Origin of the sequence: Pseudohongiella sp. SYSU M77423, from assembly GCF_029911965.1 — a bacterium.
GTDB lineage: Bacteria > Pseudomonadota > Gammaproteobacteria > Pseudomonadales > Pseudohongiellaceae > Pseudohongiella.
Window position 1 is genome coordinate 1 of the sequence record NZ_JARYTH010000008.1, and the last position, 57,671, is coordinate 57,671.

Consider the following 57,671-nt stretch of genomic DNA (forward strand, 5'->3'; position numbering starts at 1 on the left):
TATCAGGTTGTTCAAAGGTCCGCTTTATGCGGGCCTTTTTTGTTTGTGGTGTCTGGTTAGTGAGAACTCCCCAGTTCAACCGAGCCCAGGCAGTCTAATGGCTGGCCGAGTGCCGCTCCACCTGCATGATGTAAGCACGCACATCATCGGCCAGCTGCAGTCGCATGACCTCTCGTTCGAACTCCACCTCCGAGGATAATCCGGCACCCAGAATCAGACGCCACTCACTGATGAAGTTGGCATAGATCAGCACCTGGCCAAGGGGGCAAAACGATGACTGACGGTCGGCAAGTGTCAGGCCGCGGATCGCCGAGATCACAACAGCAGGCATCCGCCAGTGTGTGGCTACCAGCACGCTGAGCTGCATGGATTTCTGCGACAACAGTTGTTTGACGATCGACGATCCCAGCTTTTCATCCGGGTTGAATCGGCGTACAGCGTCTATCATTAGCTTGAAGATCACAATCTTGCCAATGTCATGGACCAGGCCGATCAGAAAAGCTGTTTCACCGTCCAGGCCACGCATCCCGGCCAGATCGCGACAGATGCTGGCGGTATCGTCACTGTGAATCCAGATCTTCTCGCCAAATGCCTTGAAGTAAGCATGACGGATAGTCGATATACCTCTAATGCAGGCCAGCAGCACATGTTGCTTGACGCCCTGACTGCCCAGAAGTGAGAAGGCCCGTTTGATATCGGTAATTTCTTCACCAGCCGGGTTGTATTGCGCACTGTTGGCCACTGAAATCAGTTGCGCCGCAATCGTTGGATCCTTTTCCACAACTTCACAGTATGACTTCAGATCAAAATCATCTGTTGAAAGGCGTCGTCACGAGAGAGAGCGGGGCTTGTCTTTTCCGTTGTGGGTGTCGCTGGCCGGCTGTTCTTTTTTTCAGCTGAGTCTGGTAACAAGGTTCGGCGCTCAGGCTGGCCGAAAAGTCGGTACAGTAGTTCTCGTATCACAGGACTTCCATTTAATTTTTGCCTGTCGGATTGGAATCAATCAATATTCTACCCGATCCGCTCTCGCCAACCACGTATCAAAAGGTAGCGATGCTGTCGCTACTTCCACTTGCGTTAAAAAACCTTTTTCCAGCGCTACAGGTCGCGCCTGGCCATACAGCTGTTCCGCAATGTGCGTGTCGGCGAAGCCCGCTCGTGCTGCTTCGTCGTGCGCGGCAGCGAAATACACCCTGGGAATACGAGCCCACATTGTGGCCGCCAGACACATCGGACAGGGCTCGCAGCTGCTGTACAGAATACAGTCCTGTATGTGAGGGTGTCCCAGAACTTTGCCTGCTTTACGTATCGCAGCCACTTCCGCGTGGGCGGACGGATCATGATTCAGAGTTACCTGGTTCCACGCCTCGGCAACAATTCTCCCCCCACGCACAATCACCGCGCCAAATGGCCCGCCGCCTTCGTGCACGGATTTAACAGCCAGTGAAATTGCTTTTTGCAAATATTGTGTATGTGCATCGTCTGTCATCATGGTCCGGCCTTCTGGGCGAGTTTGGGATTGCGTGTTCTGCGAGTTGTCTTCCAGCTGCAGGATTCTCAATTTCCTACAATTTCAGCACAGCAGCTGCATGAAGTCGAATTCATCCCGGTTGGTCCGACTTCCTTACAACAATCGGAGCAAAACAGCGTTGAAGTCTTCGCGCGACTGGGTGTGCTCCAGCTGTCCAGCTCAGTCGTACAGTATTACTGAAAAGGTGAAATGCAGGGTGTACAACCAGCATTGATAAATCGGACTCAAGCTGAACAGTGAAGGAGCAGAACCATGAGTGATTCTATTGCCAGCCGGATCGAGAATGCATTGTGGGGCGCGTTTATTGGCGACGCACTGGCGATGCCGGTGCACTGGTTTTATTCAACAGATCACATCCGTGAACAGTTCCCCAGCGGTATCGACCAGTATTATCCGGCGCCGCACCCTCATCCGGATTCCTTCATGGTGGGTAGCAGCTATCAGCCGGACATTGAGAAAGCAAAGGCCTGCGGTCGCAACTTCGACATTCTTCATGAGCACGCCAGGTTTTATCGCACCAGCTACAGTGATTTCAAATTCAAACTGGACGATCGGGAGGGCGAGCATGGCAATGAAACAACATCACTGGAAGACCGGATTCACTACCATCACGGCCTGCAGTCAGGTGAGTCTACACTTGGCGCCGGACTGCTGCGGTTGCTGATACGGTCAGTGGTCTCCGGCGGCGGATACAGCCAGGATGGCTTCATGCAGGATTTTATCGGCTACATGACAACACCGTGCGACAATTCAGATCCGTACACCGAAATATATTTGCGCCGCTGGTTCGAGAATTACAGCCTGGGTATCGCGCCAGAGAATTGTGCTGAGCAGCAACGTCAGGTCTGGTCTATCGATAGCGTCGGCGGTTTGATAAGGCCATTGGCGCTATCTCTGCTGAATCCGGACAATCAGTTCATCGCCCTGGGCATGGCAATCACTCACCAGCAACTGACGCACCGCTCGGAAGTGGTGAGCAGTGGTCTTGGTGTACTGGTGCCGGCATTGCTGCGACTGGTTAATGGCAGCGATCCTCAGGACGTGTTTAAAGATCTGCTGGCGCAGCTGCCGTCGCCAGCGATTTCTGGTGATGAGCTGTTCAAGGCATACCGGGAACATGACGGCCCGGGAAATATCCCGGCTGATGAAGCCTGGCGCCTGCACATGAGCTTTCTGAAGGAGGGTGCAGAGACCAGAAGTACGGATTACTTTGCGACGGCCTGCTATGTTGAACAGGCACTGCCACTTATGGCGAAACTTGGGAAAGAGCACGACTGCGGACTGATCAGCACTTTGCGAGCCAATGCCGAAATGGGTGGCGACAGTGTACATCGTGGACTGGTGCTGGGGCTGTTGCTTGCAGCGGGCAGCAGCGAGGTGCCCGAGGAGTGGATAACCGGGCTGAAGGATCACGAGGCGCTCAGGGAGGAGATACGGCAGTTCGCTGCTCTGGCGGCGAGCGGTACCGGACATCTGACAAAATAGAAGAACGCTTAAAGCGGCCTGGTAGCGCCCCTGGGGGCTGGTCGCAGCAGGCCTGTTGTACATCGTGTCAAAACGTGACGCGAGGGCCCCACGGCTTGCTTGCAGCCGGTGTATGACTTATTCTTGGCACAACCCATACTTGGCTAAATCTCCTCTTGATGTGCTGTCAGCTGCCTGAAGGTGGCGGCAGATGGGTGGGTTCTGGCCAGGAGTTTCAAGAAATACAACCTGAATTCAGGGAGTTAAGAATGATAAAAACGAAACGCGTGTTGTCGGCGCTCGCTTTGAGTGTCGGTTCCCTCATGTGCGCATCCAGCGCATGGTCACAGCATGGCACTGACGTGTCACAGGGTGACTGGCCGGATTACAACGGAAACATGGCCGCCCAGCGTTATTCGCCGCTGGACCAGATTAATGCTGACAACGTCGCCGATCTGGAGATTGCCTGGCGTCTGCCCACCGGCGATTTCGGTGATAACCCTGAATACAACGCCACATTTACGCCGCTGGAAGTCGATGGTGTTCTGTACACGACTATTGGTTCGCAGCGTGACGTCGTGGCCATTGACGCCACCTCTGGCGAAGTGCTGTGGCAGTGGGAATCAATTGACAGCCAGGAGCGCTACGACAATGCGCCACGTAAGGGCTCCGGCCGTGGACTGGCCATCTGGCGCGATGGTGACGAGAGCCGCCTTCTTGTCATTACGCCCGGCTTCTACCTGGTATCTCTGGATGCCGAAACTGGTACCCTCGATCCTGAATTTGGCAATAACGGCATCATCGACATGCAGGAAGGCCTGCGTCTTGGGCCGGGTCGCGAAGACATCGACATCGGTTCATCCATGCCCCCATTTGTCATGAACAATGTGGTCGTTGTGGGTCCGGCCATGGCTGTGTCCATGCGTCCACCATCAATGGCCAACGTCAAAGGTGACGTGCGCGCTTACGATGTGCGCACAGGTGAGCATCTGTGGACATTCCACACGATTCCACGTCCGGGCGAATTCGGCTATGACACATGGCTGGAAGGCAGTGCCGATTACACCGGTAACACCGGCGTCTGGGCACCGATGTCTGGTGATCCAGAGCTGGGCCACGTTTATTTGCCGGTAGAAGCGCCTACTGGTGACCGTTACGGCGGTGACCGTCCTGGCGATAACCTGTTTGGTACCAGCCTGGTGGCTGTGGATATCGAAACCGGTGAACGTCAGTGGCACTACCAGATTATCCGTCACGACATCTGGGACTGGGATAACCCGGCTGCCCCGATCCTGGCCGATCTGCCCAATGGCCGCAAAATCGTCATGCAGGTTACCAAACAGGCATATGTTTACACCTTCGACCGTGAGACTGGCGAGCCAATCTGGCCAATCGAAGATCTGCCTGTTCCTGCGGGAGACGTACCCGGTGAGTGGTACGCAGCAACCCAGCCGTTCCCGACCAAACCAGCCGGCTTTGACCGTCAGGGCATCACCGAAGATGACCTGATCGACTTCACGCCAGAACTGCGCGCCGCCGCGCTGGAAGCCATCCAGCCCTTCCGCCTGGGAACCAACCTGTATTCACCGCCGTCAGTGCGTGGTGCTGAAGATGGTACGCAGGGCACCCTGAGCCTGCCATCAGCAACGGGTGGTGCAAACTGGGAAGGTGCGGCGCTGGATCCGGAAACGGGCATGCTGTATGTACCATCACGTACTGTTGTAGCGGTACTGTCGGTCGCAAAAAATGAAAATTCTGACATCGACTACAGTATGGCGCTGGGTGTGCGTGTGCCACGCGCGATGGGTCTTCCGATTGTCAAGCCACCATACGGCCGTATTACGGCAATCGATATGGTAGAAGGCGAGCACGAGTGGATGGTCGCGAATGCTGACACACCATCAATTATTGCTGATAACCCCGCCCTGGAAGGCGTGGATCTGCCGCGAACCGGCGTGGAAACGCGCTCCGGTCTGCTGTTGACCAAAACCCTGCTGTTCGCCGGTGAAGGCACTGGCGGTGGCCCTTACCTGCGTGCCCATGACAAACAGACCGGCGAGATTGTTGCCGAGATCGAAATGCCTGGCACTCAGACTGGTCAGCCCTTTACTTACGAGCACAATGGCAAGCAGTACATTGCCATGGTCGTAAGCGGTCAGGGACAACCGTCCGAACTGGTGGCTTACGCGCTGCCCTAATTTGCAAGCTTTGGAGTTGTATTGATTATGCGAACTAAGTTTTTCCGGGCGGCGCTGGCGCCGCTCATGCTGACAGCTGGTATGGCTGCGCAGGCTCAAACCTGGGTGATTGATCAGGACGCGTCCAGCGTTATTTTCAAGTACTCGTATTCTGACACGCCTTATCAGGGCGAGTTCAAGAACGTCGATGCGGTGTTTGAAATCGACCCGCTGAACCCGGCTGACTGCAAGTTTGAAGTGACCATACCGATCATTGATATGGCCATCGATGACGAAGAGACCTACAGCTACATGATGGACATCGAACTGTTTGATGTGGACCGCTTCCCGACGGCACGCTTTGAGGCTACCTCATGCCGTCTCGAGTCCATGAATTCATTCGTGGCCGACGGCATGCTGACAATTCGCGATCAGACACACCCGCTGACCTTCCCGTTCGATCTGACGGTTGATGGCAATCGTTTCAATCTGACCAGCGAAGTGGTTGTACAGCGACTGGCTTTTGGTGTTGGTCAGGGCTATTTTGCCAACACCTCAGCGGTTCCGAACGATGTGACTGTTGAAGTTGATGTCTACGCAGAAATGCAGTGACCAATCGGCATTATTAGAACAAGGTAAACGTAATGATCAATAAACCATTTGTTAAATGTCGAACCCTCGCGCTGGCGGTTGTCAGCGTGGCTGCGCTGGCTGGCTGCGATCGTCTGATCACTCCAGACTTCAACACCGAAGTGGCAGAACTGCGTGGTGGCGCCTACACACTGGACAAGACTCACGCGTCTTTGTTGTGGAAGATCAACCACCTGGGCTTTTCCAGCTATATCGGTCGTTTCAATGACTTTGATGCAACCCTGGACTTCGATCCGGAGAACGTAGAAAACTCCAGCCTGGAAGTGATCATCAATACTGAATCGATTGATGTGAACAACCCTGAGTTTGCTGAAGATCTGCGTGGCGAAGACTGGTTCAATGTGGCCGCTTTCCCGCAGGCGATCTACCGAACCACTCGATTTGTTGAAGCTGTCGATGAAGACACTTTCGTATTCGAGGGTGACCTGACACTGCTGGGTAATACTGCACCTGTCACAATGACCGTTGATTTCAATGGTGGTGGTCGTAACTTCCTCACTCGTCGTTACACGCTTGGTTTTGAGGCAAGTGCTGAATTCCAGCGTTCGGATTTCGGCCTGGACAACATGGTGACCTTCGGCGTCGGTGACGACATCGAGCTCGAAGTTCACGTGGAGTTCCAGGAAGCGCAAGACGAGTAATCCCAGGCTACAGCTGACTGCATTGCCCTTTTACGGGGTCAGCGTCGGTGTAGAAACAAAAAGCCCCGCTTTAAGAAGTGGGGCTTTTTTGTTGGCGCGCCGATCAACCGCGGGTACTTCTGGGTTCAGAGTCCTGCTCAGCGCAGCAGCAGCAACGGTACCTTTGATTGCACCAGCATTTTGGCTGTGAGACTGCCAAACAGTAATTCGCGTAGACGGTTGTGTCCGAATGCACCCATGACCGTCAGCTCAATCTGATGATCGTGCTGGTATTCGAGTAATGCGGGTACAACATCACCCGTTAGCGTTTCTGTCGTTGCCTGCAAGCCAGCAGCCTGCAATTCAGAGCTGGCCTGTGCGAGCAGTGCCTGAGCTTCTTCAGCGTTATTGTTGACGTGCACCACATGGCATTCCATCTCCTGATACAGCGGACTGGAGATAATCATGTTCAGCGCCTTACGGGACGCTTCGCTGCCATCGTAGGCGAGCATCATGCGCTGTGGCGCACTTTCAAATGGACGGTTGACCACCAGGATGGGGCGGTGCAGGGCACGGATGATGGTTTCCAGCTGTGCACCAATGCCTTTCTCACGGTCCTCATGACCTTCGCCGCGAATACCCACAACAAGGACGCGAATCTCATGCTCCATGTCGATCAGCGAGTCGGTCAGGTCACCATGCTGCTGCAGTGACTCAATGCCGGCGACACCAAAATCACAGGCGCGTTCGGTAGCGTGAGTCAGCATGATACGACCCTGCTCCATCAGAATCTTGCTGCGCCGTGACTCCAGCTCCACGAGCTCATCCAGCAGCTCCTCACGGGCGCCAAGGCCGATACTGCCGCTGAGGTCGGAAGAGGGCATGCGGCCCCGCTCAATGTTATTCAGCAGGCGCAGGGGGGCGTTAACGGTATAGGCTACCCACGCGGAATAATCGATCACTGCGCCGGTAAATGAAGACCCGTCGATACAGGCCAATACGGTGGTTCGTTCCGTCATCAGTGTCCCCCCAGTACTTTTTCTATTTCTTCGGGTTTGTCGTGTACGCCGAAGCGATCGACGATAGTGGCGCTGGCCTCATTCAGTCCAATCACCTGAACGTCGGCGCCTTCGCGGCGGAACTTGATGACTACTTTGTCCAGCGCGGCGACGGCCGAGATGTCCCAAAAGTGTGCACGACTCAAGTCTATCACTACTTTGTTCAGAACTTCCTTAAAATTGAAGTTGCTGGCAAAGCGATCAGCCGAGTTGAAGAACACCTGACCGACCACCGTGTAATGGCGGGTCTGCGTTTGCGCATCAAGCTCCGACGCCACATACATGAAGTGGCTGACCTTATTGGCAAAAAACAGTGAAGCCAGCAGCACGCCGGCCAGCACACCATAGGCCAGGTTGTGGGTGGCAACCACCACAACCACGGTTACCAGCATCACCAGCGTGGTCGATTTGGGGTGGTGTTTGATGTTGATGATGGAGCTCCAGCTGAAAGTGCCGATTGAGACCATGATCATCACCGCCACCAAAGCGGCCATGGGGATCATCGACAACCAGGGACCAAGAAACACCACCATGATCAGCAGAAACACACCGGCGCAAAGCGTCGAGAGGCGTCCACGCCCGCCGGATTTAACGTTGATCACCGACTGCCCGATCATCGCGCAACCGGCCATGCCGCCGAGCAGGCCTGCGCCAATATTGGCGATACCCTGGCCTTTACACTCGCGGTTCTTGTCGCTGGGTGTGTCAGTCAGATCGTCGACAATGGTTGCTGTCATCAGCGATTCCAGTAGGCCAACCACTGCCAATGAGACAGAGTAGGGCAACACAATCATCAGGGTATCCAGCGTCCAGGGGACATCCGGCAGCAGGAAAACCGGAAGTGTGGCAGGCAACTCGCCCATGTCACCCACGGTGCGCACATCGATACCGTATATGACCGCGATGGCCGTCAACGACAGAATGCATACCAGTGGTGAGGGTATAGTGCGGCCAACCACCGGCAGATAAGGAAACAGGTAAATAATGCCCAATCCAGCCGCGGTCATGGCGTAGACATGCCAGGTGACATTGGTCAGCTCCGGCAACTGCGCCATAAAAATCAGAATTGCCAGGGCATTGACGAAGCCAGTGACCACTGATCGGGATACGAAACTCATCAGATTACCGAGCTTCAGGTAGCCGGCGACGATCTGTATCACCCCTGTAAGCAGCGTCGCGACCAGCAGATACTGCAGGCCGTGTTCTTTGACCAGCGTCACCATCAACAGTGCCATGGCACCAGTGGCGGCAGAGATCATGCCGGGACGTCCGCCGACGATGGCCGTGATCACTGCGATCGCAAAAGACGCATACAGACCCACTCGCGGGTCGACACCAGCGATGATGGAGAAGGCGATTGCCTCGGGAATCAGAGCCAGGGCGACGACAAGTCCGGCGAGCAGGTCGCCACGGACATTTCCAAACCAGTCTTTGCGTGTTGAGTATAAAAGCATGGTCATTCCGTAGTTAAAGATTACCCAGGTCCGGCATTGGCTGACAGACGGTTTGGGTAGCAGTTGATTAAAATGCGCCACGCTTGTTGGATTGTTGTGCGCGAGGCTGGTGATGCAAGCGTGTCTAAGAAGGCGCCTGATCCTCACATCTGGAATTGATGCAAAGGCCGTTGCCCTATGGTGGCGTTCCGAACATGAAGATAAGCTGCGTCGAATATGCGGTCGTGCAAAGGGCGCGAATTATAGAGGAATTATCGTGGCAGCGCGACCGATATGAGGCTGGCGAGCAATATCAATACGCTGGAAATTAACAGACAGGCACCCAGGCCATAGACCTGAAACACCCAGCCGGACAGCACGGTACCCAATAACCTGCCCATGGCATTGGACATGTAGTAGAAGCCCACATCCATTGAGACATTCTCCCTGTCTGCGTAGCTGACGATCAGATAACTGTGCAGTGATGAGTTGATGGCAAACAGCACACCAAACACCAGCAGACCGCAAATCAGCAAGAGGCTGTCGGGCAAATTCTGGGTAAGCGCAAGTGCAATCAGGGCGGGAACCAGTGTCAGCGCAGCCGCCCATCCCATTGCCGTGCGGCCGGAAACAGGGCGACTCTGGTCGCGATGGATGAAGCGCGGCGTCAGACCCTGAACCAGGCCATAAGCTATAATCCACGACGCCATGAAGCCGCCAGTCTGACTTGAGGACCAGTCCAGTGCCTGCGACAGGTAAACCGGCAGGGCGACGACAAACCAGACATCGCGCGCGGCAAACAGGCACAACCTGGCTGCCGACAGGACATTGACGGCCCGGCTTTTTGAGAAAACATCACGAAAACGTGGTTTGGCGTTGCTGCGGCCAAGATCATCCTTTAATAACATCAGGCTCAGGCACCAGATCACTAGTAACGCGCCGGCCATTGCGCCAACAGCGCCCTGAAAGCCCAGCCAGGCCAACAGCACACCACCCAGGAAAAAGCCGGCACCTTTCAGGGCGTTTTTGGAGCCCGTCAGCAAAGCAACCCAGTGGAACAGGGTGCCGTGGGCCTCGGCAGGTACCAGCAGCTTGATGGCGCTTTTGGCGCTCATTTTGTTCAGGTCCTTGGCGATACCGGATAACGCCTGGGCTGTCATGACCCAGGCAACCGTCAGCATACTGGCCGGCACCAGCAACATGCCCAGGGCCACAATCTGCAGGAACAGCCCGATATTCATGGTGCGATTCAGACCCACGCGGGCGCCCAGCCAGCCACCCACCAGATTGGTGACCACACCAAAAATCTCGTAGAACAGAAACAGCAGAGCGATTTCCAGCGGTGTATAACCCAGCTGGTAGAAGTGCAGCACCACCAGCATGCGCAGTGCGCCGTCGGTCAGCGTGAAAGCCCAGTAGTTGCCGGTGACAATCAGATACTGGCGGACGTCAGGTGAGAGCGGTTTGCGCATTACAGGCGACACTTATCCGTTCTGTTGGTCCAGCGTGCCGACCTTTATCGCCAGCTCAGCCGTGCGGTTGGCGTAACCCCACTCGTTGTCATACCAGGCATAGATCTTCACCTGAGTGTCGTTGACGACCAGTGTGCTGAGTGCATCGATGATGCTGGAACGTGGGTCAGTCCGGTAATCGATGGACACCAGAGGACGCTCCTCATATCCCAGAATACCTTGCAGATCCGTCTCTGACGCCTTCCTCAGCAACGCATTGACCGCCTCTGCGGTGGTTGGCTTGTCAACTTCAAACACACAATCGGTCAGCGAGGCATTGGCCAGTGGTACACGAATGGCGTGCCCGTTCAGCTTACCTTTCAACTCCGGAAAAATGTGAGTGATCGCTGTGGCCGAGCCAGTGGTAGTTGGGATAAGACTTTCACCGCAGGCGCGGGCGCGTCGCAAATCTTTGTGTGGCGCATCCAGAATGGTCTGGGTGTTGGTGATACTGTGAATGGTGGTCATCGAGCCGTGTTTGATACCCAGGTTTTCATGGATGACTTTTACCACAGGCGCCAGGCAGTTGGTGGTGCAGGACGCGGCTGTGACGATCGTGTGTTGGCTCGGGTCGTACAGCTCGTCATTGACCCCCATGACGATGTTCAGCACACCCTCCTCTTTAACGGGCGCAGAGACAACGACGCGTTTTACGCCCTGATCCAGATAGCCCTGCAGTACTGCCACGGTTTTCATGCGGCCGGAGGCCTCAATCACAAGGTCGCAACCAGACCAGTCGGTATCGGCAATCGATGTGTTGTGCGAGACTGATATGCGTTGCTCCTTAACCAGCAGGGCGTCACCGTCCGCCTGGCAGTCATACGCACTGCGGCCATGAACCGAGTCGAAATTCAGCAGATGAGCCAGTGTTTCAGTGTCACCTCCCGGATCATTGATATGCACAATTCGAGCTTGTGGCTGCTCCAGTAATACACGTGTGGCCAGACGACCGATGCGTCCAAAGCCATTAATACCGATCCTGATAGTCATGAACAGCTTCCTGTGGTCTGTAGCATCTCAGTTGAAGCGCAGGATTGAAAAGGGCTGCGCCGGTTGATTGTCTGCAGTCGTTGCATGGGCGTTTCGATTTTGCCCTGCGAATGCCGTCTGGCGTCTGACAGTGTGGATTTCATCCAGTCCAGCAGACCCGGATGCAGCCGATAGTAAACCCACTGTCCTTCCCGTCGATCACTGACGATGCCACACTTGCGCAGCTGTGCCAGATGGCGCGAAATTTTTGGCTGGGGCATTTCCAGCGCTGCCATCAGCTCGCATACACAAAGTTCACCGGCCCGTTCAATCAATAGCAGGCTCAACATTCGCGTTTCATCCGCAAGTGCCTTGAAGAACTCCAGTGCTGAAGGAGGGGAATAGTTTTCTGGCATATTCGTTTTCCTGAATATCTGTTGAAACGAATATAATCCCTGATCAGGCTAACAGCAAGCCTGAGTGGGGAATGGACTTGTATCGATCCGACCGGCTATGCTGGTGCGTATCAAGGGTGGTAGGGAGTAATCAGAGAATTGTGGATCATATGACCGACCAGAACGAAAACAAGCCTCAATCAGGCACTGACGTCGAGGCACCATCGGAAGTAGCTGTTCCTGAACCTCAGCGGCGGGTAAATGCCCTGGTATTGGGTCTGGCGGCGCTGGTGTTGATTGCCATCGCCTGGCGAATGCTGCCCAACGCCACGATTCCCGCGCCGCCTGATTTCTCGATGTACACGGATACCGAACAACGCAAACAGATGTTTTTCGAGTATTTTCTCCCGCTAGTCACTTTGCGTAACCAGCAGATCCTCGAGCAACGAGAGCGCCTGCTGTCTTTGAGCGAACGCCGTGGGTCGCTCATGTTCTGGCAGCGAATGTGGCTGCAGCAGCTCGCTGAGGAATACGAAATAACCGAGTTTGACCTAGCCTCCGACGAAGACTGGGAAGTGCTGATTCGCAGAGTGGACATCGTGCCCCCGTCATTGGCACTGGCCCAGGCAGCCAACGAAAGCGCCTGGGGTGGTTCCCGCTTTGCCGTTGAAGGAAACAACTATTTTGGACACTGGTGTTTCGTCGCTGGCTGCGGCCTGGTGCCGGAAGATAGGCCAGCCGGTGCCCAGCATGAGGTGGCAGCCTTTGATTCGCCACTGCATTCGGTGCAGCGTTACATCCACAACCTCAACAGTCACGAGGCCTACCTGGAGCTGCGTCGACGCCGTGAAGCATTGCGCGAGAACGACCGGCTGGTTAGCGGCCTGGAACTGGTCGGCGATCTGGATCGTTACTCGGAGCGCGGTGAGGCCTATATCGACGAGCTGAGTGAAATGATCCGCTTTAATGAGCTTGATGAGCTTGATGAGCTGGATGAGACGATCGAGCCCGACAGTACAGTAGACTGACACTCCGCTACCGACAGATCCTATACTGAGCTTTTCGCCTTGGCTGACGTAGGCACACTGACTTATCTGATTCAGAGATAGTGCACAGATTTTCAGGTCGCAGACAGTACAAACAAAAAAGCCCCGCTCGAGAGAGCGGGGCTTTTTGTTTATCCAACAAGACTGCCCGTGAGGGCAGTGCCTATTAGAAGCGCTTGGTCACACCAACCTGGAAGGTGCGGCCCAGCGGGTTGCCGATACGTGGATCGTAACCCAGCTCCTGGCGAGAGGCTGGCGGCATTTCGTCCGCGATATTCTCGATAGAAGCTGACAGGGTAGCGTCCCAGTCCAGCAGGTCCAGGGTGTAGTGGAAGTCCACAGATACCCAGTCTTCACCAAACACACCGTACAGGCTTGGGCCGTAGGGGTCAGTGCTGCCGATCTGACGACCAGATGGTGTCAGAGCCGCATCACCAACGCGTGAACCGTCAGCGTTGAAGTAACGGTCGTCTTTCACGCCTTTGATGTAAAGAGCCTGCAGACGGAAGTTGTGGTCACCCTGAGCATAGTTCGCAGTCAGGTTGCCGCGCCATTCAGAAACAGCGTTGGCAATGGTAGCGAAGTTCAGGAAGCCCAGTCGGTCAGCGCCTGGTTCAATCTGGAAGCCGTCCAACGTAGTTTCAGTGTACTGGAACTTGTTGATCTTGGTGGCTGTTGCACTCAAGGTCACGTCGCCAGAGAACGCCGGGAAACCATACGTGGTCTGGATGTCAAAACCAGCAGTCAGCTGGCCAGGACCGTTACCAAAGTCAGTGCGGATTTCCGAGAAGTCAGCCGCTGTAGTGACGCCCTGCACACACTGGCCGTTGAAGGTCACACGACCAACCAGCGGGTGTGAACAGTCAGCCAGAGCGCTACCATTGGTCGGAACAGCACCTGAGCCGGTTGGCGAAATGCTGAACACTGAGGACGCGATCTGGTTAACAGACGCCAGCAGGCCCAGCTCGTTTTCAGTTTCAATATTGAAGTAGTCAATGATGAAACGGAAGTCGCTGCCAGCTGTGAAGCCTTCGGATTGCCAGATGAAGCCTGAGCTCCAGACAGTGGCTTCTTCTGGGACGATGTCAGAGCGGGTTACCGTCTGTGCGCCACGCCAGTTACCACCGGCGACGGTGTAGCTGGCAGTGCCGCTGGCAAATTCGCCTGGAATGATATCCGCGCCAGGTGCCTGGTAGTTGGTACCGTACGAGCCACGGACTGACATGTTGTCGGTGATGTTCCACTGGCCAGAGACCTTGTATACCGTTGAATCCAGTCCGCCCGAGAACTCTTCATAACGTGCTGCTGCTGACAGGAACACGTTATCCAGCACAGGCAGGCTCAATTCGCCGAATACGGAAGTCTGATCCTGGGTGCTGAAGTCAGCCGGGTTGGTTGAGAAGAACTGGAATGGACCCGGTTCGTCAGGCGTACAGCCGTTGTACAGAGGGTCTGAAGGGTCACGTGGTACCTGACCGTCTGTGGCCGGGTTCTGACACGGACGTGAACCGTTGTACAGCGGATCTGTCACGATTTCCTGGTTTTCGGTGGTACGGAATTGTGCACCAGCCGCCCAGCCTACGATACCGCCTGGCAGTTCCAGTGGTGTCTCGCCGCTGAATACGGCGTCAAAGGTCAGGTTCCAGTTAACGTCACGAGTCGCACGTGGGTTAAACATCCACTCGATCAGCTCGTCCGGGTTCTCTGCGCCCGGTACATAGCTTGGGTTGGCCAGGCCATAAACCGGCTGTTGAGCAAAGTTGGAAGCAAACGGGTTGTACCAGCTACAGCCAGCTGAACCGGCCATTCCAGGGTTCTGTGTACCAAACCGGTTAGGGTTCAAATCCTGAACGTTACAGTTTGGGCCACCGAAACCATTCAGCGCTTCCTGAACGTTGTACAGCATCATGTCAGGGCTGTCGGCATACAGGTTGGACTGGTTGTAGGTGGTAGCGATATCGTAGGTGATACCGTTGTCGAACTCGCCTTCAAAGCCCGCCACCAGGTGGGTGAACTTGTTGCGGATTTTGCTGGGTGTGGAGTACTTGCCGTCTTCCGCAAAGGTGTCCAGACCGCCGTGTGCGAATGCACGGTAGGTGATGGGCGTGAAGCCCTGCGTTACTGCCCATGCCGGGTTATTGATGTAGCCGGTACGGGTCGCAAAGTCCTGAACGAACGGGTTGTTCTTGGGCACATACAGCTGGTAGGTCGCGCCGCCGTGAATGGCTGGACCACGAATTACTGGCTGTGAAGGTGAGCCGTACTGGTAGGGCGTGTCGACCATGGAGTAGGCAGCACGTGCGTAGAATTCCATGCTGTCAGTAACCTGTGTGGTTACCTGACCAAACAGTCGATAAATGTCATTCTCAGATACGACGTTGTAGTAAGGAATGTAGTTGTATGCGCAGGTGAAGCTGTTGACATACACACCACCGACGGCTTCACAGGAACTCTGGGTGAAGTCGGAGATTACGCCACCAACCGGGTTGCCCCAGTCGCCTGCACCGTTCGTAGAAGCAGGGTTATAAGTCTGTGTTGCAGGCAGCGCGCCGCGCGGCAGCCAGCCAGCCAGGTTGGTCAGTGTTGACCAGGGGGCCGGGTTGACGCCGTAAGGCAGATCAGTAAAGGGGCGCTCGTCTGCGTTCAGCAGTGAACGGTGATCCCATGAAGCAGCCCAGACGACATCGGTTACGTCGCCGCTGAAGCCGCCTACGATACCAACGTTCCAGTCGCCATCAGAGCCGTCGATCGCCTTGTATGAAGACTGGATTTCAATGCCTTCAAAGCTGTCGCGGCTGATAAAGTTAACAACACCGCCTGTGGCGTCCGCACCGTAGGTTACAGCCGCGCCGTCTTTCAGGATCTCGGTGCGCTGCAGTGCGATTGATGGAATAACAGAGGTGTTTTGCGTAACGCGGCGGCCGTTGAACAGCGACAGTGTTTTGTCGGAGCCGATACCGCGCAGGTTGTATTGCACGCTACCAGTCAGACCAGCGCCGCCGAAGTAGTAGGATTCACCGGTAGTGGCACCAGAAATACTCAGGCTTTTGGCGAAGTCCAGTGCAGAAGGCGAGCCGGACAGTGCCAGATCGTCCTGGGAGTAAACTTCTACGGGAAGTGCGGCATCAACAGGTGTGCCACGAATCAAGGAACCGGTAACTACAACTTCTTCAATTTCCGGCTCGGAGCCTTGCTGTGCGAACACCAGGGTTGGTGCCACCAGTGAGGCGCATGCGATACACCGGTACAGTTCTTTCAGTTTCATCGGGTTTCCCCCCCTTAGTACTTATTATTTACTGCAGTTAAGTTTCCACCTGTATACGTGTAACGGACACACAAACAGATAAGAACTGGAACGCAGTACCCCGTTTGCTTGAGGTAATAGCAATACTCGGCTCTATCACTCCCGGCCATAAAAATAGCCAGTGCCTACAGGGGCCTTTGTCAGCCCTCTTCACGTTGTTGCTTTTTGCAGTTTCTGTTTGTTGTTGTTATGCGTCTGGCGGATCTGAATTGTCACACTTCCCACGGCAGGTACTGCTCGAGAAATGTTACCAATCTACACAGAATGATCAGTTTGTTACTTTTGATAACACTTTGTTTTGCAATCAAAATCTGTGCGATCGATCGCTCGAAGCATAAACCATGTTTTTTGACAGAGTCAATTTTTTCTTCAAACTGTGTCGAAAGCGGTCAAACTGTAACGACTGATTGGTTGGAATCCTTCAATTTCAGCGCGGCAAAGGACATCAGACATGAATAAAAACAGGGAGCCGGCAGCAACAACGCTGTTGATCGGTACAAAAAAGGGCGCATGGTGCCTGACGCTTGGCAGTGACAGGCAGCTGCGGCAATTGACCGGGCCTATGCATCTGGGGGCAGTGGTCAGCCACTACGTGGAGGATCCGCGCCGGCCGGGTTATCAGCTCATGGCCGTGGGCAGTGGGCATCTTGGGCCGTCTGTATTTGTGTCCACAGATGCAGGCGAGACCTGGCGGGAGTCGACGCAGCCGCCTGCATTTGCCCCAGTAGGCTCAACAGCCAGGGCCGTGGATCATGTCTTCTGGTTGACGCCGGGACACGCCAGTCAGCCTGATGTGTGGTATGCCGGCACCTCTCCCCAGGGCCTGTTCCGGTCCGATGATGGCGGAATGAGCTGGCAGGAGGTGATCGGGCTGAACCACCTGGCTGAATTTGTGGACTGGCGCGGCGGTGACAAGGACGGCACACCGGATGGTCCGAAACTGCATTCAGTGATCGTGGACCCGGCTGACGCGCGACACCTGCTGATTGGCATGTCCAGCGGCGGCATTTTTGAAAGCCATGATGAGGGTGAGACCTGGCGTCCCCTGAACAAAGGCGTTGCCATGGACTTTTATCCCCCTAAAGAAGATGGCAGCGAATATGAGTATGGTCACGATCCGCACTGTGTGGTCATGCACCCAGTTCATTCAAATCGGCTGTACCATCAAAACCATTGTGGTATCTATCGTATGGATCGTGACAAAGGCGAAACCTGGCAGCGTATCGGTGACAATATGCCTGTCGAGATTGGTGATATTGGTTTTCCCATGCTTGTGCATCCACGCGACCCGGAGACGATCTGGGTTTTCCCCATGGATGGCTCGGGACAGTGGCCGAGAACCAGTCCTCAGGGTAAACCTGCGGTGTATCGCAGTCACGATGGCGGCATGAGCTGGCAGCGACTGGATAAAGGTTTTCCTGTCTCGCAGGCCTGGTGGACGGTCAAACGTCAGTGTATGGCAGTGGATTCACATGATCAGACGGGCGTATATCTGGGGACCACCAACGGCCAGATCTGGGGCAGCTTTGATGGTGGCGACTCCTGGCAGGGGCTGGCCATGGATCTGCCACAGATTTATTCAGTAGAAGTGGCTGAGCGGGCTGAGTAATGAATATCACTGTCACCCTGCCCAGTCAGCTGGATGACTATACCGGTGCTCAGCGTCACCTGGACTTGAGTCTGCCGGTTAACACCCTGACACTGGCGGGCGTTCTGGACGCGCTGGAATTGAAATTCCCGGGCCTGAGATTCAGAGTGGTAGACGAACATCAGCGTATCCGCCGGCACATTGCCATGTTTGTGGGCGAAACGCTGGTTCATGATCTGACTGTGCCAGTGCCGGATGGTGGTCGCATACAGATTGTGGGTGCCTTGAGTGGAGGTTGAATGTAGACTTCCTGTCATCATCAATATGACGGGAGAGTATTCAGATGCATACGGGTTTCAAGGCGGTTTCAGTAGGCGTGCTGATGATGTTGTCTGCCGGCACCGCTCTGTCGCAAAGTGCCGGGTCATCTCTGCCCTGGTCGGATCGATTCGACACCGCGTCACCAGCCACGGTTGGCTTGTCTGATCAGGCTCTGCAGTCTGCAACATCCGCCCTGCGCGCGCGCGTGGAAGCCAATGACATTGCTGGTGCTGTTGCGGCGATCATGAAGGACGACAAGCTCGTGTACGCCGAGGCGGTGGGCTGGCGCGACATTGAAAGCCGTGATGAGATGCCGCTGGATGCGCTGTTTCGCACTTATTCAATGACTCGACCAGTGACCGCCGTGGCAATCCTGCTGTTGCATGATCAGGGTCTGCTGGACGTCAATGACCCTGTCAGCCAGTACCTGCCGGCCTTCGCCGATCAACCTGTGCTGATCGATTCTGCCAATCCAGACCCCAGCGCAGTGCGGGCCAGGGTGGGCGATATTACACTGGCCCAGTTGCTGACGCACACCTCAGGCCTGGGCAGTCGCAGCAGCTCACTCTATCGCGCCAATAATGTACACAGCTATGACCAGACACTGGCGCAGGTGGTTGACAATGCAGCGGCTCTTCCGCTGTTTGAGGATCCGGGTACCCAGTTTCGTTATGGTCTGCATGCTGAAGTATTGGGGCGCGTGATTGAGGTGGTGACGGGGCAGCCCGTTGATGTCTACCTGGAGGAGCAGCTTTTTCAGCCGCTGGGTATGACTGATACCGTGTTTTACGTCGATGAAGAACGTGCCTCACGACTGGCAACCGTGTATCGGCCGGATGACGCAGGGCAGTTAAGGGCCATAGAGATGGAGGACATTCCCGTCACCGAGCGCCGGACCTTGACCAGCAGTGGTGTGGGCCTGGTTTCCAGCACTGCAGATTTCCTGTCGTTCTCCCACGCCTTATTGACCAACACGCGACCCGATGGTGAGGCATTGTTCAGCGAACAGACGCGGCGTCTGGTATCGGAAAATGCCATTCCTGATGCGCTTCTGCCAATCGGTAGTGGCGGGTACTGGCTTGGCTCGGGATGGTCGCTGGGCGGCTTTGCGGTTGCGATGGACCCAGCTGCCTACAATCACCCCGTCAGCACCGGTGAGTACTGGTGGGATGGATCAGCTGGCACCCGTTTCTGGATCGATCCCGTCAATAATATGATTGCTGTGATCATGGCACAGGTCTCACCCGCCAGTGGTAATGGTTTTCGGGAAGAGTTCAAAACGAACATCGTTGGTGCTCTGAACGGCCCGGCTGGCGAGTAAGCGATTCAGACAGGAGGATTCTTGCGCCGGCCCCGCCTGACACGCTCTCGTTCACTACTGCTGGCATTGCTACTTGCAGTGCCAGCCGTTCTCTGGTGGCATGTATATCTGAATCCCGCGAATTTTGAGGTGCCACAGGCCATGCAACTTGAGCTGGAGCAGGCCAGCTACGGATTTGACGAGAACGGCGAAGCCCGGCTTTTCGTTTTCGGAACGCTGCGTAATCCGGCAGTCAGGATGCTGGTGACCGGTTCCAGGATCACCGGCCGTCCCGGCGCGCTATCTGGTTATCGTCGTGCTGGTCTGGATATTGTCGAAGATGAGTCGGCCAGTGTCAGCGGTCTGGTGCTGACCGTTAATGAGCGTCAGCTGCGGCGCCTGGATCGCTATGAGCGTCTGGGTCAGCGTTATCGACGCTTCGTCGTGACCCTCGAAGACGGCGGGCAAGCCTGGGTGTATCAAAGAATCCGACCTGAGCCTGACGTTGGCTCGCCTGGGCAACAGGGAACTGTTGAACCCCCGACTCCGGAGTCCCGCAGCAATGAGTGAGGTGCAGCCAGTCCATATGCCGGACATTACCCGCAATGCTGAGGGTAAGGAGCGACGGCTTGGCGTTGAGCTTGAGATGAGTGATATCACTGTCGACAGGCTTGCAAAGCTGGTCTCAGAGTTCCTGCATGATCAGGGCATGGCCGTCGATGTGCGCGAAAGCGGACGCTATGATTGGGAGATTGTGGGCGACCCGGCGGGAGACTGGCAGGTGGAACTGGACTTTGGGCTGCTCAAGAGTATGGGGCGGCAGGCCATTGAGCCGGGCATGATGGGTGAGCTGGTGCAATCGCTGGAGGAGCTGATGGCCAGTGTTGCAGAGACTGTTGTGCCTGTAGAGCTGGTCAGTCCGCCACTGCCAATGGCGCGTTTGCAGCAGGTGGAAACCCTGATATCGCGTATCAGGAAGCATGGCGCAAAAGGGACCTCTGACCGCTGGTCGAACGCGTTCGGCATGCATCTGAACATGGAGGTGCCAGAGACCACTGCGGACTATATTGATTCCATTCTCAAGGCGTTCTTTTGCCTGTTCGACTGGCTGCAGGTCCGATGCCAGGTGGACATGGCGCGTCGGGTGACACCTTACATCGACCCCTTCCCGGTCGATTATGTGCGCCTGGTGCTGGCGCCGGACTACCAGCCTGATCTTGAACAGCTGATGCGTGACTATCTTGAATTCAATCCAACCCGAAACCGGGCGCTGGACATGTTGCCCGTATTCGCCCATGTGGACGAAAAACTGGTGCGGGAATACACCGATGACCCGCGCATCAAGTCACGACCCGCACTGCATTATCGATTGCCCAACTGTGACATTCACGACAGCAACTGGTCCTTGTCGCTGGCATGGAATGACTGGCTCGCTGTGGAAAGACTGGCAGCGGACCGGCAGTTACTTAATCTGTGCTGCCACGATTATCTGGCTTATCTCAACTCGCCGTCAGAGCGCCTGTTCGGGCAGTGGTTGAAAACACTGCAGGGACAATATGTGCCGATGTTGACACGCAGCTCAGGCTGACAGCGCCGCAAACTGTGCAGCTGTCAGTGTCTTCAGGTCGTTCGGGCTCAGCTCTATTTCCAGCCCTCGCTTGCCTGCACTGACAAAGATGGTTTCGAACTCAGTGGCGCTGCTGTCAACGAAGGTACGCAGCTGCTTTTTCTGTCCCAGCGGGCTGACGCCCCCCAGCACGTAGCCGGTGCTGCGCTGGACGGCATTGATCTCTGCCATTGCAGCCTTTTTGCCGCCAGCGGCCTTCGCCAGCATTTTCATATTCAGGCTGGTCGATACAGGAATCACCGCTACCAGCAATTCCCTGGTGTCCAGGACTGCGACCAGTGTTTTAAACACCTTATCAGGAGAGACCTGCATTTTTTCTGCAGCCTCAAGACCATAAGACGCGTGGGCCGGATCATGAGTGTACTCGTGGATCCGGTACTCGATTCCGGCCTTGCTGGCTGCGTCGATTCCTGGTGTCATATCAGGGGGCCGGCACCACTGTCTGGCGCAACTCGCCAATGCCATCAATACCGATACGCACAATGTCACCGGGCTGCAGGTACTGGGGAGGAGTCAAGCCGTCACCGACGCCTTCGGGTGTGCCGGTGTAGATCAGATCGCCGGGCATCAGTGTCATGAACTGACTCAGATAACTGACGATATGCGCAACACCAAACACCATCTGGCTGGTATTGCCATCCTGACGCATTTCGCCATTGATTTCGGACCAGATGCGCAGGTTTTGCACATCGTCTATCGAGTCACGTGTCACCAGATAGGGGCCAAATGGTGCAAATGAGTCGGCGCTTTTGCCCTTGACGAACTGACCAGCACGTTCGCGTTGAAACGCTCGCTCCGATACATCGTTGCCAGTGGTATAGCCGGCCACGTAGTCAAGCGCATCTTCCAGGCTGACATACTGGGCACGTTTGCCAATCACAACAACCAGTTCGGCCTCATAGTCCAGCTTGGTGGCCGCACGTGGCGTGATGATGTCATCGAAGGGGTTGCTGAGCGCGGTCACTGCTTTCATGAACACCAGAGGTTCTTCTGGCAGGTCGACAGCCATTTCTGCGGCATGGTCGACATAGTTGAACCCGATCGCGACAATCTTGCCTACGCCCGTCATGGGTGCGGCCAGTCTCGGGCTGCCGGAAACCATCGGCAGAGAATCCACTGATATTGCCGCCAGGCGTTGCAGGCTTTCGTCGGTCAGTTGCGCGGGCGTCAGCTCGCTGATATGAGCTGATAGGTCCCGAATTTGTCCCTGACCATCCACCAGGCCAGGTTTTTCGGCACCTGGCTCGCCAAAACGCACCAGCGTCAATTCAGCTGCCTTGGCAGTTGCAGGCAATGCAACAGACAGTGCCAGCAGTGCGGATAAAACGGCGCTACGGATGTTCATAAATCGGCCCATTGGGGGCGAAACGAAAGGACTTGATATCATGGTGACATTCTCATTGTTATTGGTCGGATTTTTTTCTGCTGCGCGACATTATAGTCAAAACGCCGGTTTCTGGTTAGACTCCGTACACGTTTAGTGGTGCGCCGAGCCGCCACATTTGCCTACACAAGCTCTTACGGAACTCATTATGTCTTTATCCTGCTTACTCGCCCGACTTGTCCGCTCTGCCAAGCCGATGGCACCGTCTTGCAACCCAACTACGTTTGCTTCAGCTTCATCGCGAGTTTCTTCAAAAAAGGGGTGGTTGTTGCTGGCTGGTGTGGTTGCGGCCATGGGCTCATCTTTGTTGGCCGCCCAGACAACCGTGGTGACCAATGTTAATGGCTACACTATGAACCGCGATCGTGAGCTGGTGCAATTTACTGGCATCCAGTTTACTGGTGATACGGTGGATCGACTGTTGATGGCCGGTGATGAGTTGCCGCAGCAGGAAGATGTAACGGTGCTCGACGGGCAGGGTCGCACGCTGTTGCCAGGTCTGATTGATGCGCATGGTCACGTCTTGAACTATGGCCTGAGCCTGCTGCGCGTGGACATGACCGGTACCCGCTCAGAGCAGGAAGCTGTTGAGCGCGTCATCGCTTTTCAGCAGGCCAATCCGGATTTGCAGTGGATTCAGGGGCGGGGCTGGAATCAGGTTTTGTGGGACAGCAACAGCTTCCCAAGCGCGGACTCACTGGCAGCCGCAGATTCAGACACTCCCATGTGGTTCAGTCGTGTCGACGGGCATGCAGGCTGGGCCAACAGGGCTGCTATGGAGCTGGCAGGAATCGACGCATCAACGCCGGATCCTGACGGCGGCATGATCATACGTGATTCTGAAGGGCGCGCCACAGGTACCTTTGTTGATACCGCCATGCGCCTGATCACTCAGCATATTCCGCAGCCCAGTATCGATGATCAAAAAGCTGCGCTGCGACTGTCGATGCAGTCACTGGCAGCTCAGGGCTTGACCAGCGTACATGATGCGGGGGTCGGTAGCAGCACGCTGCAGGCCTACCGCGAACTGCAGGAGGAAGGTCCACTTCCGATTCGTGTTTATGTGATGCTGGCCGCCACTGACAGCGCGTTTGCAGAGCGCCTGGCGGAAGGGCATTTCATCAGTGATGACAACACCCTGGCGGTTCGAAGTGTGAAGATTTCTGCTGATGGCGCGCTAGGCAGCCGGGGTGCCTACCTGGACGATGACTACAGCGATCAGCCTGGACATCGTGGCTTACTGCTGCATACCCCGGAGCGTCTGACCCAGTTGATGAACCAGGCGATGTCTGCAGACTTTCAGGTTAACGTACATGCGATTGGCGACGGTGCGAACCGGATCGTCATGGACAACTTTGAAGCGCTGATTCGTGGTACCGGTACCGAGGAGCAGCGACATCGCATAGAGCACGCACAGATTCTGCGTTTTGAGGATATTCTGAGATTCAATGAACTTGGCGTGATTCCCTCGATGCAGGCAACGCACGCGACCAGCGATAAAAACATGGCACAGGATCGTATTGGCGAGGTGCGTATTCATGGAGCGTACGCATGGCGCAAGCTTCTGGATACTGGTGTAATCATCGCCAACGGATCTGATTTTCCCGTCGAATCACCCAATCCGTTCTTTGGCCTGCATGCAGCCATTACTCGCCAGGATCAGGACAATCAGCCACCCGGCGGCTGGTTTCCCGAAGAGCGCATGACGCATGAAGAGGCATTGCTCAGTTTCACGCTGGATGCTGCCTATGCGGCGCATCAGGAAGATGTATTGGGCACGCTGGAGCCAGGCAAGAAGGCCGATTTTATTCTGGTGGATCAGGATGTGTTCGAAGTGGCACCACAGGAAATCTGGAAGACTGATGTATTTCAGACCTGGGTCGGTGGTCGTCTGATTCACGACGACGAGTAATCGACTCTTCAGTCAGCGCTTATCGCGCTGTCCCAGTCTTGCTGCGCAGTGATACTTCCAACAGTCCATCACGGCGCAGCACGCTGTGATTGACTGAAAAGTCAGAAATCATGCTGGTGACACGAGCCTGTGGCCTTGGAAAACAATCCAGGCTGTTGTGAGCGCCAGCTCGAATTGCTATTTCCCCGGCAGACTTGATGCCGTATTCGCGGCTGCTAAACCCGTTATCCGCTTTGAGAAGCAGATAGGCATGTGCCAGGGTCTGATCCGAGAGGTAGGGCGACAGCACATCGGCAAAGGCCTTGATGGCAATATCGTCAAGGTAATTGAACAGATCCCAAAACAGACAGACATCAAAGCGGGTGTCTGGCGGGTAGTTCATTGATTGCGCAAAATGCTGTCGCCATGCCTCGTAGCTGGCAGCTTCCTCGACCTGTTTGTCGACCAGTTGGCCTGGTTGACGCTGATGTTCAACTCGCGGTGGGCTGTGCAGTGCATCGTGAATGCCCGCAAAATGCAGCCGACATCTGCGATCGCCAAAAAAAGCCACCGTTTCATGCACGCCCAGCCCGACGTCCAGTACCATCAGTCTGGGTACAGACTGCAGGCGCTCCAGTATGTCGGGCATCAGTCGCGACGGCAGCGTTTCAGGCTGTCCGCTGTTGAGTTGCTCGGCCAGGTTCACGATCAGGCAGGCTTGTCCGAAGTGCTTGATGATTTCAGAGACGCCGCACTGGTGTTGCTGTTGGCGTGGCTGGGATCGATATCGATGGTACCCTTGAAGCGGGCGCCTTCTTCCAGCGTCATCTTTGGCGTGACGATATTGCCTTTAATATGACTGGTGCTGCTGACTACCACTTTGTCCTTGCCAGTGATGTCGCCATTCACTTCGCCATCAATTCGTATGGTCTTGGCGGTGAGGTCAGCATTCAGTCGGCCGGTTTTGCCGATGGTCAATTCGTGATTGGCCAGCATAACGGAACCATCCACCTGGCCTTCGATCAGCAAATTCTCGTCGCCACTGATGTCTCCTTTGACCTTGATGGTCGCGCCCAGCACGGCAGCCTTGCCGGAAGCCGATGAGGGGGAGGCAGCAGGTGCGCTGCGATGGCTGGCGCCAGTGTTACTGGTTTCGGCTGGCGCTGCGGGTGAAGCAGGGGCTTCCGTTCTTTCGTTGGTTTTATCCTTGTTTCTGTCAAACATAATACTCACCGCTTTGATTTGTGGTTATCGATCTGAATTTAACAACTAATATCATTGCTGACAACGGTTTGATGCGGTTTGTATTCCTGCCTTCGCTGCGTTACTTACTGACTAGTGACAAGAGCGTCTTCCTGCCCTAGTATGCTTTTACAAACCATAACAAGACATGCAGGGATCAGCATGCGTAGTATGAGATTTACCCTCGTAACAGCAACGATTGTGCTGATGACGGCTCTCGGGCCGCCACTGGTATCGCTTTATCTGGCGCGCCAGCAGGGACTGCAGATAGAAATGGAACGGGTCCGGGGTTACGCTGAGGTTGTTGTGCAGCGCTCTGATCGCGCTGTGGAGCAGATGCAGGAAGCAATTGATTTGCTCATCGCTGAAGGCGCTGTTGATCCCTGCTCTGCAGACATGCTTCAGCTCATGAGGCAGCTGGCTCTTCGCGGCGAATTCATGAAAGCTGCAGGTGTGGTCGATGGCAATTTCATGCCGTGTTCATCACTTGGCTTGCACGAACCACCATTAAACCTCGGGCAGCCGGATACGGTTACTGCAATTGGCACAGAATTACGGCTTAGCTCTCCCATGCCGCTGCCTAATGACACCCCGTACATTTCCATCTCCCGTGACGGATTCATAGCGATGGCCCACCGTAATCAGGCGGTGGATATTGCCACGGATATTCAGGGCGCAGTTTTTGCAACATTCAACCCTAATAATGGTGAGATAAGGACCTCGATTGGTGAAGCCAATCCCGACTGGATTGACCGGCTGGGAGATGAGCAGGAAGCCACTTTCGTAGACGGTAGTTTTATTGTGGCTGTGATGTTGTCCGACCAGGTGGGTCAGACGGGTTCTCTGGCGGCTGAGCCATTATTCCATCTGGATGAGCGTGTTCGGGAAATCAGCCTGCGCTGGCTGCCATTTTCACTCCTTGCGGCTGGCGTGCTGACATTGGCGTTTCTGTATGCGGCACGGCAACAGGTGTCGATGGCGACGCAGATACGTTTGGGTCTGCGCCGCGATGAGTTTTTCCTTGAATACCAGCCGATTGTAGATCTACAGACCAGTGAATGGGTTGGCGCCGAGGCGCTTCTCAGATGGCGAACGCGCGATGGTAAGCTGGTAGAGCCGGACATCTTTATTCCGGTGGCGGAGGAAAGCAATCTCATCAATCTGATCACAAGCCGGGTTCTGGAGTTGGCGGCACAGGACATGGGAGGGTTTCTGCGTGACAATCCAGTCATGTCCTTAAGTATCAATCTGTCTGCCAGCGATATTCTGCTCCCGGCAACATCGGAACATCTGCTGTCTGTCATCAAGCGGTTTAATTTGCGACCGGGCCAGCTGACTGTCGAGTTGACCGAGCGAATGCTGGTGGAGCCTGAAAAAGCCCGCGTCGCGCTGGCAGCCATGAGGGAGCAGGGCATTCGTGTATCGATAGATGATTTTGGTACTGGCTACAGTAGTCTGTCTTACCTGGAAACCATGCCTTTTGACAGCCTGAAAATCGACAGGCTGTTTGTTGAAGCAATTGACAAGGAAGCGGCTACCAGCCGCGTTGTTCTGCACTTGATTGAGATGGCCAACACTCTGCAGCTTGATGTTGTTGCAGAAGGGGTCGAGACGGAGAAGCAGGCTGCCTATCTGCGTGAAAGAGGCGTTCGGTACGCCCAGGGCTGGTTGTACAGCAAATCAATACCAGCGGACATTTTCAAGGCCACCTGCTAGCAGCCATAACAGCTCAGTTCCAGGCTGGCGAAGGTGGGTAGATGTATTGGTTGCGCGTTTTCTTGGCCTTGTACATGGCATGATCAGCGTGCCTCAGCAGGGCTGTGGCGTCCAGCGCGTCTGTCGGGAAGCTCGCCAGGCCAATACTGGGTAGTACTCGCAACTCTGCTTCTGCCACGCGAATCGGCTGTTCGACGTTGCAGACGATCTTTTCGGCAACCACCCAGGGTGAATGCGCCGGTCCATCGCCTTCCAGCAGGATCACAAATTCATCACCAGCAAGACGGGCTACCGTGTCAGCGCTGCGTACGCTGTCCTGTAATCGGATGGCGATCTGTTTGAGCACAATATCGCCAGCTTCATGCCCCCAGGTATCGTTGATTGCCTTGAACCCATCCAGGTCGATATAAAGGATCGTCAAGGAGCCCCCACTGCGCTGTTTGCGCTTGAGTGCGGAATCCAGCCGGTCATTGAAAAGGCTGCGATTGGGCAGTCCGGTCAATTCATCATACAGTGCCAGGTGTTTCAGTTTTGCCAGTAGCTGGTGGCGCTCGACGGCGATGGCCACCTGGGTATTGATGAATTCGAACAGGGCCTGATCGGCAGCGTCCAGTCTACCGTTATGCGTGCAGCTCACTGTCAGGTCGGCCAAATCAGCAGTACCGTCCTGATGTGTAATGCTCAGCTTCAGCCCGGGCAGTATGCTGCTCACTGCATGACTGATGTTGGCGGTCAGCTGTTCAATATTATCTGCAGCATGGACGGCCTCGGATATCGAGTACATGGCGTGTTGCTTAGCTTCAACGTGTTTGCGCTCGGAGATGTTGCGGGCGACCGCGACGCGCAGTTTATCCTGTTCTGCCCAGCGTGCTGACCACATGATATGCGCCACGCTGCCATCTTTACGTATGTATCTGTTTTCAAAGAAAGTGACGGCCTGCCCCTTGAGCACGCGATCGGCCGTGGCCATGGTTGGCTCCAGATCATCTGGGTGAATGAGCTCGCGAATGTTACGGCCTATCAGTTCGTCGCGCGTATAGCCGAATACCCGTTCACAGCCAGCGCTGACATCAACAAAAAAGCCTTCGGCATCGACCAGGCAGATAGCGTCAAGCAGGAGGTCGATATAATGGCTTAATGAAGCAATCTTCTGTTTTGACATGGCGCGTCTTGCTTGGGTTTGCTGCTTACTTGTTGATGAAGTCAGCAGCAGTCCTGGTGTAAGTGGTGGTAGCATACAATACTCAGCAAGCCGCTGAATACTGACAATGACAGAATAAGGTGTGCCGACAATGAACAAACCCTATCCACCCATTGAGCCATACGACGTGGGCACACTTGAAGTGTCGCCCCTGCACACGCTCTATTATGAGCAGGTTGGCAATCCGGAAGGCAAGCCGGTGGTATTCCTGCATGGTGGTCCCGGAGGAGGGGTAAATCCAGATTACCGTCGCTATTTTGACCCTGACAAATGGCGTGTGGTGCTGTTCGATCAGCGTGGCTGTGGGCGCAGCACGCCGTTTGCTGAACTTCGGGAGAATACAACCTGGGACCTGGTTGCTGATATGGAGCGTCTTCGGGTCCATCTGGGAATCGATAATTGGGCAGTGTTTGGCGGTTCCTGGGGCTCTACCCTGTCGCTGGCCTATGCCGTGACCCATGCGGAGCGTTGCACGGAGCTGTTTTTGCGTGGCATTTTCCTGCTTCGCAAAAAAGAGATTGACTGGTTTTACCAGGAGGGCTGTTCCCGCCTGTTTCCCGATCTATGGGAGCAGTATCAGGCCCCCATCCCAGTGAATGAGCGTGGGGACATGGTTACGGCATACTATCGGCGTCTGACCTCCGACGATGCGAATGTACGCCGCGAGGCAGCCAGAGCCTGGTCAACCTGGGAAGGTTCAACCCTGCGACTGTTGCCTGATGCTGGTGCAGCCGCCAAGTTTGGTCAGGACAGTTTTGCCGAGGCCTTTGCCCGCATCGAATGCCATTACTTCATCAATCGAGGTTTCTTTAGCGAAGATAACTATCTGCTAAACCAGGCAGCCAGTATCCAGCATATACCCACAGTGATAGTGCATGGCCGCTACGACGTTATCTGTCCGGTCGAGAATGCCTGGGATCTGCATCGAGTACTGCCCAATTCAGAGCTGCACATCATTGCTGATGCCGGTCATGCCCTGTCAGAACCAGGTATTACCAGTGTATTGATTGACTACACCGATCGCTGGGCCGCAGCGCGTGTCTGAAAACAAAATCCTGCCTGAGAATAAGCCCGATGCTCTGGTCGTCGGTGGTGGCCCCGCCGGTCTGATGGCTGCCCAACAACTCATCGAAGCTGGTTGCTCTGTTGTGCTGTGTGACGCCATGCCGGCCGTGGGGCGCAAACTGCTTCGCGCTGGCGTTGGCGGTCTCAACCTTACCCATGCAGAACCCAAAGCAGAGTTTGTCTCACGTTTCACTGGGTCGGTCGATGTCGCTCCGTGGCTGGAGGACTTTGATGCTCAGGCCATGACAGCGTGGGCGCGAGCGCTGGGAATAGACACATTCGTGGGCAGCTCAGGGCGTGTCTTTCCTGTCCAGATGAAGGCATCACCACTCTTGAGAGCCTGGTTGGGACAACTGGCGCTTGCCGGACTGCAGATTCGTAACCGGTACCGCTGGTGCGGATGGACACAGACCGCCGACGGCATGGTTCACGAATTCACGACGCCGACGGGGCAGGTGCAGATTGCTGCCCGTGTCTGCGTGCTGGCCCTGGGTGGCGCCAGCTGGTCACGACTCGGTTCTGACGGGCGCTGGCGCGATGTCTTATCAGCCCACACTATCCCTGTGACCGATTTCATGCCAAGCAACGGCGGCGTCGAAATCCCCTGGTCGCCGTGGTTCAGTGAACACTTCGCTGGAAGGCCCCTGAAAACTGTGACACTCGGCGTGGCCGGGACTGAATCGGGCTGCAGGCGAGGCGAAGCCGTGGTGACAACGCATGGACTGGAAGGCGGGTTGATTTATGCCCTGTCTGCATCGATCAGGGAGGCTCTGGCGAAATCAGGAGCTGTCACTCTGGGGCTTGATCTGTTGCCTGATCTGACAGAGGAGCAGGTCCGCCAGAAGTTGAATAAGCCTCAGGGCAAGATGTCCCGTAGTAACTACCTGCGTAAACGCCTGGGCCTTGATGGCGTCAAATACGCGCTGTTGCGCGAACTTGTAAGCGATGGCGCAGAACAGGACGTTGTCGCCATGGCAGTGGCAGCCAAAAAACTGAGTCTGCCGGTCAAAGGCATGCGCCCGCTTGATGAGGCGATCAGCACAGCAGGCGGGGTACATGGCACTGCGCTGACACAGGACCTGATGCTGAATGAGCATCCGGGCCTGTTCTGTGTCGGTGAAATGCTTGACTGGGATGCGCCGACGGGTGGTTATTTGTTGACGGCAAGCATGGCAAGTGGGCTGCGGGCTGGTCGTGCCGCAGCCGGAATCTTGGGAAAATAGAATGTGCCCGACATTGTCCGCCAAGCCACAACATAAAGCTGGTGAATGGACCTCAGAATGTAAACGTAATCAATAGTATTGATTGCTGTCTGCTGCGATGCAATTCTGCTAAGATCAGAGCAAAATCACGTTGTCTGGTCAGTTGCTCCAACTGGAATGACAGCTTGAGCACAATAAAACTGACAGTGCCTGCAAACGGGGTTTGGGCAACTGTCTTGCGGAGATTGGCATCTTCCTATGATCCAGCTTGACCTTGCGACACTGGCGCTTATGTTTTTGGCGCTGGGGATAACCTCGTTTTTTGTCATGTTCCTGATCTGGCGTATCAATCGTGATATGCCTGGAGTCATGTTTTGGATGCTGGGCACCCTGCTCAACATCACGTCTGCCATGTTCAACCTGCTCAATGCCTTGCTGGGCTGGTCCGATGGCTGGGGACCGTTTACCAGCAATACGGCCAGCTTGACCGCCAATCTGTTGATCATGGAAGGCACCTTGCGGTTTCGAAACCTGGGCTCAACCGACCGCTGGAGTTATTTGATACTGCTGATTCCCGTGTTTGTCATTGGTTCCTGGCTCCTGAGGCTTGATCCGGGTTTGCGGTATATTTTCCATGACGGCTTTACGTTGGCTTTTCAATTGACTTCGGCGATTGCGTTCGTCTGGCGCACCAGCGACCGTCATGAATTCACGGCCAACTCCCTGGCCGCTGTAGCGGGTGTATGCATGAGCGCCACGATAGCGTGGCGGTTCATGCTGGCGCTGACGAGCAGCGAGAGCATAATAATGGGTCCAGAATCCACCGGTACACAGTGGTATGTCTTTGCTGGCGCCAATTTCCATGTCGCCTGGATCTTCGGACTGAGCGTCGCCTGTTATTTCCGTTCACGACAGCAGGTTATGCAACTGGCCCGTGAGGACGCGCTGACCGGCTTGCCCAACAGACGTTGTATCGACGAAAAACTAAACCAGACTTTGCTGGAAGTGCAACGCAGCGGGGAACAGTTTGCCACCATTCTTATCGACCTGAACGATTTCAAAACGGTAAATGACCACTATGGGCACAGCTCCGGCGATACCTTACTGGTTGAGTTTACCGGCAGGCTCCGCGAAGCCGTCAGGACGTCGGACTTTGCAGGCCGCTACGGCGGCGATGAGTTTCTGGTTATCGCCAGGCAGCTGGAGTCACGTGAATCGCTGGATCAACTGATCGAGCGCCTGCGTGACAAGCTGAACAGTGAGCTGCGTGTGCCGGGTGGCACGTTCTACGTGGTTGTCAGTATCGGGGCAGCAGTCTGTCCTGTCGATGGTACGAGTGCGGATGAGTTGCTGGGGGCAGCCGATTCGCGTATGTACAGCGACAAGGCCCGTCAGAAAGCAAAAACCCTAGTTAAACTTTAGCCACTGGAAACGGAGAGTCACAGATGAAACAGTCAGCAGCCCGCACGCTGATCGCAGGGTGTATTCTGGTATTGGTCGGATCACTACTGGCCCATTGGGTGCAGACATCCGGTGGAACACGTATCGAAGATGTCAGGTTCACCGGAGACAATGGTCAGACACTGAGTGCATTGTTATATATCCCGGCCAACGCTTCGGCAGACAGTCCGGCACCTGGTGTGCTGGCTGTTCATGGTTATATCAACTCGCGTGAAGTGCAGTCCGGTTTCGCCATCGAGCTGGCGCGCCGTGGCTATGTCGTACTGGCTCTGGATCAGAGTGGCCACGGTTACTCGGATGCACCGGCATTCTCCAATGGTTTTGGCGGGCCGGCCGCGCTGCGTTATCTGCGTTCACTGGATATTGTTGACCCGGATAATATCGGACTGGAAGGGCATTCAATGGGTGGCTGGACAGTGCTGGCAGCGGCGGCTGCCATGCCGGATGCCTACCGCTCCATGGTGTTGCAGGGTTCCAGCACTGGCAGCGGGCGTGCCTTGCCAGGTACACCCGACTGGCCGCGCAATGTGTCCGTTGTCTTTGCCCAGTATGATGAGTTTGCGCCGTTGATGTGGGAAGTGCCGCGCGGCAGTGATGTGGCTGACAGTGAGAAGTTGCAGGCCATGTTTGGCGTGGATGACGCGATACAGGAAGGGCGCGTGTATGGCAGCGTACCGGCAGGCACCGCGCGGGTCCTGCACAATCCGCCGGTCACGCATCCTGGCAATCATCTGTCACATGCTTCCATTGGGCATACGGTGGACTGGTTTGCGCTGACCTTGTCGGGCGCCCAGACTGCGGGTGTGACCGGACAGATCTGGTTCTTTAAGGAAATTGGCACTTTACTGGCATTTGTTGGTTTTGTGGTGCTGCTGTGCGGGGCGATCAAGCAGTTCATTCAATTCCCGACTTTTGCGGGTTTGAGTGGTGCACCCATCAACACGGCCTGGACCCAGCGCAATGGGAAGTGGTGGTTATTGGCAGCCCTTAGCATGTTTATCCCGGTTGCCGTTTTCTACCCGGTATTCTCAATGGCCGCCTCAATGCTGCCGGCATCTTCCTGGTTTCCCCAGAGCATCACCAACCAGATCATCGTCTGGGCTGTAGTCAATGGGCTGCTGGCGACCGCCCTTGGGCTGGTGATCAAAGCGGAAGCGGTCAGCTTTAAATCGTTGTCCTGGTTTGCTGCGGCAAGATTTGCACTGGCGATCGTGGGAGTGGGATATCTGGCGCTGCTGCTCGCGGACTATTTCTTCCTGATCGATTTCCGGTTCTGGTTTGTCGGGCTTAAGCTGTTGAGTCTGGATCAGTTCCAGAACATGCTGATTTACCTGCCGCCGCTGCTGGTGTTCTTCCTGCTGCTGGGCAGGGCCCTGCATGGCGGTCTTTCGGTGTCCAGTGATACGGTTCGCCAGCAGTACCTGAGCAATGCCATGGTGCTGGCAGGCGGCTTTGCGATATTTCTGCTGGCTCAGTACATCAGCCTGTTTACGCGAGGACTGCTACTTACGCCGGCTGAACCATTAAATACCATCGTCATGATCCAGTTTGTGCCATTGCTGGTCATTATATCGACCATCTCTACCTGTGCCTGGCGGCACACTGGTAGCTACGTTCCCGGCGCTCTGATCAACACGATGTTTGTTGGCTGGTATATTGTGGCAGGCCAGGCAACCCAGGCGGTATGACCGCCGGGTTGCTGACAGACTTTTGCATCAATCAAGTCAAGCAGCCAATGCCAATGTGATGTATTACTCGCCCGGTGAATAGCTTCGCTGGGCGCGTTGCTCCACATCTTCACGGTAGAAAGCAACATCCTTGAACTCACGGTCTACGTAGCGCTGTGCCTGATCGTCGAAGTGCGGGGAGTTCGGGTCATTGCTTTGTCCGCCCGCCAACAGGGATTTGGCTCGTACCCGGTCGCCAAACTCAACAACGGCGATGAAGCTGTTGCCGGCCGTACCGTAAATGCGTTCAGTGCCGGGAAACGCCCGGGCTCCAAATGACGCCAGTGCTCCCCAGCGAGATGAGGCCATACCTACCGGCAGGCTGGGAGCGTCGTCGCTGTAGGGATGATCAATGGCACCGCTGATGCGCTGGTAACGATTGACCTCGCCCCAGGGCGTCTGCCAGTCGCCAAAACTGTTTTCCAGTTGTGTCAGAGTATCGGCGAAAACCTGCAGACGTTCTTCAGCTTCACTGCCGGTCCCCAGCCAGTTGATCTGTTCCATCTGGCTCAGGCCGGCAGGCGTATCGATTGCCTGCGCGGCATTCATGCCGTAAAAGTGGGCCAGTGTCATAGCAACAGATCCGGTGCTGACATTAAGATCCCAGCCGCGCAGTGTTTCTATGGCAGGCGCCAGCGCGGGCCATTCCTCTGAATGATCGTCCCAGGCCGAGACCAGACCATCAATCAGCAGGCTAAAACCGATGATGGTGGGGTCGTAGGCAAGATCAATTAATGACTCCAGTGTCAGGGGCGGTGTCTCCGACAGCAGCGCGGCAGCATGTACCCCGCGAAAATTTTCGGCGTCGGGTGCCATATAGGCAGGGTAGTCTTCACGAACGGGGCTGTCCGGACCCGCTGCAGTAAATGGTGTGGAGTTGGTGTTCTGAATCCAGTCGCTGTCAGGGTTGATGACGACTACGGTTTCGTCTACCTCATGCATGCCCTGCCAGTCTGTCGCCGGATTGCTGCCGTCGACCGGCTGACCATAGTCGAACTGCGGATCACGGCGTGGCATGAAATTGCCATGGAAGTAGGCGATGTTGCCATCCGCGTCGGCAAACACGGTATTGTTGGAGGAGTTGGTGCGTATGTCCATCATGTCCAGGAACTCGCCCAGATCATCTGTTTTCATGCGCAGATAGGACTGACGCAGCGCCTCGACTGGGTTCCAGTTGATACGGGTGCTGGTCCACTGGTTGTCGTGCAGGTGAGTGATGGGCCCCTGATGGGTGCGGTATACCGGGAAAGTACGCTCTGCCATTTGCTCGCCATTACGATAACGCAGCGTTACTTCTGATACCTCCAGAGGGCGCAGTTCGTCGCCGTAGCGATACATTAACTGGCCATTGTCATTGACGACCTGCTGGACAAACTCGTCCATAAAGTCGGCACTGGTGCTGGTATGCATCCAGCCGGTGGTTTCATTAAATCCCTGATAAATGAAGAACTGTCCCCAGGTCGATGCCCCGTACGCATTTAGCCCCTCTTCACTGACCAGGTGATATTCACCCCGGAAGAAAAAACTGGTGTGCGGGTTGATCAGCAGCAGTGCATTGCCACTGGCACTTTTATCGCCGGTAACAGCAATACCATTGGAACCGGCTGGCTCCTGAAAGATGCTGCGCGCCAGCGGGACGGCAGGCACTGGTGACAGCTCGCGCAGGTCATCGCCGAGCTGTGCTGTGGTCGTCGGCAGCAGGCTGAGGCGCTCCTCAGCCGATGAGTAGAATGCCTCAATACCTGCCAGCGGGATCTGCTCGATGTCACCACCGATCGAGCCCTCGAAGAAATAGAAAGGCATCCATGGCTCAAAGCGGGTCAGCAACAGAGGTTCAACCTGTGGATTGCTGGCCAGATAATAGTTCAGACCATCAGCAAAGGCCTCACTCAGTTCCTGCAACCACTCTGGCGCTTCCGCGTATGCGGTCCGTGCCTCGGCTTCGCTCATGTAGAGTTGTGCGCGCAGGTCACTGTACAGCGCTGATTCCCCTTCCACCTCCGCCAGTCGGCCGATGGCCCAGGTATAGTTGCGTTCAATTCGGGGGAAATCGTCTTCGGCCTGGGCATACAGAAAACCGAACACCACATCGGCATCGGTTTCCCCGTAGATGTGAGCAACACCAAAGTCATCGCGAATGATTTCAACGCGCTCGGCCCGGGCCTGCAGCCGCTGCATCTCCGAAGTCATGTCTGTCGACGGTGCCTGGGGCGGCGGGGCATTATCCTGGGAGCAGGCAGACAGCAGCGCAAACAGCGTCAGAGCTACCGGTAACAGAAGAGTCTTTATTTTTAGCATGATTACTCCGACTGGTTAGTGGATAGAAAGTTAGTTGGGATTCGTTCCCGGGCGCGAAGCGCGCTCAGTGAGCCAGTAGCACAGGCAACCGCCAAGGATCACCGCGAGCGCAATTCCGGCCTCCTGAGGGCGATTGATGGTTATGAATGTCAGCGTCCAGATGACAATACCGCTGTAGATCAGCGGAGGATAGGGGTAGAGCCAGGTTCTGTAGGTCTGTTCTCCCGGCTGACGGTCTATGCCGTGTCGATAGCGCAGCACAAATACACCCAATACCGTAGCCAGCGAACTCAAGCCGAGGATGAATCCGGAAAAGACCAGAATCGACTCAAAGGTTGAGGTCAATATAAACAGGGCTGTCAGAATACCCTGTGAGTAGATGGCAACGCGCGGAACGCCGTCAGCATGACGCACTGACAACCAGCGGAATAGTCGAAAGTCCTCGCCCATGACCTGCAGGACTCTTGGGCCAGCCATCAGCATGGCACTGACGGTGGAGATCAGCAGCAAAGACAGCACTGCCCCCATGATCAGAGCGCCAGTCTGTCCGAAGGTGTTCTGTGCTACGATTACCCCGATCTCCAGACGTCCCTCTAAAAGCTGCATGGGGACGGCATACAGAAATGTTGCGTTCAGTGCCAGGTATAACAGGATGACGACAGCAGTACCCAGTATCAGCACTCTGGGCACCGAGCGTGCCGGATCATCCACTTCGCTGGTGATGTAGGTAGCCGCATTCCATCCAGTATAGGCGTAGTTCACGTAGATCAGCGACACGGCGAACGCGCTGCTGGTCAGTACGCCGAGGTCGCTGTCTGAGGGCAGCAGGCTTAAGGGCTGGGGAGTGTCGACGCTCAGGGTCACCAACGTCACAAACCCCAGTATCAGCCCGACCTTGATCAGCGTGAACCAGTTTTGCAGGCCGCCACTGGCGCGATGATTTCGTCCATGTGTGACGGTTACAATGATCACCAGCAGCACCGCAATCAGCATGCGGTTCAGCTCCACTGCAGTCAGCGCCGAATCAAGGTAGGCCGCGAATGTCATGGCGGCCAGTGCTGTTGGGGCCGCAAACCCGACTGTCAGCGAAACCCAGCCAGATACGAAGCCAACCGCCGGGTGATAAATGCGACTGAGAAAGTTGTACTCACCACCTGAGCGCGGTAACCGGCTTGCCAGTTCGGCATAGGTTAGCGCGCCACAAAGCGCGGCAATGCCACCGACCAGCCAGAGCATCAGCAGCGCGAAAGTCGATTTAATGTCGATGATCTGGTAACCAAGACTGGTGAAAACACCAGTACCCACCATATTGGCAATGACCACAGCGATCGCGGTTGACGGTTTGTAACTGCCCTGTTGGCTCATGCGGTCCTGCCTTTACGGTGTCTGAGTTGATCCTGATCTACGCAGTAATGCGTAATGTAACGTTGAGACTGGCTTTGGCCTGGTTTATCTTCGGGTATTGCAGCAGCTTATCAGCATTGCAGCCTGGTCAGGATGCGATAAACGGGAATATTTAATACAGTCAGATGAATTTAGGGGAGCCGCACGCCGTATGTCCAGCAAAAACGAAACGGGAATCGATCAGGTCAGCCAGGTAAAGGCTTTTGGCGGGCACCAGATCAGAGTGACGCACTGGTCAGAGACGCTGCAGTGCAAAATGCAGTTTTCAGTGTTTATACCTGCTGCCAGTGAAAAGAAAGCAGTGCCGGCTGTCTATTTCCTGTCAGGCCTGACCTGCAATGACGAAAACTTCAGCACCAAAGCCGGTGCGCAGAGAGTTGCAGCAGAGCTGGGTCTTGCGTTGGTCATTCCCGATACCAGCCCGAGAGGAGACGATGTCCCCGATGATGAGGGCTATGATCTTGGCAAGGGCGCCGGGTTTTATGTCAATGCCACCGAGTCTCCCTGGCAGACTCACTACCAGATGTATGACTACATCACAAAGGAATTGCCGGCAGTGGTCGAGGGTCACTTTCCAATCAGTGCCCGGCGTTCAATCTGTGGTCATTCCATGGGCGGACACGGTGCCATCATCATGGCAGTGCGGGAACCCGAAAATTACTGTTCTGTGTCCGCCTTCGCGCCAATCGCCAATCCCTCGCAGTGCCCTTGGGGGCATAAGGCTTTTTCTGCCTACCTGGGTAATGAGCAGGCCAGCTGGCTCGACTACGACAGCGTAGAGCTGATCAAAAAACGTGGTCTGAAACTGCCCTTGCTGGTGGATCAGGGCACTGAGGACAACTTTCTGCGAGAGCAGCTGCTGACTGACAATCTGATCGCGGCAACTGATGGCTACGCCGATGTGCAGGTGAGGTACCAGCCGGGTTATGATCACAGCTATTACTTTATTGCCAGCTATATTGAAGAGCATCTGCGATTCCACGCACGTTATCTTGGCTGAACACGCGATCGCATAACGAACTCGACGGGAGAAAATAATCATGAAAACCAAAGCAGCGGTTGCATTCGCAGCCGGAAAACCACTCGAAATTATGGAAGTTGATCTTGAGGGGCCCAAGGCGGGTGAGGTGCTGGTAGAGCTCAAGGCGACAGGTGTCTGCCATACGGATGCCTTCACTCTGTCTGGCGATGATCCAGAGGGTGCATTTCCGGCCATCCTGGGCCATGAAGGTGCCGGTATTGTTGTTGATGTGGGACTGGGCGTTAAATCCTTAAAAAAGGGTGACACAGTCATCCCGCTGTATACACCTGAATGCCGTGAATGCGAGTACTGTCTGCATCCCAAAACGAATCTGTGCCAGGCGATTCGCAGCACGCAGGGAAAAGGGGTGATGCCAGATGGTACCAGCCGTTTTTCGCTGGATGGCAAACCTATCCTGCACTATATGGGCTGCTCTTCATTTTCCAACTATACCGTGCTCCCCGAGATAGCCCTGGCGAAGATTCGCAGCGATGCGCCCCTGGACAAGGTCTGTTATATCGGCTGCGGTGTGACAACCGGCGTCGGGGCCGTGGTGTTTGACGCCAAAGTGGAGCCGGGTTCGCGAGTGGTTGTATTTGGTCTTGGCGGTATCGGCCTGAATGTCATTCAGGCGGCACGTATGGTCGGGGCGCGGCAGATCGTGGGTGTGGACATCAATCCGGCCAAAGTCGAGCTGGCGAAAAAATTCGGCATGACAGATTTCATCAACCCCAAGGAAGTTGACAATGTGGTTGAGGCGATCGTCGATCTGACCCATGGTGGTGCCGATTACACCTTTGAATGCATCGGCAACGTCAATACCATGCGGCAGGCGCTGGAGGCCTGCCACAAGGGCTGGGGTGAGTCTGTCATTATCGGTGTGGCTGGTGCTGGCCAGGAAATCTCGACCCGCCCCTTTCAGCTGGTGACGGGCCGTGTCTGGCGCGGCAGTGCCTTTGGCGGTGCGCGAGGGCGCACTGACGTGCCGACCATCGTCGACTGGTATATGGAAGGCCGTATCAATATCGATGACCTGATTACCCACACCATGCCGCTCGAGCGCATCAATGAGGCATTTGATCTGATGCACGAGGGTAAATCCATCCGCAGCGTTGTACTGTACTGACGCGCAGGCTAGAATCCCGCCCCGGTATCATTTAAAACAATAATCCCGGGGGGGAATATCATGGATATGGCAGGCATCACCATCATCGTGTATCTGGTGGTCGTGACCTTGGTCGGCATGTATCTGACCAAACACAGCAGCAGTTCAGATGACTGGGCGATCGGTGGTGGTGGCATGGGCCTGTGGCTGATTGCCGCCGGTATCGCCGGTACCCGCATCGGTGGTGCAGGCACTTATGGCGTTGCTGGCGACACCATGAACACCGGTGTCTGGAACATGTGGTACGGCGTCAATTCCTTTCTGGCGCTGGCTCTGGTGGGTATCTTTTTTGCGGTGCCTTACCGCCGTCTGCGCCTGACAACTATTGGCGAGCTGTTCGTAAAACGTCACGACAGTCAGCGCAACGGCCGGTTGACCAGCCTTTGCGTGCAGACCGAATACCTGATCATCAATATCCTTGAGCCTCTTCTGATCGGTATCATCATCAGCGCCGTGTTCGGCATTAACCGCGAACTGGCGATCATGATCGGTGCGCTGATCATCATCAGTTCAACCACACTGTCGGGTCTGCGCGGGGCATCGGCTACCAACGTCATCCACGTGGTGGTGGTGACCTTTGGTCTGCTGGCTGTTGCGATGGTGGCTGGCGCTGAACTGGGCGGTATCAGTGGTATCAAAGAGAAAGTGGACGCGGCGCTGGCTGCAGACCCGGATACCAATGCTGCCAGCTGGTGGAGTTTCGTAGGCCTTGGCTGGTTCCCGGTCATTGCCATGTTCTTCTCTGCGGTCATTCATACGCCAGCCGCTTCGGTTTATGTGAACTACTCCAGCTCAGCCCGACGTGAGAACCTGCTGATTCCCGCCTTCCTGCTGGCGGGTGTACTGGCGGCGCTGATGCCGGTACTCGCCTCCATCATTGGTATTGAGGCGGTTGCACGTTACGGCACGGACAGCGGTATTACCAGCTATGCCACAATTACACGAATTGCCACCGATACAGGCCCCATCATTGGCGGTATCGCGCTTGCGGCGGTACTGGCAGCGCTGATTTCCTCAGGTGGCCCGATTCTGCTATCCAGCGCCACGCTGTTTGTGAATGACTGGATTCCGGGTTCCAAAGACTTTGAACCAAAGCGCAAGCTGCGTTCCTACCGCATTACCAGTGTCATCTACGGATTATTCGCCGGTGCCCTGGCCTGTGTGCTGCCGATTACCTCGGTGCTTGAATTGCTGCTGCTGGGCTTCGCGATGGTTGTGCCGCCGGCCCTGGCTATCGGTTTCATCTTCTACTGGCGCAAGACTACCGAGCAGGGTGTGTTCTGGGGCATTGCCAGCGGATACGGGCTTGGCCTGGCAGGCTGGGCAGCCAACACCTTTGTCCTCGGACTGGAGAATGATGTGGCGGCCTATTTCACTACGCTGGTGCCGCTGGTCGTGATACCGGTGGTCTCACTGATGACACAGTCTCCACAGAATGAAGGCGAAAGCGTGGATAATTTCTATCAGGCACTCAAAACGCCAGTACCTTGATGGATGCGCTGTCCCGTCAGGGCAGCGCACCTACTGATTGCAGCGCGCGTCGTGTGATATCGATGCGCGCTGGAATCAGGGTGTCATCCTCTCCTGTTGAACGGAGCAGTGTGGCAAAGTACCAGGTGTCATTTTCCTGCTCTACCCATCCCACATACCAGCCTACGTAACCACCATCATCGGCAGTTGTCAGCCCGGTCTTGGCATACAGCGCATAATCCGCCGTCTGTTCCATGCGCATGATGTCACGTGTTGCCGCCATCACTTCCGACTGAAAGGGAAGATCGTTGTGGCGCAGCCGCTGCAACAGCTCGATCTGTTGCAGTGGGCTGATGCGCAGTTCTCCAGACAGCCAGAACGTTGTCAGTCCACCCGACATGTTCTGATTGCCGTACTCTGCGGCATCCAGCATCGCCTGCATGCGAGTGCCGCCAACAGACTGCACCATCTGCTGGTAATGTGGTACCGCTGAGATAGCAAAGGCTTCACGAAGCGTCATATCGCGATTGGTTTCGGGCCTGCTGCGGACGGTTCCGTCCCAGCGCAGCAGTGTATCCGGGCCTTCAGCCACACCAGCCTGCAGCGCAGTCATTGTGCTGAAAATCTTGAAAGTGGACGCGGGCAGGGCGGAAGTTTCAGCAGTCACTGACTGACCTGCATCGGCGGAGCCTGATATCCATTGATCTGCTTCGTCATCGTAGATAAGGGTTATTCCGCTAAATCCAGACGACTCATGCAGCGCGGTGATTGAGGGATGCTCAGCTACCTCTGCGGCGACGCCAAGGTTGATCAACAGGCTGCTGAAACTGGCAGCAATTGCACACACAGCAAAACGAACAGGCCGACTTGAGCGGCCTGTGCACTGCAAAAAAGTCATGGTTTATTCTCCTGGAGCAGAGTCCCTGCTGTTTATCTGTTTATTCCGTCAGGCCACGTCGTTGCAGCATGTGAACCGGGTCTGGTTCACGACCTGCAAAATCGCGATACAGCTGCATGGCTTCTGCACTGCCACCCCGCGCGAGCAGCTGATCGCGGAACTGTTGACCATTCTCGCGCAGCATGCCGCCGTTCTCCTTGAACCACTCAACGGCATCCGCATCCAGTACTTCAGACCAGATATATGAGTAATAGCCAGCCGAATAGCCGCCCATGATGTGTGAGAAATACGCCGTGCGGTAACGAGGCGGAACCGGGCCATAGTTGAGTCCATTTTCTGCCAGCGCCTGCAGTTCAAATTCAACCAGCTCATCTGCTGAAGGTATCTGCTCCAGGCTCAGTTGATGCAGTTCCTGGTCCAGCACAGACGCCGCAATGTACTCGGTGGTCGAGTAACCCTGATTGAATTGCTCGGCCGCCATCACCTTGTCGAGCAGCTCCTGCGGTATCTGCTCGCCTGTCTCGTAGTGGCGCGCATAGTTGGCGAGAACCTCGGGCCAGGACGCCCACATTTCATTGACCTGTGATGGGAATTCCACAAAGTCGCGCGGCACCGCCGTGCCTGCAAAATACGGGTAGGCCACATCGGTCATGATGCCGTGTAGTACATGACCGAACTCGTGGAACATGGTGGTCACTTCATCAAAGGTCAGCAGTGTGGGGTCGCCAGCCGGGGGTTTGGGAATATTCTGGTGCATGGCAACAACCGGGAAACCGCCAGTTAGCTCACTGGGCAGGTCGTAGCTGTTCATCCACGCGCCGCCACGTTTGCTGGGCCGTGCATAGAAGTCCGCAAGCATCAGTCCGAGCGGCGAGCCATCGGCGTCGAATACTTCCCACACCTGTACATCGGGATGGTAACCAGATAGATCTTCGCGACGCTGGAATGTCAGACCGTAAACCTGTTCCGCGGCAAAGAATACACCATTGGTGAGTACGCTATTCAGCTCAAAATAGGGCCGCACTTCTGACTCGTCGAATGCGTAGCGCTCGGCACGGACTTTTTCAGCGTAGTAAGACCAGTCCGAGTCAGAAAGCTCAAAAGGCTCGGCTTCAATCTCGTTGATCATCTGCTGGATGTCTTCTCCCTCGCGACGCGCATTGGCTACCGCCACCGGCACGATGTCATCCAGCATTTCGTTGACTGCGGCAATAGAGCCTGCGGTCTGCTCTGAAAGGATGTAATCGGCATGGGTTTCATAACCAAGCATCTGTGCACGTTCAGCACGCAGTCTTAGCGTTGTCGCGACGATATCGCGCGTGTCGAACTCATTGCCGCGAATGCCACGCTGCAATGATGCATCATGGATACGCTCGCGCAGCTCGCGATTGGTCAGTGAAGTCAGCACGGGCTGATTGCTGGTGTTCTGGAGGGTGATCAGATACTGCCCGATCTCGCCGCGCTCTTCAGCTGCGGCAGCGGCCGCCTCGATCTGCGCTTCACTGAGGCCATCCAGCAGCGCCACGTCATCCACGAGCACGGCGGAGTCATTGACCTCGGCCAGCACGTTCTGGCTAAACTGTGTGCGTAAGGTGGCGAGGTCACTGTTGATCTCTCGCAGACGTTCTTTCTGAACATCTGACAACAACGCGCCTGAGCGGACAAACTGGGTGTGGTAACGTTCCAGCAGACGCTGGGAGACCGGGTCCAGGTTCAGTGAATTACTTTGCTGGTACAGGCTGTCGATGCGTGCAAAAAGCTCGCTGTTCAGCGCGATTGTATCATCATGAGCTGACAGCATGGGGGACACTTCACGTTGAATCTGCTGACGATCCGGATTGGTATCTGCACCCGCCACATTAAAGAATACACGTGCAACGCGATCCAGGTCTCTGCCGCTACGTTCCATGGCCAGAATGGTATTGTCGAAAGTGGCCGGGTCAGGATTGCTGGCAATAATGTCAATCTCTTCCAGATGCAGTGCCATGGCGCGCTCGAATGCCGGCAGAAAATGTTCGTCCCGAATCTCATCGAATGCCGGCAGGCCGTATGGCAACTGACTCTCGGTGAACAGTGGGTTGTCCTGCTCGGTGGCGGCAGCCTGTGTGACCTGCGTATCTATGGTTTCTTCAGGCTCTGCCACGAGATCTGTGGTTGTATTGGTGTTGTCGGAACAGGCAGCCATTGCCGCGCTGATGCTCATTGCTAAACCAAGATGACGTATTTTCACAATTGACTCCTGAATCTTTTGCAGCGGCACGATTTACTCAGCATCGTGCATCAGTTTCTTGATAATGGGGGCAACCAGCAGCATTGCCAGTGAAATTGCCATAGCTACGTATCCTACACTGGTATAGACCTCAGCGTAATTGGCTTTGGCAGCCACGGTATCGGTCAGCTGGCCACCGATAGTCTCGGCGCCGGTACCCGCGGCAATAATGCCAGCAAGGTAGTTTGAAAGACCGCTGTAAAGGAACCAGGCGCCCATGGTCATGCCGACAGCACGAGCGGGAGCCAGTTTGGTCACCACCGACAGCCCTACCGGAGAAACCATCAGTTCGCCCATGGTGTGAATCCAGTAAATCAGGAAAATGAAGTACACCGCCGTCATGCCAGCATCGCCGGAAAGCTCCATGCCGCCGACCAGTGCCAGAAACCCGAGTCCTGCCAGGAAAACGCCAAACGCAAATTTGACAGGCGTTGACGGATTAAGGTTCCTGCGGGCCAGTACGACCCACAGCCACGCCAGCAATGGCGCAAAGATGATGATGAAGCCGGCGTTCAACGACTGGAACACCGGTGCTGGCACGGTCATGCCAAACATGCTGCGGTCGACCAGGCGGTCAGTAAAAAGGTTGAGTGATGAACCAGCCTGCTCGAACAATGCCCAGAATGGAATCTGCGCCAGAATGAAATACAGCGCCGCAAACATTTTGCCACGTTCGTTGCCCCGGCATCCCCAGATGGCATAAGCCACCATCAGTACCAGAATGATCAGGCCAAGAAGTCCCACGTAACCTTCTTCCACCAGATGTGAGTTCATGACAATGATCATCGAGATGGCAATAATACCGATGCCGATCAGATAACACATCCACTCCAGATTGATTGGGCCCAAAACCTTGTCCCGCAATCTCTCGGCACTAGGCGGCTCTCCCCGGCCTTCCAGCCAGGGCTGGTAGCGCAGAAATATCAGCAGGCCCGCCAGCATGCCAATGCCTGCCAGTCCAAAGCCATACTTCCAGCCATAGACAATACCGAGATAACCACAGGTGATCGAAGACAGGAACGAGCCAAGATTGATGCCCATGTAAAAGATGGTGAAACCGGAGTCGCGACGCGGATCGCCGGGTTCATAGAGGTCGCCAACCATGGTGGAGATATTGGCTTTGAGGAAACCGACACCGGTTATGATGAGCGCCAGTGACAGGTACAGAATATTGACGTAAAGCGATTCGGTTTCAACACGGGTGGTGTAATCCGATACAGCAATGGTGGCTGGCAAACCCACTGCGTCCGGCTCTGCCACTTGCATCATTGATCCAGCATCCGAAAAACTGATGCGGGAGACACCCGACTCGGAGACGATGATCTGATTGGCATCCCCGCCACGACCATCCAGGGTCAATTGATACTCATTGCCCTGATAGCTCATGATCTGACGTGAACCGCTGCCCTCGAAGGCCATGCCGGTGTGACCCAGTACCAGCAGCAGGGCGCCAAAGGTTACGGCCTTGCGAGAGCCCAGATAACGATCAGCAAGAATGCCGCCGATGATGGTCATCACAAAGACCAGTGCTGTATAGGCGCCATACAGCACAGTCGAGCGTTCATCGGAGAACAGGAAGTGCTGGGTCAGGTAAATGACCAGCAGTGCGCGCATTCCGTAATAAGAAAAGCGTTCCCACATTTCGGTGAGAAACAGTATGGCCAGTCCGCGCGGATGGCCCAGCAGGGTCTTGTTATTGGTCACGATAAACGCATCCTGATTGTATGGTCCCTTTCCGAGTATAGGGAAGCCGGATCAATCAGGCCAGTTATGGTTCGTTCATCATGGGTCGGCTGGCATCCTGAGCCCACTCCGTGATGCTTTCAGCGTACAGCCGGGTATTTTCAAAACCGCCCAGCTCACTGATAACAAACCAGTTGATTGAGCCAAGGTGGCCGGTATTACAGAATGTCACGGTTGATTCGGAGTCTCTATCGAGAGTGTCACTCAGCGTATCAGCCAGCGTGGTTGGAACCTGCATGCGGTTGCCTGCAAAGAACTGTGTGAAGCTGACGTTCTCTGCTCCTGGCAGGGTGCCAGCACGAGCGGCAGTGCTTTGCTCGCCGCGGAAATATGCGGCTGGTCGGGCGTCAACGATTTGCGTACCGCTGTCATTGAGCATTTGCTCAATTTGCATGGTCGTCGCCTGGTACTGGTCGTCCCATTCGGGCTGGAAGCTGGACGCAGTCACAGTGACAGGTTCATTACTGACCGGAAAACCGGCTTCCTGCCAGGCCGCGAGGCCGCCGTTGAGGACCGCAAGTTGTTCAACGCCCAGAGACTTCAGTGTCCAGTAAACGCGGGTTGCAGCGCCCATGTCCACGGGTCCATTGCCGGCATGCACCAGCACGACTGGCGTGTCTGCTGTGATACCCAGCTCCTGAACCAGTGTCGTCAGTTCGGTCATGGGAGGTAACTGACCAGCATTGTCTTCCGGTCCGCGAAAGCGCGCGTAAGGAGCGTTCACCGCACCCGGGATGTGTGCCGCATCGTAGTCTCCGGTCAGGTGCAGAACGCGCACTGATTCCTGAGTGGAGAGAATATTCAGCAGCGGGGCGGCTTCGAGCAGAGGTGACCACCCCGCAGGGCTGGCTGACGCTGAACCCGCGAAAAGGCAAATCAGTAGAAGCTGGCAAACAAAAATCCCGATTTTTTTCATGTTGCCTCCTGTTGTGTTGGTGGCTTTGGTCTGCAACGCAGCAAAGGATTTCAGTATACGCAGGCCGATTGCACTCGGCCACAGTTTGCGGATAATGTCCCGCCTGCAGGATGGGAGCCTCCCATTCCGGCGGATTTATTCAGGTTTGGTTGTACCTGCAGTGGTAAACAGGATTGGGAGAGCAGATCCATGAGTGGTTCATATCTTCAGCGAGGGCAGCGAAGCTGTCTGATCTGTGGCATGCAGCACAGCCACAGTCCTGGCAGTATTGTGGACCGGGATTCAGAACCTCTGTGCAGCAAATGTGACAGTCCGCTCTGGAGCTGCTCGGACGGGTCTATTGAGACTGAAGATATTGCCCATCAACGGGAAACCGTGGTTGTGGCCCTTGAAAAATGTCGCGCTGCACTTGATCGTGTCTGGCAACATTCTCACGCTGACTACCTGCGTCTCATCGTGGGTGGGGGACGTATCGGCGATGCTGTTCTGGCCGAACTGCATTATCTGCAGAGCCAGGGTACGATCCTGGACTACAGGCAGGAGAATCGGGGAGCGGTGCTGATCCGCGTCCGAAACTAGCGCGTCACCCGGCGCAGCAGGCCCAGACCCGCACGAATGGTGCCGACAAACGCTCGTGCCACGATCAGCAGCGACAGCTTGATCTTGTGACCAGCTGACAGGTGCGAGGATGCCCGCCACTGTCTAAGCTGCTCGCGAAACCACGGACTGGCATGCGCCGCAGCCGATGCCCGCCGGGAAACCCGGGTTGCCATAAGGGCTGCCAGAAACAGGAACAGCACTCCAGGAATTACCGGCAGAAGAATGCCAATGATGCCAATCACGACAAAACCCGCAATCAGTACCAGTGCAATAACTTTGGCGTAGAGCGGCAGGGGTCTAAAAGGTGGTACCGGCATGGACACAGTCTTTATCCTCATTTGATCAATCGGTCGATTCTGTAATCGAAAGCTTTTCTCCTGCGACCGTCGACTGGTCGGCAGGTTTGACCCAAGAAGACCTGCAGAGTTCATGCCAACGTTCATCAGCCTGATTTTTTTACAAAAAATCTCTGTGTCTGGTCGCGGGCTTGGTCAGACCGGCCAAATAATAGCCAAATAAAACAACTTCGCTGATATCCCCGCCTGCGACCTAGTTACCCACAAACTCACTCGCCCGCTGTAAATCAGGCCGGTTATTCATCTGCCCGCCGGCCATGTCCAGTAATTGCTGATAGTAGTCTGTTGCCAGTTGCTGGTTGCCGATTGCCTCAGCCGCCTTTGCTGCTCCCGCGATGGCCCTGAAGCGATTGGGTTCGCGTTGCAGGGTTGCCTGATACGCAGCCAGCGCCTGCTCCGGATCGTCATGTGCCATCAGCATGTCAGCCAGCATTTCTCTTGTCGGGACCAGCGGGCCAGGGGTCACCGCCGCTTTATCTGTGTTGTCCTCGCGATCGGCGGCGGCTGCCATCAAGTGGATGGCGTCTACAGGCTCGTCACTGGCGAAGTGAATCCATGGACGAGCCGCCTGCAGCTGTATGGCTATCTGCTCCTGCCAGTAGCTGTCCTGACGGGCCTGCGCCCGTTCATGAAGCTCCTCAAGCATGGCAATGTCTTCAGTTGCTTGCTCCGGCTGGCCACTTCGGGCCGCGCCAATGACGCGTGCAAAATGCGTCATGGCCTGAGTATGGGGCGTCTCAGCGGGGACGATGTCCAGCCCGGCAGCCTGTTCCCACTGTTCACGCTCCAGAGCATATCGCGCTGGAATGGCAGCAATGGCAAAGGCGCCTGCCTGTGTGGCTCCGACGGCGGTGATATCCACCTCGGCGCGCAGTTCATTGGCTCTCGCGACCACTACTGCGGCCTCAGTGTCCTGGGCCATCTGCAGATAGGCGTATGCCAGGTAGTCCAGAGCATGGAGTTCAGAGCCCGGGTCACCGTCGTTTTGCGCTGCCGCTGCCGAGCGCAGGTTGGTGTCAACCGAAGCCTGCCATCTGCCGACCCGCGTAAAAGTATGGGATGGCATGTGCAGGGCGTGTGGTGCGTCTGGTGCCAGCGAGGCGTAGCGCTCTGCCGCGGTCAGCGCCCGTTCTGCCAAAGGCGGGTGGTCATACGCGTGAATGATGTAGTGTGCCAGGCCAGGGTGTTCCGGATGCTGTTCAAACAATGGCTCCAGGATGGCCGCAGCCTGCAATTGCTTGCTGTAGGACTGATCGTTGGCTGAGGCATTTTGATTGACTGACAGGGCGTAGAATATCTTTGCCTCCATATCGTCCGGATAGTCCGCGACCAGATTTGCCATGGCTTCTTCGTAAGCCAGGGTGCGGTTGCGCTGGTTGCCGGGATCGTGATCAGAGAACAATGTGCTGACGGCGTCCAGATAGGCTTGCTCGCGGGCGCTGCCGGCCTGGCCGGCCTGCTCAAGTGTGCTGCTGCCGCGAGCCAGTTGCTGGGCATTGCGCTGTCCGGCGAAGGGGTTGCCCCAGTGTGCAAGTGCAATACCCCAGTAGGCAATATCGCAGTCCGGATCCTGGGCCAATACCTGATTGAAGGTGTTGATCGCGTCGGCAAACCAGAATGAGTGCAGCAGGGCAACGCCACGATTAAACGTTTCTGAACTGGCGTCGACACAGCTTACAGGGAACTCAATATGGTCGCTGCCAACGTCAAGCTGCACAGTGTCGGTCTGTGCGACGGCCCCGCCGCTGCTGAGCGTAGCTGCGCAGAGCAGTGCCATGAGGCGCTTTGGAGTGGAAACTGCGCGGAGTGAGAAATCTCTGACGTTGACTGGCTTTGCGTTGATCATGGTTGGCCTCTACAGGGGTGGCAAATTGATCATCACGCCGGTTTGTCGGTACTGTTGCCCGGCTTACCTGGCGCGCGGCTCGGTGTGCGGTTCAGTTACTTTTTGCTACGGAGTCAGACTAAGGCTGGCAGTATAACGCCTGTCGCCCGGCCATTGCGAATGACCTAAAGCCTGGAAAAGCTGCTCAGAACTATTTTTTAATAATAAAATCATTGCAGTGCTGGACTTTTTAAATAAACCACGTGAGAATACGGCGCCGAGGGTTCGAAATTTTGCAAAGTCTGACAACAATAAACCGTAGACTTAGCGGTGGGGTAGACGGTATGAAACTTCTGACAGCAGCTTTGACAGTCGTGTCCTTTCTGACCTTCGCGTCGGAGAGTCTGGCACAAAGCAGCCTGCGTGGCTCTCGTTCCTCCATGGATCTTCAACATTCCCATGCGGTCATGCACGGCTACGGGTTCGCTCATACGTCCCGTGATGTCTCGGATCTGGTCAACCGTGGCCAACTGGTCAAAGTGACGGCCAATCGTGATATGGTCATCCACAATGTTTCCTACGCCTACCTGAAGCCACAGGTCAAAACCCTGCTGGAACGGCTCAGTGCTCAATACCACAATGCCTGCGGCGAAAAGCTAACAGTAACCAGCATGACGCGGCCAATTGCCCGTCAGCCCGCCAACGCCCACAATGACTCAGTCCATCCAACGGGTATGGCCTTCGATCTGCGTGTTCCATCAAATTCACGGTGTCGCAGCTGGCTGGAAAGCACGCTGTTGTCACTGGAAGACTACAATGTACTGGACGCCACCCGGGAGCGACGCCCGCCACATTACCATGTTGCGGTATTTCCGGAACCCTATCAGCAGTATCTTGCCGGCATCATGGGCCAGCAACGTGAATACACCGTGAGACGCGGTGACACGCTCGTGGCGATTGCCTCCAGAATGGATACTACGGTTGCCCAGCTGCGCGCGGCCAATGCGATCAGCGGCGACCTGATCCATATCGGACAGACCCTGATGATCCCTGGTGAGCAGGCGAGCAACGCACCTGTCATGATGCAGGCCAGTGCGCCGGTGGTACGCGAACTCGAGCATCGAGTGCGGGCCGGAGAAACGTTGTGGCGCATTGCCAGTCGCTACCGCACCAGTGTCGAAGCCCTGCGCAGTGAAAATGGTCTAGCCGGTGATCTGCTGAAAGTGGGTCAGGTACTCAAGGTCGTTCTGGACGAGTCCTGAGTTCCGGGCCAGAACGAAGGCACTACAAAAATTCGCTCGACCTCTGTCCACATGGCTGAGCCAGGCTGCCTCGCCAGCCTGGCAAACAGCCTGGGTTTACCAGTCATTTCCACTGCCTGAACTGAATCGGCTGCGAGCGCCGGATCGGCCTCAGTCTCCTGCTGCCACTCACCCAGCCAATGTGGCTTGTTAAGCGGTACCCAGTACTGGCAATCCGTTTCGCTTATTTCATTTGCGTAGCTCCAGCTCCCTGAGAGATGGTCACTTGCGATATCGGCCTCCGGTGGCAACGCGAATTTCGCCGGCGTGTCTGAGATGTGGGCGTTTGTTCGTGAATCTCTCTGGCGAGGGTAGAATAGATAACCGGGCATGAAGAGTCGTTTTGTTGCTGGAGCGGCAATACCCAGCCGGCCAAGCGTGGCGATGGTATCCGGTCGATCACTGAGCGCCAGTTGATGTGACAGCAGGCGGCTGACTTTTATGTCAAGTCGATCTGCCGGGTTCGGGCCGTGCCAGCTTAATCCCTCTGCTGTTTTTACGGCCAGATAAAATTTTACGGCAATCTCATGGTGTTCAACTAGTCCTGATATTGGATTCTGTACCACAAAGTCAAGCTCGCCGAATGTGTGACCTTTCTGGCGCACAGCAACATTGCGAGCCAGCAGCTGCCAACCCAGCAGCTCAGTTATTAAGCCTGCATACAGATCTTCAAAATAGATGCCCAGACGGTAATGTGCACGCGCATGCAGCCAGGCCGGCGCTGATTCCGGCTCGGACTGCCAGCGACGCAGCTTTGAGGTCAGGTCTGAAGGGTACCAGGACTGCATGGGCAACACCGCCGAGTGTGTGATCAGTTGCGGCGCATTAAACATCCAATACAGATGTCTGAGGACCGGCCAGTTAAGTTGGGAAGAGGGATTCACGAGTACAAGCCGTCACACAGAGCTGGACGGGTCAACTCGATTAAAGGCAATCAGTTTGAAGTTGTTGTCAAACTCCAGCCGGAATGTTCCATGTACGCCGTCGTGTGTTACGTGGCGCTGCAAAAGGGCTGAGGGAAAGCGGACAGTGCGGCCGTCGCGTGCGCGACAGACGACCTGCGTCACTTTGCCACGGTAGTGACGCAGGTATTCATCTGGATGTATGTTCAGGTCAATGACCATGTACTGTGAAGGGTTCATGGTCGAACATTATACGCTGATTACTGGTTGGTCGCTGCTTCAGCTTCCGCTCGACGAGCACCAGCGAGAATGCCGGGCAGTGCATAATTGCCTTCATGGCAGGCGTACTCATACATTGGGCCCTCGGTCGCGTGGTAGCTCAGCTCAGCGGTCCATGGCTGACTGTACAGGTTGGCATCGTCTACAGTGAACTGGTAAACGATTTCCGAATCGGAGTACCGCATGAAGCGCTCGGTAATTTTGCCATCCGGCGTTATCGGTACCGAGCTCTCAGCCATCTGTTGCGGATTGATGTTGACAGTTTCCACAACCAGCCAGCCGTCTTCATACCAGCCGCGAGAATCGCCGAACCACTGGTTCAGCTCTGCAGGCCTTTCATTCGCGCGAGCCTCTTCGGCATTGTCGTAAAGCGGGATGATGCGCGCATCGTGATTCATTTCAACCAGGATGACCACATAATCATCCGTCTGCACAAACTGATAGGTGCTGTTGTACAGCGTTCCCATCATGCCTGGACCGGCGGTGTTGCCAAAACCAATAAAGCAGCGCTCTGCCAGCGGCAGGGCCTCAGGGCCGTCGGCGTTGCCTTGCCCAGTCACATACCGGGCACCAAAACTTCGACGAATCTGCACGGCAGGATTCTCGAGTCTGGGGATCTGGCCGTTCTCAGGGTCGATAATATAGGAAGTACGGAACTCACCTTTTACCAATGCCAGGTTGGAACCTGGATCAATCCAGAAGTCGTTGTAGCCGCGCAGACCGAAGTCGAAACTGCCAGCGGGCGGTGCTGTGCCCGGTGTGCTCGCCTCAGGTGCGTCAACTTCATTGGCGGGTAGCCCTGCGATTGATGTGTTTGCGACGATCAGGGCTGCTTCCTCTGGCGTCACTACCAGCGAGTCCACTCCGTCCGGACGCTGCAGGTTGGTTAAGGATGCATTGGTCCAAAGGCCTTCCAGATCAGGAATATCGGCATCTTGGGCCAATGCCCAGGATGAGGCCAGTACCACAGACAATGACACACCCACTGCAGTTGATAAACGGGTCAGCGGTAAGGTCATCTTCATTACAGATCTCCTGAGTTTTTAAAATGAGTCTGCTCGATACGGTATCGCTGTTACCTATGCTTGTAAAGTGAATGTGTTCATTGACTAGGGGCTGTGAATTACTGAGCCTGCAATTCCATAATCTGTCGTTCGATCCACTGCGCCACGGCGGGGTGGGGAACCAGACCAGTCTCGTCAGCCACATAGTCGAGGCCCTCCAATGCTTCTGCATAGGGGCCGAAGCCGTGGACGCGATACGGGATCACCAGAACGCGGTGGCCGGCTTCATTGCCCATGTGTACATACTCACGGACTTCCTGCTGAGCCGCCTCGCGTTTTTCCGGCCAGTCCTCTCTAAGCGTGGCAACTTTCACGTCACTAAAGCCGCCCTCCCGTGCCAGCAGCTCTGCACGATTACTGATGTTTGCCAGCCAGCGTTCATTTTCTGCATCATCGCCAGGACCATGGGCAAGCACCAGCACCTGCTCTTGCGAAGGCTCAGTGCTCAGGCTTCTGGCGCGTTGCAGCAATATCTGATCCATCTCCGGTGCTTCGGACAGGCCCTCCAGGCTGATGGCAAACTGCGCATCGCTGTCCACCTGCCAGAATTCCATGCGCATACCGCCGTGATTGCCGTGGCTTGCCGTTGCAGACGGAGTTGATTCCGGCGAGTGCGCACCATGCATGCCATGACCACTGGTGCCATGTTCCTGAGATGGGGTGTCTCGTAGTGGCGCTCCTTCCTTCATGCCCAGAATCTGTTGGGTCCGCTCCAGCCAGCTTTCGCCGCTGATAAAAAGTCGCACTACACCGATGTCATCTACCCCTCTTGCTTCCAGGCGGTCGATTGCTTCCTGCAACGAGTAGGCATCTGCCATGCCGAAAGCCAGCTCCAGCTTGTATTGACTGGATAGCGGCGCCAGCATCTCGCTCACTCCTTCGTTCCATGATTGCGGGCCGCCGTGGGCCATGACGACGACACCAAAACGGTCGTCTGACTCCTTGGCCATTGCCCACGGTGCAGAAAGGCCTGCAGTGGCCAGTAACAAGGACAGCATCATCCCACGGCCTGATTTTTCCATTATTTGTCTGATCTTCATCGCGATATCCTCAAGTGCAAACTTTATGTGTTATTCAGAAATGCCAGTCCAGGGCCAGTCGGGCGTTAATGCCTGGTGCCTGACTGTTGGCGACAGCCTCGTTGTCACTGGCCTGAAGGCCACGAATACGGCTCCATGGGGCGTACTGCTCGTCAAGCACATTGAATACCCCGAAGCGAAGTTCAGCGTTGCTGGACAATTGGTAGTGGCCAAGGAGGTCAACGACCTGATAGGCATCACCGGTGATCTGACCCGGCTCAGCAACGTGATTCTTGTCGGCGGTGAGAGTGGCAATTGCCTCGGCTGACCAGCGGGCGCTGGTCTGATAACGCAGACCAGTGACCCAGGTCATGGGATCGACTGAATTGAGTTCACGCTCGCTTATCTTGTCGCGACCTCGACTAAGTGAAACGGCATTACGCCAGCTCAAAGCGTCGCTGAGCTGCCAGTCAAGGCTCGTCTCAAGACCATATATTCTGGCCCTGCCGATGTTGTCTGACTGGAACAGCATGACGCCATCGGCCGTGCCGACCAGGGAACTCTCGATAAAGTCGTCGTAGTGATTGTCGAACACCGAAACCGTGAATTGGCCTTTTGACACCCTGCCTCGGATGCCAGCCTCAAATCCCTGACTGGTCTCTGCGGACAAATTAGGATTTGGCAGTGTTGCGTAGCCGTGGCCGAGATTTACAAATGCCTGGTTGGCCTCGTCAAAATTCGGCGGCCGAAAACCTTCTGCATATTGCGCGAATACCGAGTACCCGTCATTGATATCAAAAATCACTCCCAGATTGGCTGATACCTTATCCTGGTCAAACGCTCGTACCTGAAACTCGCCTGAGCCATTGGTGATACTGTCGGCGCCAACAAATAGCGTGTCCGGTCGCGGTGTCATCTCATATCGGTCATAGCGCAGCCCTGGAATGACAGTCAGACGGCCAGCCATCAGAGATACTTCATTCTGGGCGAAAAAACCGCTGCGCTTTGTTTCTGTGTCCGGAAAAGTTTTGTTGGGAAACAGTTCAGGTGGCGCCATCGGATAACTGGGTATGGCCTGGCTGGTTTCACCGGTGTTCAGCTGTCGATCTTGACGGTATCGGGGACGTTCGGTGTCGGTTCGTTCGATACTGACGCCGTAGACCAGCGCGTGCGAGATGCCCGGGCTTGACCAGGACTTCTCGGCCAGGAGCATGGCACTGGCTGTGTCCTGATTGAATCCGAAGCTTGTCAGTCGTTCTGCCTGCGAACCCGCAAACGACGCCGGGTTGCGCGGGTTCACGAAGGCATAACTGGTGCGCAGTTGGCGCGTAAACTGCTCCGCATCAGTGCGTTGCCAGTGCAGGTGCGTGCTGACTGAGTCAGCCAGTGCCGATTCCAGTTGCCAGTCGTGGCTCAGGCTGACACGTCGGCGCTCTGTGGTGTCCTCGCCAGTCGATAGTGAAACCGAGCTGCTGAGTTCATTCTCCAGCAGGGTATCAATGGTTTCGTCATTGGCGTCAATAGCCAGCGTCAGTTGATGTCCTGCGGCAGCTTGCCAGTCTGTCTTCCAGAACACATTCTGACTTTCGCCGTCCTGCGGATTCCATTGTCCTTCACCTTTGACCTCCTGTTCCGAGAACTCGCGACGTGTCAGTTGCAGTACGCTGCCCAAGGTTCCGGACTGTCCGGCGATTGTGGCACCAATGCGGCTCTGGCTATTGACGCTGGCACTCGACGCCCTGACCGCGGTGTAGAGCCGGTTTTCGCTGTCCAGATAATCACTGGCATCCCGGGTGCGCAGCACTACTACCCCACCCAGAGCATCTGCCCCGTATAGCACTGAGGCCGGGCCCCGGATGACTTCGACCGCTTTGAGGTCATCGACTTCAAAACTGTCCTTACCATACGATGCCGGGCCAGCGGCGTACATGTCATTACTTCGCACACCATCAATCACAGTCAGAACGCGGTTGCCGCCAATGCCGCGTATCCGGAAACCTTCATCGCCGCCGCGTGCGGCACTATCCATCCCCAGTCCGGGCTGATAGCGCACCACATCGGCCAGATTGTTGGCCACCATATCGCGGATCTGTTCATCGCCAACAACGGTGACTGTACCGGCGATGTCTTCCGGGCGACGTTCCAGATGTGTCGCGGTAACAAGGACTTCGGTTGGTGAATCTGAATTCTGTTGTGCGTGGGCCTGGATGGCGAATGTCGTCGCGGCGACCGGTACACCCATCAATAATAAGTGTTTAAATTTTTTCGTATGCATGGCACATCTCTCCTGGTTAAAAAGAGAGTCGTGCTGGCTACCGTGCTGAGGGGAGTGAAGAGGGTGGCTGGCTGGACTCGAACAGACGCAGTTATTTGGTCAAAATCAGTTTTCCGTTGGCTGTGATACGCAGTGTGTACTGATCACCGTTGTGTTCAATCTTCAATGTTTTGCGGCCCTGAAACAGGGATTTTGAGTTGAGGGTTGTCGGCAAGTTGGGGTCTGACGCCGCAGCGTGAGGCTTGACTTGGCTCATTGCGGTCTCTCCTGTAACAGTTGTTGTAGTAATGGAGAGTAATAATAACGGATCAAATCAGGATCTGTAAATAATAATCATTATCATTAGTGTGATTAAATTCCATCTCTGTCCCGGAAACCCAGCAGATAGAGAATACCATCCAGGCCCAGATTGGAGATGGCCTGTTTGGCGGACTGCTTGACCAGTGGTTTTGCGCGGAATGCGACACCCAGTCCAGCGATCGACAGCATGGGCAGGTCATTGGCACCGTCGCCTACCGCAATAGTCTGTTCCAGACTGATTCCCTCTCTCTCGGCCAGCTCTCGCAGCAGGTCGGCTTTGCGCTGACCGTCGACTATCGGCTCCAGTACTTCGCCGGTGACCAGTCCATCCTTGATGGGCAGGGCGTTGGCATAAATGTAGTCAATGCCCAGGCGGCGCTGAAGTTTCTCGGCAAAATACTGGAAACCACCCGACAGGATGGCGGTTTTGTATCCCAGTCGCCTGAGCTGGCTGATCAGCGTTTCCGCGCCTTCATTAAGTTGCAGCCGTCCCGCGATCTGTTCCAGCGTGGTTTCTGGAAGTCCTTTCAACAGGGCCATACGCTCTCTGAAGCTCGCCTGGAAGTCCAGTTCGCCGCGCATGGCTCGCTCGGTGATTTCGGCGACCTGCTCACCAACGCCGGCGGCCTTCGCCAGCTCGTCGATGACCTCTGCGTCAATCAGTGTTGAATCCATATCGAAC

Annotated in this window: 48 protein-coding genes and 1 pseudogene (1 of these 49 running past the window's edge); 21 read left to right on the forward strand and 28 right to left on the reverse strand. The window is 55.6% G+C overall.

The window, feature by feature from the left end:
• Positions 1-94 precede the first annotated feature (94 nt).
• Both QGM61_RS14455 and QGM61_RS14460 read right to left on the reverse strand, forming a co-directional pair.
• Positions 95-811: pseudogene (locus tag QGM61_RS14455) on the reverse strand (HDOD domain-containing protein); the annotation flags it as partial.
• Between the two features lie 192 nt (positions 812-1,003).
• Positions 1,004-1,492, reverse strand: a complete 489-nt coding sequence (locus QGM61_RS14460; protein WP_281133397.1) for a nucleoside deaminase — start codon at positions 1,490-1,492, stop codon at positions 1,004-1,006.
• Positions 1,493-1,783: 291 nt separating this feature from the next.
• On the opposite strand from QGM61_RS14460, the gene QGM61_RS14465 reads away from it, so the two are divergent.
• From QGM61_RS14465 to QGM61_RS14480, 4 genes are all read left to right on the forward strand, one after another.
• Entirely contained in the window at positions 1,784-3,016 is a 1,233-nt protein-coding gene (locus QGM61_RS14465; protein WP_281133398.1) for an ADP-ribosylglycohydrolase family protein, read from the forward strand.
• 248 nt (positions 3,017-3,264) lie between these two features.
• Complete coding sequence (locus QGM61_RS14470) at positions 3,265-5,193, forward strand: PQQ-binding-like beta-propeller repeat protein (protein WP_281133399.1); 1,929 nt, start codon at positions 3,265-3,267, stop codon at positions 5,191-5,193.
• Positions 5,194-5,220: 27 nt separating this feature from the next.
• The gene (locus tag QGM61_RS14475) at positions 5,221-5,784 is read left to right on the forward strand and encodes a YceI family protein (protein ID WP_281133400.1); all 564 of its coding nucleotides are present in this window, start codon (positions 5,221-5,223) and stop codon (positions 5,782-5,784) included.
• Positions 5,785-5,816: 32 nt separating this feature from the next.
• Entirely contained in the window at positions 5,817-6,464 is a 648-nt protein-coding gene (locus tag QGM61_RS14480) for a YceI family protein (RefSeq protein WP_281133401.1), read from the forward strand.
• A 137-nt stretch (positions 6,465-6,601) separates the two neighbouring features.
• Here QGM61_RS14480 and QGM61_RS14485 read toward each other — a convergent pair whose 3' ends face one another.
• The 5 genes from QGM61_RS14485 to QGM61_RS14505 form a co-directional block, all read right to left on the reverse strand.
• Positions 6,602-7,462: a universal stress protein gene (locus tag QGM61_RS14485; RefSeq protein ID WP_281133402.1), complete on the reverse strand. Its 861-nt coding sequence runs from the start codon at positions 7,460-7,462 to the stop codon at positions 6,602-6,604.
• Positions 7,462-8,955: a SulP family inorganic anion transporter gene (locus tag QGM61_RS14490; protein WP_237133506.1), complete on the reverse strand. Its 1,494-nt coding sequence runs from the start codon at positions 8,953-8,955 to the stop codon at positions 7,462-7,464. Before QGM61_RS14490 ends, QGM61_RS14485 begins: the two co-directional genes overlap by 1 nt.
• Positions 8,956-9,206: 251 nt before the next feature.
• Complete coding sequence (arsJ, locus tag QGM61_RS14495) at positions 9,207-10,406, reverse strand: organoarsenical effux MFS transporter ArsJ (protein WP_237133507.1); 1,200 nt, start codon at positions 10,404-10,406, stop codon at positions 9,207-9,209.
• 12 nt (positions 10,407-10,418) lie between these two features.
• Positions 10,419-11,435, reverse strand: a complete 1,017-nt coding sequence (locus QGM61_RS14500) for an ArsJ-associated glyceraldehyde-3-phosphate dehydrogenase (RefSeq protein ID WP_281133403.1) — start codon at positions 11,433-11,435, stop codon at positions 10,419-10,421.
• Complete coding sequence (locus tag QGM61_RS14505) at positions 11,432-11,830, reverse strand: ArsR/SmtB family transcription factor (protein WP_237133509.1); 399 nt, start codon at positions 11,828-11,830, stop codon at positions 11,432-11,434. Before QGM61_RS14505 ends, QGM61_RS14500 begins: the two co-directional genes overlap by 4 nt.
• Positions 11,831-11,979: 149 nt before the next feature.
• Between QGM61_RS14505 and QGM61_RS14510 the strand changes: the two genes are divergently transcribed.
• Entirely contained in the window at positions 11,980-12,837 is an 858-nt protein-coding gene (locus QGM61_RS14510; protein ID WP_281133404.1) for a glucosaminidase domain-containing protein, read from the forward strand.
• 184 nt (positions 12,838-13,021) lie between these two features.
• Here the strand turns inward: QGM61_RS14510 and QGM61_RS14515 are convergent, their stop codons facing one another.
• Positions 13,022-16,120 carry a TonB-dependent receptor domain-containing protein gene (locus tag QGM61_RS14515; RefSeq protein WP_281133405.1) on the reverse strand — a complete coding sequence of 1,033 codons (3,099 nt, stop codon included), beginning with the start codon at positions 16,118-16,120 and terminating at the stop codon, positions 13,022-13,024.
• A 490-nt stretch (positions 16,121-16,610) separates the two neighbouring features.
• Between QGM61_RS14515 and QGM61_RS14520 the strand changes: the two genes are divergently transcribed.
• Genes QGM61_RS14520 through QGM61_RS14540 form a run of 5 tightly spaced genes read left to right on the forward strand, consistent with a single transcriptional unit; the run spans position 16,611 to position 20,956 of the window.
• Entirely contained in the window at positions 16,611-17,768 is a 1,158-nt protein-coding gene (locus tag QGM61_RS14520) for an exo-alpha-sialidase (protein ID WP_281133406.1), read from the forward strand.
• Positions 17,768-18,046, forward strand: a complete 279-nt coding sequence (locus tag QGM61_RS14525) for a MoaD/ThiS family protein (protein WP_281133407.1) — start codon at positions 17,768-17,770, stop codon at positions 18,044-18,046. Before QGM61_RS14520 ends, QGM61_RS14525 begins: the two co-directional genes overlap by 1 nt.
• Before the next feature lie 44 nt (positions 18,047-18,090).
• The gene (locus QGM61_RS14530; protein ID WP_281133408.1) at positions 18,091-19,389 is read left to right on the forward strand and encodes a serine hydrolase domain-containing protein; all 1,299 of its coding nucleotides are present in this window, start codon (positions 18,091-18,093) and stop codon (positions 19,387-19,389) included.
• A 21-nt stretch (positions 19,390-19,410) separates the two neighbouring features.
• Entirely contained in the window at positions 19,411-19,938 is a 528-nt protein-coding gene (locus QGM61_RS14535; RefSeq protein WP_281133409.1) for a gamma-glutamylcyclotransferase family protein, read from the forward strand.
• A complete protein-coding gene (locus QGM61_RS14540) occupies positions 19,931-20,956 on the forward strand; it encodes an amidoligase family protein (RefSeq protein WP_281133410.1) in 1,026 nt (341 codons plus the stop codon). The genes QGM61_RS14535 and QGM61_RS14540 overlap by 8 nt, the downstream gene beginning before the upstream one ends.
• On the opposite strand, the gene ybaK is transcribed toward QGM61_RS14540, so the two are convergent.
• Together ybaK and QGM61_RS14550 are read right to left on the reverse strand one after the other, a co-directional pair.
• Entirely contained in the window at positions 20,948-21,415 is a 468-nt protein-coding gene (gene ybaK, locus QGM61_RS14545) for a Cys-tRNA(Pro) deacylase (protein ID WP_281133411.1), read from the reverse strand. The genes QGM61_RS14540 and ybaK overlap by 9 nt on opposite strands.
• A 1-nt stretch (position 21,416) precedes the next feature.
• Entirely contained in the window at positions 21,417-22,262 is an 846-nt protein-coding gene (locus QGM61_RS14550; protein ID WP_281133442.1) for a fumarylacetoacetate hydrolase family protein, read from the reverse strand.
• Between the two features lie 265 nt (positions 22,263-22,527).
• Here QGM61_RS14550 and QGM61_RS14555 point away from each other — a divergent pair, with 265 nt between their 5' ends.
• On the forward strand, positions 22,528-24,291 hold the full coding sequence (locus tag QGM61_RS14555) for an amidohydrolase (protein WP_281133412.1): 1,764 nt from the start codon (positions 22,528-22,530) through the stop codon (positions 24,289-24,291).
• A 19-nt stretch (positions 24,292-24,310) separates the two neighbouring features.
• Here the strand turns inward: QGM61_RS14555 and QGM61_RS14560 are convergent, their stop codons facing one another.
• Together QGM61_RS14560 and QGM61_RS14565 are read right to left on the reverse strand one after the other, a co-directional pair.
• Complete coding sequence (locus tag QGM61_RS14560) at positions 24,311-24,976, reverse strand: hypothetical protein (protein WP_281133413.1); 666 nt, start codon at positions 24,974-24,976, stop codon at positions 24,311-24,313.
• A 2-nt stretch (positions 24,977-24,978) separates the two neighbouring features.
• Positions 24,979-25,494, reverse strand: a complete 516-nt coding sequence (locus tag QGM61_RS14565) for a polymer-forming cytoskeletal protein (protein WP_281133414.1) — start codon at positions 25,492-25,494, stop codon at positions 24,979-24,981.
• 189 nt (positions 25,495-25,683) lie between these two features.
• Between QGM61_RS14565 and QGM61_RS14570 the strand changes: the two genes are divergently transcribed.
• The gene (locus tag QGM61_RS14570; RefSeq protein WP_281133415.1) at positions 25,684-27,228 is read left to right on the forward strand and encodes an EAL domain-containing protein; all 1,545 of its coding nucleotides are present in this window, start codon (positions 25,684-25,686) and stop codon (positions 27,226-27,228) included.
• A 13-nt stretch (positions 27,229-27,241) separates the two neighbouring features.
• Here the strand turns inward: QGM61_RS14570 and QGM61_RS14575 are convergent, their stop codons facing one another.
• A complete protein-coding gene (locus QGM61_RS14575; RefSeq protein WP_281133416.1) occupies positions 27,242-28,390 on the reverse strand; it encodes a diguanylate cyclase domain-containing protein in 1,149 nt (382 codons plus the stop codon).
• Between the two features lie 130 nt (positions 28,391-28,520).
• On the opposite strand from QGM61_RS14575, the gene pip reads away from it, so the two are divergent.
• From pip to QGM61_RS14595, 4 genes are all read left to right on the forward strand, one after another.
• Positions 28,521-29,474 (forward strand): prolyl aminopeptidase, encoded by a 954-nt coding sequence (gene pip / locus QGM61_RS14580; protein ID WP_281133417.1) that lies wholly within the window; start codon positions 28,521-28,523, stop codon positions 29,472-29,474.
• Positions 29,467-30,717, forward strand: a complete 1,251-nt coding sequence (locus tag QGM61_RS14585; protein WP_281133418.1) for a TIGR03862 family flavoprotein — start codon at positions 29,467-29,469, stop codon at positions 30,715-30,717. Before pip ends, QGM61_RS14585 begins: the two co-directional genes overlap by 8 nt.
• A gap of 237 nt (positions 30,718-30,954) precedes the next feature.
• On the forward strand, positions 30,955-32,118 hold the full coding sequence (locus QGM61_RS14590; RefSeq protein ID WP_281133419.1) for a sensor domain-containing diguanylate cyclase: 1,164 nt from the start codon (positions 30,955-30,957) through the stop codon (positions 32,116-32,118).
• A gap of 23 nt (positions 32,119-32,141) precedes the next feature.
• Positions 32,142-33,845: an alpha/beta hydrolase family protein gene (locus tag QGM61_RS14595; RefSeq protein ID WP_281133420.1), complete on the forward strand. Its 1,704-nt coding sequence runs from the start codon at positions 32,142-32,144 to the stop codon at positions 33,843-33,845.
• 63 nt (positions 33,846-33,908) lie between these two features.
• On the opposite strand, the gene QGM61_RS14600 is transcribed toward QGM61_RS14595, so the two are convergent.
• A complete protein-coding gene (locus tag QGM61_RS14600) occupies positions 33,909-36,182 on the reverse strand; it encodes a penicillin acylase family protein (RefSeq protein ID WP_281133421.1) in 2,274 nt (757 codons plus the stop codon).
• A 30-nt stretch (positions 36,183-36,212) separates the two neighbouring features.
• Positions 36,213-37,547, reverse strand: a complete 1,335-nt coding sequence (locus tag QGM61_RS14605) for an APC family permease (RefSeq protein WP_237133527.1) — start codon at positions 37,545-37,547, stop codon at positions 36,213-36,215.
• 190 nt (positions 37,548-37,737) lie between these two features.
• Between QGM61_RS14605 and fghA the strand changes: the two genes are divergently transcribed.
• From fghA to QGM61_RS14620, 3 genes are read left to right on the forward strand one after another with little or no spacing between them, the layout of a single operon-like run.
• Positions 37,738-38,586 carry an S-formylglutathione hydrolase gene (gene fghA, locus QGM61_RS14610; protein WP_281133422.1) on the forward strand — a complete coding sequence of 283 codons (849 nt, stop codon included), beginning with the start codon at positions 37,738-37,740 and terminating at the stop codon, positions 38,584-38,586.
• A gap of 37 nt (positions 38,587-38,623) precedes the next feature.
• Complete coding sequence (locus QGM61_RS14615) at positions 38,624-39,733, forward strand: S-(hydroxymethyl)glutathione dehydrogenase/class III alcohol dehydrogenase (protein ID WP_317622200.1); 1,110 nt, start codon at positions 38,624-38,626, stop codon at positions 39,731-39,733.
• Positions 39,734-39,793: 60 nt separating this feature from the next.
• Positions 39,794-41,263 (forward strand): sodium:solute symporter, encoded by a 1,470-nt coding sequence (locus tag QGM61_RS14620; RefSeq protein WP_281133424.1) that lies wholly within the window; start codon positions 39,794-39,796, stop codon positions 41,261-41,263.
• 16 nt (positions 41,264-41,279) lie between these two features.
• Here the strand turns inward: QGM61_RS14620 and QGM61_RS14625 are convergent, their stop codons facing one another.
• From QGM61_RS14625 to QGM61_RS14640, 4 genes are all read right to left on the reverse strand, one after another.
• The gene (locus tag QGM61_RS14625) at positions 41,280-42,140 is read right to left on the reverse strand and encodes a penicillin-binding transpeptidase domain-containing protein (RefSeq protein ID WP_281133425.1); all 861 of its coding nucleotides are present in this window, start codon (positions 42,138-42,140) and stop codon (positions 41,280-41,282) included.
• A 40-nt stretch (positions 42,141-42,180) separates the two neighbouring features.
• The gene (locus tag QGM61_RS14630) at positions 42,181-44,370 is read right to left on the reverse strand and encodes a M3 family metallopeptidase (protein WP_317622198.1); all 2,190 of its coding nucleotides are present in this window, start codon (positions 44,368-44,370) and stop codon (positions 42,181-42,183) included.
• A 33-nt stretch (positions 44,371-44,403) separates the two neighbouring features.
• Entirely contained in the window at positions 44,404-46,113 is a 1,710-nt protein-coding gene (locus QGM61_RS14635) for a peptide MFS transporter (RefSeq protein WP_317622199.1), read from the reverse strand.
• Positions 46,114-46,177: 64 nt separating this feature from the next.
• Entirely contained in the window at positions 46,178-47,068 is an 891-nt protein-coding gene (locus QGM61_RS14640; RefSeq protein WP_281133426.1) for a sulfurtransferase, read from the reverse strand.
• A gap of 189 nt (positions 47,069-47,257) precedes the next feature.
• Here QGM61_RS14640 and QGM61_RS14645 point away from each other — a divergent pair, with 189 nt between their 5' ends.
• Positions 47,258-47,647, forward strand: coding sequence for a hypothetical protein (locus QGM61_RS14645; RefSeq protein WP_281133427.1), 390 nt, complete (start codon positions 47,258-47,260; stop codon positions 47,645-47,647).
• On the opposite strand, the gene QGM61_RS14650 is transcribed toward QGM61_RS14645, so the two are convergent.
• Both QGM61_RS14650 and QGM61_RS14655 read right to left on the reverse strand, forming a co-directional pair.
• Positions 47,644-47,985, reverse strand: coding sequence for a DUF454 family protein (locus QGM61_RS14650; RefSeq protein ID WP_281133428.1), 342 nt, complete (start codon positions 47,983-47,985; stop codon positions 47,644-47,646). The genes QGM61_RS14645 and QGM61_RS14650 overlap by 4 nt on opposite strands.
• Before the next feature lie 232 nt (positions 47,986-48,217).
• Complete coding sequence (locus QGM61_RS14655) at positions 48,218-49,801, reverse strand: hypothetical protein (protein ID WP_281133429.1); 1,584 nt, start codon at positions 49,799-49,801, stop codon at positions 48,218-48,220.
• A 392-nt stretch (positions 49,802-50,193) separates the two neighbouring features.
• On the opposite strand from QGM61_RS14655, the gene QGM61_RS14660 reads away from it, so the two are divergent.
• Entirely contained in the window at positions 50,194-51,111 is a 918-nt protein-coding gene (locus QGM61_RS14660) for a DUF5715 family protein (RefSeq protein ID WP_272907261.1), read from the forward strand.
• On the opposite strand, the gene QGM61_RS14665 is transcribed toward QGM61_RS14660, so the two are convergent.
• The 7 genes from QGM61_RS14665 to serB all read right to left on the reverse strand — a co-directional run.
• Entirely contained in the window at positions 51,078-52,034 is a 957-nt protein-coding gene (locus QGM61_RS14665; protein ID WP_281133430.1) for a DUF1853 family protein, read from the reverse strand. The genes QGM61_RS14660 and QGM61_RS14665 overlap by 34 nt on opposite strands.
• 12 nt (positions 52,035-52,046) lie before the next feature.
• Entirely contained in the window at positions 52,047-52,292 is a 246-nt protein-coding gene (locus QGM61_RS14670) for a DUF2835 domain-containing protein (protein WP_281133431.1), read from the reverse strand.
• 20 nt (positions 52,293-52,312) lie between these two features.
• Positions 52,313-53,356 (reverse strand): hypothetical protein, encoded by a 1,044-nt coding sequence (locus tag QGM61_RS14675; protein WP_281133432.1) that lies wholly within the window; start codon positions 53,354-53,356, stop codon positions 52,313-52,315.
• A 98-nt stretch (positions 53,357-53,454) separates the two neighbouring features.
• Positions 53,455-54,435 carry a sirohydrochlorin chelatase gene (locus QGM61_RS14680; protein WP_281133433.1) on the reverse strand — a complete coding sequence of 327 codons (981 nt, stop codon included), beginning with the start codon at positions 54,433-54,435 and terminating at the stop codon, positions 53,455-53,457.
• A gap of 34 nt (positions 54,436-54,469) precedes the next feature.
• On the reverse strand, positions 54,470-56,689 hold the full coding sequence (locus QGM61_RS14685; RefSeq protein ID WP_281133434.1) for a TonB-dependent hemoglobin/transferrin/lactoferrin family receptor: 2,220 nt from the start codon (positions 56,687-56,689) through the stop codon (positions 54,470-54,472).
• A gap of 91 nt (positions 56,690-56,780) precedes the next feature.
• Entirely contained in the window at positions 56,781-56,945 is a 165-nt protein-coding gene (locus QGM61_RS14690) for a hemin uptake protein HemP (protein ID WP_237133540.1), read from the reverse strand.
• Positions 56,946-57,040: 95 nt separating this feature from the next.
• Positions 57,041-57,671 carry the 3' portion of a phosphoserine phosphatase SerB gene (gene serB, locus QGM61_RS14695; protein ID WP_237133541.1) on the reverse strand. 581 nt of this gene lie beyond the right edge of the window, so only the last 631 of its 1,212 coding nucleotides appear in the window; its start codon lies beyond the right edge, outside the window; the stop codon is at positions 57,041-57,043.

Bases quoted from the DNA above. Each gene is read 5' to 3' on its own strand.
- QGM61_RS14460 (WP_281133397.1), bottom strand. From the start codon at position 1,492: ATGATGACAGACGATGCACATACACAATATTTGCAAAAAGCAATTTCA.
- QGM61_RS14465 (WP_281133398.1), top strand. From the start codon at position 1,784: ATGAGTGATTCTATTGCCAGCCGGATCGAGAATGCATTGTGGGGCGCG.
- QGM61_RS14470 (WP_281133399.1), top strand. From the start codon at position 3,265: ATGATAAAAACGAAACGCGTGTTGTCGGCGCTCGCTTTGAGTGTCGGT.
- QGM61_RS14475 (WP_281133400.1), top strand. From the start codon at position 5,221: ATGCGAACTAAGTTTTTCCGGGCGGCGCTGGCGCCGCTCATGCTGACA.
- QGM61_RS14480 (WP_281133401.1), top strand. From the start codon at position 5,817: ATGATCAATAAACCATTTGTTAAATGTCGAACCCTCGCGCTGGCGGTT.
- QGM61_RS14485 (WP_281133402.1), bottom strand. From the start codon at position 7,462: ATGACGGAACGAACCACCGTATTGGCCTGTATCGACGGGTCTTCATTT.
- QGM61_RS14490 (WP_237133506.1), bottom strand. From the start codon at position 8,955: ATGCTTTTATACTCAACACGCAAAGACTGGTTTGGAAATGTCCGTGGC.
- arsJ (WP_237133507.1), bottom strand. From the start codon at position 10,406: ATGCGCAAACCGCTCTCACCTGACGTCCGCCAGTATCTGATTGTCACC.
- QGM61_RS14500 (WP_281133403.1), bottom strand. From the start codon at position 11,435: ATGACTATCAGGATCGGTATTAATGGCTTTGGACGCATCGGTCGTCTG.
- QGM61_RS14505 (WP_237133509.1), bottom strand. From the start codon at position 11,830: ATGCCAGAAAACTATTCCCCTCCTTCAGCACTGGAGTTCTTCAAGGCA.
- QGM61_RS14510 (WP_281133404.1), top strand. From the start codon at position 11,980: ATGACCGACCAGAACGAAAACAAGCCTCAATCAGGCACTGACGTCGAG.
- QGM61_RS14515 (WP_281133405.1), bottom strand. From the start codon at position 16,120: ATGAAACTGAAAGAACTGTACCGGTGTATCGCATGCGCCTCACTGGTG.
- QGM61_RS14520 (WP_281133406.1), top strand. From the start codon at position 16,611: ATGAATAAAAACAGGGAGCCGGCAGCAACAACGCTGTTGATCGGTACA.
- QGM61_RS14525 (WP_281133407.1), top strand. From the start codon at position 17,768: ATGAATATCACTGTCACCCTGCCCAGTCAGCTGGATGACTATACCGGT.
- QGM61_RS14530 (WP_281133408.1), top strand. From the start codon at position 18,091: ATGCATACGGGTTTCAAGGCGGTTTCAGTAGGCGTGCTGATGATGTTG.
- QGM61_RS14540 (WP_281133410.1), top strand. From the start codon at position 19,931: ATGAGTGAGGTGCAGCCAGTCCATATGCCGGACATTACCCGCAATGCT.
- ybaK (WP_281133411.1), bottom strand. From the start codon at position 21,415: ATGACACCAGGAATCGACGCAGCCAGCAAGGCCGGAATCGAGTACCGG.
- QGM61_RS14555 (WP_281133412.1), top strand. From the start codon at position 22,528: ATGTCTTTATCCTGCTTACTCGCCCGACTTGTCCGCTCTGCCAAGCCG.
- QGM61_RS14565 (WP_281133414.1), bottom strand. From the start codon at position 25,494: ATGTTTGACAGAAACAAGGATAAAACCAACGAAAGAACGGAAGCCCCT.
- QGM61_RS14570 (WP_281133415.1), top strand. From the start codon at position 25,684: ATGAGATTTACCCTCGTAACAGCAACGATTGTGCTGATGACGGCTCTC.
- QGM61_RS14575 (WP_281133416.1), bottom strand. From the start codon at position 28,390: ATGTCAAAACAGAAGATTGCTTCATTAAGCCATTATATCGACCTCCTG.
- pip (WP_281133417.1), top strand. From the start codon at position 28,521: ATGAACAAACCCTATCCACCCATTGAGCCATACGACGTGGGCACACTT.
- QGM61_RS14590 (WP_281133419.1), top strand. From the start codon at position 30,955: ATGATCCAGCTTGACCTTGCGACACTGGCGCTTATGTTTTTGGCGCTG.
- QGM61_RS14595 (WP_281133420.1), top strand. From the start codon at position 32,142: ATGAAACAGTCAGCAGCCCGCACGCTGATCGCAGGGTGTATTCTGGTA.
- QGM61_RS14600 (WP_281133421.1), bottom strand. From the start codon at position 36,182: ATGCTAAAAATAAAGACTCTTCTGTTACCGGTAGCTCTGACGCTGTTT.
- QGM61_RS14605 (WP_237133527.1), bottom strand. From the start codon at position 37,547: ATGAGCCAACAGGGCAGTTACAAACCGTCAACCGCGATCGCTGTGGTC.
- fghA (WP_281133422.1), top strand. From the start codon at position 37,738: ATGTCCAGCAAAAACGAAACGGGAATCGATCAGGTCAGCCAGGTAAAG.
- QGM61_RS14620 (WP_281133424.1), top strand. From the start codon at position 39,794: ATGGATATGGCAGGCATCACCATCATCGTGTATCTGGTGGTCGTGACC.
- QGM61_RS14625 (WP_281133425.1), bottom strand. From the start codon at position 42,140: ATGACTTTTTTGCAGTGCACAGGCCGCTCAAGTCGGCCTGTTCGTTTT.
- QGM61_RS14640 (WP_281133426.1), bottom strand. From the start codon at position 47,068: ATGAAAAAAATCGGGATTTTTGTTTGCCAGCTTCTACTGATTTGCCTT.
- QGM61_RS14645 (WP_281133427.1), top strand. From the start codon at position 47,258: ATGAGTGGTTCATATCTTCAGCGAGGGCAGCGAAGCTGTCTGATCTGT.
- QGM61_RS14650 (WP_281133428.1), bottom strand. From the start codon at position 47,985: ATGCCGGTACCACCTTTTAGACCCCTGCCGCTCTACGCCAAAGTTATT.
- QGM61_RS14655 (WP_281133429.1), bottom strand. From the start codon at position 49,801: ATGGCACTGCTCTGCGCAGCTACGCTCAGCAGCGGCGGGGCCGTCGCA.
- QGM61_RS14660 (WP_272907261.1), top strand. From the start codon at position 50,194: ATGAAACTTCTGACAGCAGCTTTGACAGTCGTGTCCTTTCTGACCTTC.
- QGM61_RS14670 (WP_281133431.1), bottom strand. From the start codon at position 52,292: ATGAACCCTTCACAGTACATGGTCATTGACCTGAACATACATCCAGAT.
- QGM61_RS14675 (WP_281133432.1), bottom strand. From the start codon at position 53,356: ATGAAGATGACCTTACCGCTGACCCGTTTATCAACTGCAGTGGGTGTG.
- QGM61_RS14680 (WP_281133433.1), bottom strand. From the start codon at position 54,435: ATGAAGATCAGACAAATAATGGAAAAATCAGGCCGTGGGATGATGCTG.
- QGM61_RS14685 (WP_281133434.1), bottom strand. From the start codon at position 56,689: ATGCATACGAAAAAATTTAAACACTTATTATTGATGGGTGTACCGGTC.
- QGM61_RS14690 (WP_237133540.1), bottom strand. From the start codon at position 56,945: ATGAGCCAAGTCAAGCCTCACGCTGCGGCGTCAGACCCCAACTTGCCG.